The sequence below is a fragment of the Mesorhizobium sp. M0998 genome (assembly GCF_040318885.1).
Taxonomy (GTDB): domain Bacteria; phylum Pseudomonadota; class Alphaproteobacteria; order Rhizobiales; family Rhizobiaceae; genus Mesorhizobium.
Map to the genome: position 1 here is coordinate 1 of NZ_JAMYND010000031.1, position 57,671 is coordinate 57,671.

Genomic DNA, 57,671 nt, shown 5'->3' on the forward strand with positions numbered 1-57,671 from the left:
CGAGGCGCAGCATGTGTTCGACCGGCACCAGCGTAGCCAGCGGCAGCTGGGGTTCGAGCGGTAGCAGCGGTTCGAGCGGCACCAGCAGTTCAAGCGGCGGCAATGACGGAACAAGCAGCGGCGGCTCAAGCGGATCGAGCAGTAGCAGCGGATCCAGCGGCGGCAACGACGGGACAAGCAGCAGCGGATCCAACGGCAGCGGTGGAGTGTAGCAGCTGCTCAAGTGGCACTAGCGGCGGCGGGTGGGCACACTACGTGACCCGTGGCGGCCGCCGACGACGATCAACCCTCATGACAACGGGAGTAGCAGCTTGACGCTCCAACCGAAATCCGCGACCGCGCCCCTAACCGGCCTTGCAGGACTGTTTGGTCTTGCGCTGGCCGTCGGAGTGCTCGTCAACAGAAGCTGGCCTGTGCATTTGCAGGCCATGACTGTCATTGCAGCTACCGCGGCAGCGATGATCGCGGTCGACACGGCCTATTTCCAGACGTTCCGGAGGCGTTCGACGGGATTGCAGGCGAAGCCGATGCGAGCGCTTGAAGTCGAGCGCGTCGTGCGCAAGCTCATCGGCTTCATCGTCACGCTCACGACCATTGCCGCAGTCTACTGGATAGTGCCGGAATACCGGCGTGGGTTTTACGCCCCCTACTGGGCGGCGCTTTACGACACCTTGCCGGCGCTGCTCGTCGCCGCGCCGTTTTATGTTGCCTATGTCGACCGCCGGCAGACCGATCCGGAAGATTCATATGCCGAAATCGGTGCATTCGTCCTCAGCGGCGCCGTGCCGCAAAGGACCGAGCAGATACGCCAGCACGTGCGGAGCTGGATCGTCAAAGGCTTCTTCCTGCCGCTGATGTTCGTCTATCTGTGCTCCACACTGGGTTCGATCCTTGCCGGGCTGGAACAACCGTATCGATTCGACATCATGCGCTGGCACGCTTTTGCAATCGATCTCCTGTTCATGGTGGATGTTCTTGTCGCGGTCGTCGGCTACGTCTTCACGCTGCGCGTCCTCGACAATCATATCCGCACCGTCGAGCCCACCGTATTCGGCTGGCTGGTTTGTCTTGCCTGTTATGAACCCATCAACGCCGCCACCCGTGCCTACCTGAACTACGAAACGGGCGCCAACTGGACGGCGGTGATGCCCTCACCGGCGCTCCAGGTTTTCTGGGGGTCGGCGATCCTCTTCTGCATCTTGATTTTTGTCTGGTCCACCGTGAGCTTTGGCCTGAGATTTTCCAATCTCACCAATCGCGGAATCATCACCTGCGGACCGTATCGCTGGATCAAGCATCCGGCCTATGTTTCGAAAAACCTCTCCTGGTGGCTGGTCTCCCTACCTTTCCTCACCGCCGCAGGACCCGCTGAAGCGCTGCGGCACTCCGCCATCCTGCTCGCGCTCAATGCCATCTACGCACTCCGCGCCATCACCGAGGAATGCCATCTGTCACGCGACCCCGATTACGTCGCCTATCGCGATTACATCAGCGAAAACGGCGCCGTTGCTCCGCTCAAACGACTGTTCGCGAAAGCGAGTCGGTCGCCGATCAGGCGCTCAGGCTGAATGCCCTTGCTCGGACCATCTGCGGCAGCTTGCCTATCGCCTCAAGGCGTGATCGCGATGCCGATCCTCGCCGCTCATCGGCAACGGCCGATCGCCCTCGAGCAGGCGGGTGATCCGGGCGAAGCCGGCAAAAGCCTTTCTCGCTTCCTCGGCCGACATCCGGCCGGCCATGGCCGCAGCGCAGCAATTCACGGCGCACTGGTAAACCGGCCCGCGCCGCCCGGCCGGCCATTTTCGCAAGAATGCCATCGCTTCGGCAACGCTGTCGATCTCCTCCACGGGCTGTCCCTGTCCGCGCAAAATCCGCACGGGCGAAAAGAATTGCAAGCGGTCCATCATTTCCTCCCCGTCGACCGGATGCGTGCGATCGAACCCCACTAAACTCGCGAACCCGACTTTGGTTCCCGGCAAAACATGGCTTGGCCTGAAAAATGTTTGCTGGACGAGACGAGCAACGGTCGACGCGCCCGGCAGCTCCAATTGGGTGACATCTTGCCCCAATTGGGTGGCATCTTGCCATTGTACGGGAACGTTAGCGCGGCTGATGCATTTCGATGCCACGAGCAGTCTTTTTGAGGGAAATGCCAAAACATGAGAATAGCCCATGTGGCGCCGCTCCATGAATCCGTGCCACCCCGGTTCTATGGAGGGACGGAGCGCATCGTCTCCTATCTGACCGAAGGATTGGTCGAGCTTGGCCATGACGTGACCCTGTTCGCCAGCGGCGATACCAAGACGTCGGCGAAATTGGTGGCGTGTCGCGAGCGCGCGCTCCGTCTCGATCCGCGCCCGCACAAATCCGAAACCGCGGCGCATCTCTCGATGCTCGCCGAGGTGAGGAGCCGTGCGCAACAGTTCGACATCATCCATTTCCATCTCAGCCACTTCCTGCATTTTCCTTTCTTCGAACACATGCCCGACCGGACGGTGACGACACCGCATGGCAGGCTCGACTATGTCGACCTGGCCCCGGCCTACGAACATTTTCCGCGCTTTCCGATGATCTCGATTTCGTGTAGCCAGAGAACCGGGCTACCCAGGGCAAATTGGCTGGCGACCATCCATCACGGGCTACCGATCAATACGTATGAGCCGACTTTCGAGACGGAGGTGGACGAGCCGTATCTGGCCTTTCTGGGCCGGCTGTCGCGCGACAAGCGCCCGGACCGTGCCATTGAGATCGCCTTGCGCTCCGGGCTGAAACTGAAGCTTGCGGCAAAGATCGGCGACGACGACCGCCCTTTTTTCCACGACACGGTCGAGCCGCTGATCGACGGCGACCGTGTCGACTATATCGGCGAGATCGAAGAGGACAGAAAAGCGGAATTCCTCGGCAAGGCGGCCGGCCTGCTGTTTCCGATCGATTGGCCGGAGCCGTTCGGTCTTGCCGCGATAGAGGCTATGGCCTGTGGCACGCCGGTGATCGCCTGGAAATGCGGTGCCCTGCCCGAGATCATCGACCACGGCGTGACCGGTTTCCTTGTCGATACGGTCGATGCTGCGGTCGCCTCGATACCGGAATTGCTGCGCCTCGACAGGCGACAGGTGAGAGCCGTGTTCGAAAACCGTTTTTCTGCCACGAGAATGGCCCACGACTATGTGGCTGCCTATGCGCGCCTGATCGGTACTCCCGGTGAAGCGAGAGCGTCCTGATCGGCGTCATTGTGGACGTTGGAAACGAAACGACAGAGCTTGTGACGTATGAATCAACTCGACGAGCGTAAGCTTGATCCCGCCGTAGCCCTTGCCTCCCTCGACGAGGTTGCGCCCCGGGAGCCGCACCGGCTGTTCGCCCTCAAGCAAGCCGACTGCTTCGCGGTGGCCGACGCCTATGGCGACATCCGCGGCGCCGGCGATGGCTTTTTCCGAGACGACACGCGTGTGCTTTCGGAATTCCGGCTGACGGTCGGTGGCCGGCAAATGTCGTTGCTCGGCGCCTCGCTCAGCCAGGACAATGTGCTTTTCACCTCGAACCTGACCAATTTGCCGATCCAGAGTGTCGGTGGTCGCGACATTCCGCAGGGCGCGATCCACATAGAACGCGTCAGGCTGCTTTGGCAGGACCGGCTGTTCGAGCGCATCACCCTTTCCAACTACAGCCAGGAATCGTCGGCCATTCGGGTTTCCTTGCATTTCGCAGCAGATTTCCGCGACATGTTCGAGGTGCGCGGTTCGACCCGGCTCAAGCGCGGAATAGCCCACGCCGCCGAGACCAGTCCGACATCCGTGGTGCTTCGATATGACGGGCTGGACCAACTCGTGCGCCTGTCGGCGATCTCGTTCTCGCAGGCGCCGGACAATTTGACCGCCAGCCGCGCGGATTTCCTGGTTGCGGTGACGAAGCGCAGCAGCGAGGTCCTCTATATCGAGGTCGGCCCGGAAGTGGCGGAGACACCCGACCGCGACCGTTTTCGGGCTGCAGCCGCCCGCGCTCGCTTCGGCATGCGCGCCAAACGCCGCCACGGCGCGACGGTGCACAGTTCTGGCCGCGTCTTCAACGACTGGATCGAACGCGCGCGCGCGGACGTGGCGCTGCTGACCACCGAGCTTGCAACCGGACCTTACCCCTATGCCGGCATACCCTGGTTCTCGACGGCATTTGGCCGTGACGGGGTGATTTCCGCATTGCAGATGCTGTGGTTGAATCCTGGGCTGGCGCGCGGCGTACTCGCCTTTCTCGCCCAGCATCAGGCGACCGAAACGTCGCCGTTCAGCGATTCGCAGCCCGGCAAGATCATGCACGAGACCCGCAAGGGCGAGATGGCGGCACTGCGGGAGCTCCCGTTCGGCCGCTATTACGGCGGCGTCGATACCACGCCGCTCTATATTCATCTCGCTTGCGCCTATGCGGATCGTACCGGCGACATGGCGTTCGTCGACAGCCTGTGGCCATCGCTCTGTGCAGCGGCCGAATGGACGGAGGAGACAAGCCGCGCGACCGGCTTCGTTACCTACCAGCGCGGCGCCGAGACCGGCCTTGCCAACCAGGGCTGGAAGGACAGTTTCGATTCCGTCTTCCATGCCGATGGCCGCATGCCCAAGGGGCCGATCGCCCTGGTCGAGGTGCAAGGCTACGTCTTTGCCGCGTTCCGTGGGCTGGCGGCGCTCGCCCGCCGCCGCGGCGAGGACGACAAGGCCGATCATTGGGAGGAACGCGCCGAAACCATGCGCGCCGCGGTGGAACGCCATTTCTGGATGGACGATCTCAATTTCTATGCACTGGCGATCGATGGTGCAGGCGAGCTCTGCAAGGTACGGACGTCGAATGCCGGCCATCTTCTCTTTGTCGGGCTGCCCGAGCCGGAACGGGCGCAGATGGTCGCCGATCAGCTGCTCTCCGCGTCGTTCCACTCTGGTTGGGGCGTGAGGACGCTGGCCGACGATGCGATATTCTTCAATCCGATGTCCTACCACAATGGTTCGATCTGGCCGCACGACACCGCCATGTGCGGTGCAGGCCTGGCACGTTATGGCGTGCGCGACAGCGTGGTTCGGCTGATGAGCGGCACGTTCGAATCGGCTGTCCATTTCAACATGCGGCTGCCGGAACTGTTCTGCGGCTTTACCCGGTCGCCGGGCGAAGCGCCCATCGCCTATCCCGTCGCGTGCCTGCCGCAAGCCTGGTCAGCGGGATCGGCCTTCATGCTGATGCAGGCCTGCCTTGGGCTCGAAATCGACGGCTGGAACAGCGAAATCCGGGTCACCCGCCCAAGGCTGCCGATCGGCATCGACACGCTGACATTGCGGCATCTGGGTGTCGGCTCGACAGTGGTCGACCTCACATTCCAGCGTGTCGGCGACCGGGTCGTCGCCTTTCTTGCCGACCGGTATGAGGGGATGGTGCCGCTCATCGTGCGCACTTGATGCCGCCGCGCTGCGGCGCATCGAAAATGACGCGCGGCATTGCAATCGTCCGGAACCGATAGCCTCTTTGTGCGTTGCAAAAATGGGTGGGGACGCTGTCGTTGGCATACGGCGGCGAACCAGAAAACAAATAAAAAAAACGGCTATCGGCCGGCCGGAGGCGAGATCACATTCCATGTCAGATTATACTGTAAACCTGCTCTGGGTTTTGCTGATTGCAAGTTTTGGCTTTTCCGCTTTTGCCATTCTCCTGTCGATATCCCGCCAGCGCCGCGGTCGCGCAACGGCCGCCGCATACACGCCGAGCGAGGATGTCGCCTCGGAAGCGGCACGCAAGGTGCTGCGCGAGTTCGAAAAGAACGGCCAGTCCGCCGATGCGGCACTGGTCACGTGGTCGCCCGACACGTTGCGCAAGATCCTGGCCGACGACCTGCCGGACGCACAGGTCATCGTGGTGTCCAACCGCGAACCCTACATCCACAACATCAAGGACGACGGGGTCCAACTTTTGGTGCCGGCCAGCGGCCTGGTTTCGGCACTCGAGCCCATCACCCGCGCCTGTGCCGGCACCTGGATCGCCTATGGCGGCGGCACGGCAGACCGTCTCACCGTCGACAAGGACGACCGGGTGCAGGTGCCGCCAGGCAATCCGTCCTACACGCTGCGCAGGGTCTGGCTGACGGAGGAGGAATATCAGGGCTACTATCTGGGCTTCGCTAATGAGGGCCTATGGCCGCTTTGCCATATCGCCTTCACCCGCCCCGTGTTTCGCGCCTCGGACTGGGACGCCTACGAGGCCGTCAACCGCAAATTCGCCGATACGGTGGTTGCCGAAGCCCGCAACGAACGGCCGATCGTGCTGGTGCAGGACTATCATTTCGCGCTGCTGCCGCGCATGATCCGCCAGCGCCTGCCGGACGCGATAGTCATCACCTTCTGGCATATCCCGTGGCCTAATTCGGAAGTATTCAGCATCTGTCCGTGGCGTGAGCGGATCCTGGAAGGACTGCTCGGCAGTTCGATCATCGGCTTTCATACCCAATTCCATGCCAACAACTTCACCGAAAGTGTCGACCGCTTTCTGGAGAGCCGGATCGAACGGGCAGACGCGGCAATCTCCTATGGTGGGCAGACCACATTGGTCCACGCCTATCCCATTTCCATAGAATGGCCGGCCCAATTGCTGGCAAAACTGCCGTCTGTGGAGGAGTGCCGCGCCAGCGTGCGCGACAGATTCGGCCTGTCTGCGGATACCAAACTATGCGTTGGCGTCGAGCGCCTCGACTACACGAAAGGCATTCTCGATCGCTTCCATGCCTTGGACGAATTGTTCACGAGATATCCCGAATGGATAGGCAAGGTGGTTTTCCTGCAGATCGCCGCGCCGAGCCGGGGGACATTGCCCGCCTACCAGCAACTCCACGACGAATGCCGCCGCTGTGCCGAGGAGCTCAACCGGCACTATGGCAGCGAGACATACAGCCCTATCCTGATGGTCGCCGAACATCATCGGCAGGAGCAGGTCTACGAGGTCTATCGTGCCGCCGACATCTGTATGGTCACCAGTCTGCATGACGGCATGAACCTTGTCGCCAAGGAATTCGTCGCAGCGCGCGACGACGAACAGGGCGTGCTTTTGCTCAGCACCTTCGCCGGTGCCTCGCGCGAATTGCTGGAAGCACTGATCGTCAACCCCTACGATGCGGCCATGATGAGCGAGGCGCTGTTGCAGGCGCTGACGATGACGCCGGAAGAGCAGCGCGAACGTTTGCGGCCGATGCGCGAGATGGTCCGCGACAACAATGTCTACCGCTGGGCCGGCAGCATGCTGCTGGACGCCGCGCGCCTGCGCAAACGCGGCGATCTCGACAGGGTGACCGGAACCGGCGAGCGCCCGCCATCGAACACCAACAACGTCATCTCGATGTTCGAGCGGGCTCGGAAGGCAGCGTCGTGAAAAGCTTTGAACAACCACCGGCGTTGAACCTGTCGGAAGGGCAATGGGCGCTCTTCCTCGACATCGACGGAACCCTGCTGGAACACGCTGCCCATCCCGACGCGGTGTTCGTCGGGGAGGAATTGCGCAATCTGCTCGAACGCATCGAGCGGCGGCTGGATGGTGCGGTCGCCTTCATCACCGGCCGATCGATTCCCGCCGTGGACAAGCTGTTCCACCCGCTGAAGCTGCGGATTGCCGGACTGTATGGGCTGGAGCACCGGCTGACGCCGAGCGGTCCGATCGATGCCGCCGACGCGCCGGCCGACATCGCCGCCCTTGCGGACGAGATCGAGGCCGAACTGGGCAGCGGCAAGGTCTATGTCGAGCGCAAGGGGCCGGTCCTTGCCGTTCATACAAGAGCAGCACCGCAACTGCTTGCACCCGCAATCCAGCTCGTCGAACAGGCATTGGCCCGGCTTCCGAAGGGTTATCGGGTGCTTCCGGGAAACGCCGGCGTCGAGCTCATGCCTTTGGAAGCCGTCAAAGGTGCTGCCATCCGGCGTTTCATGGACATTCCGCCCTTTGTTGGCCGGCGGCCGATATTCCTCGGAGACGATACATCGGACGAACACGGTTTCGAGGCGATCAATGAAATTGGCGGCATCTCCATCCGCGTGAAGCCGAACGGACCGACGGCCGCAACCTATGTCCTCGACGACGTGACGGGCGCAATAGCCTGGCTCGAGGCCAGTTTCGAGACGTCGGCGGTGGCCTGATCGCGCCCTGGCCCGGTTCAGCTGATCTTCCCGTCCACCATGTGAATGCGGCGATCCATGCGTGCGGCCATGTCGAGGTCATGCGTGACTGCCACGACCGTCTTGCCGCGTTCGCGCACCAGATTCTGCAGGATTGTGAACACCTGCTCCGAGCTCTTGCTGTCGAGGCTCCCCGTCGGCTCGTCTGCCAGGATAGCCACCGACAGCGATGGAGGAGAGTTGATGAGTAGGAAATCGCGCGCTTCGACCGATGCCGTTCTCAAGGAACTACGCGCCTTCGGCCTCACCTATCCAGGCGCCGAGACAAAGAGTCCGTGGCCTGGTCACGACGATCTCGCGGTGAAAGGCAAGACCTTTGCTTATTTGAGCCTTGAAGGCGAACCGTTCAGCATCTCCCTCAAACTCCCTTACAGCGGCGACGAGGCGAGAAAGCTCCACTATGCGTCGCCGACGGAGTACGGCCTTGGCAAGAGCGGATGGGTGACGTTCGAACCAGCACCGGACGAACTGCCACCGATGGGACAACTGAAGTCATGGCTCGATGAGAGTTATCGCGCACAAGCGCCCAAAAAGCTTGCCGCCCTGATCACGCACAAGGTGGACTCTGGAGCTTAGGTCGAGCGATCGGTGTCACCCCACGAATCGCCGGCGCTAGGAAGCTCAACGACGCCACGCCGATAAGCGCGTTTCTCATTGAATGACTTTAAGCCCAAAGCCGGCAAATCGTCTGCTTGCCGGTTCCCCTGCGTCAGGCTTAACCTGCGTGCCATGCGTGGAGGCGCGTGCGGTTGCAAGGGGAGGACATAGCAATGACAATACAAGGCGCATCACCGGACCTGTACAATGAGGATCTCGCTCCGGCGAAGGTTCGAAACTGGGGACCGTTCTCGATCTTCAACGTCTGGACGTCGGACGTCCACAGCCTGTGGGGCTACTATCTCGCTGCCAGCCTGTTCCTGTTCTGCGGCGGCTTCGTCAACTTCATCATCGCCATCGGTATCGGTTCGCTGATCATCTATGCGTTGATGAACATGGTCGGCTATGCCGGCGTGAAGACCGGGGTGCCCTACCCGGTCCTGGCGCGTGCCTCCTTCGGCATCTGGGGCGCCAACATACCGGCGCTGGTGCGCGCCATCGTCGCCTGCTTCTGGTACGGCGCGCAGACGGCGGCCGCCTCCGGGGCGATCGTAGCCCTGCTGATCCGCTCGCAATGGTTCGCCGACTTCAACCAGAGCACACATTTCCTCGGCCACTCCGGGCTCGAGGTGATCTGCTTCGCCGTCATCTGGGCGCTGCAACTCCTGATCATCCAGAAAGGCATGGAAACGGTGCGCCGCTTCCAGGATTGGGCCGGACCGGCGGTGTGGGTGATGATGCTGATCCTGGCGATCTATCTTTGCATCAAGGCAGGCACCTTCGCTTTCACCAGCGACATCCCGATGGATGTGCTGCTGGAAAAGACAAAGGACGCGGGCGTGCCGGGCACGCCGGGCTCCTGGACCTCGCTGTTTGCGGTGGCCGCGATCTGGGTGACCTATTTCTCCGCGCTCTATCTCAACTTCTGCGATTTCGCGCGCTACGCCCCGGACAAGGCATCGCTGCGCAAGGGCAACATCTGGGGCCTGCCGGTCAATCTTATCCTGTTCTCGCTGGTCGCCGGCGTTACGACGATCGCCGCCTTCGACGTCTATGGCGAGGTGCTGCTGCATCCCGACCAGATTTCGGCGAAATTCGACAGCTGGTTCCTGGCGGCGCTCGCAGCCCTGACCTTTGCGGTGGCGACGCTCGGCATCAATGTGGTGGCGAACTTCGTGTCGCCGGCCTTCGACTTCTCCAATGTCTTTCCACGCCAGATCGACTTCAAGAAGGGCGGCTACATCGCGGCGCTGATCGCGCTGGTGCTCTATCCATTCGCGCCCTGGGAAGGCAGTGCCGCCTCCTTCGTCAACATCATTGGCGCGACGATGGGGCCTATCTTCGGCGTGATGATGGTCGACTATTACCTGATCCGGAAGGGCGAGGTCGACGTCGAGGCGCTCTACAGGGAGAATGGCGAATTCCGCTTTCAGGGCGGCTGGCATGTCAATGCCTTCATCGCCGCCGGTATCGGCGCGGTCTTCTCCTCGATCCTGCCCAACTTCACCAGCCTGCTGCCGTCATGGTGGGGCGTCTATGGCTGGTTCTTCGGCGTGGCAATTGCCGGCGTCATCTACTACGTGCTGCGCACGATGGCACTCGGTGCCGGAGCCAGGATAGCCAAGGCCTGAGCGATTTGGGGCGGCGCGAGCCGCCCCGTTTATTCTGCGACCATCTTGGCCAGGCGGCGCACCGTATTCCAGTTGCGCGAGGTGCCGATGCCCAGGCGTTTGTGACTGACCGCCGCAAGCAGCCGCGAACTCGGCGTCTCGCTGGAAAAGACGATCCAGATGTCGCCGCCGACAATCCGCAGCTTCTCGTCCTTGCCGGCATACGCCTCAAGCGCCGCGGCGGTCTCGGCGGGAACGGGCGCCCGCATCACGCGCACCGCCACCTGGTCCGCGGCCTCAGCCGATTCGGCTGGGAACGGATTGCCGGCCGCCATCCTCAGCCAGCCGTCGGCGCGGCGCACGATGATGTCGACGTGGCGGCCGAAAGTCTTTGCGAACGCCGCCTCCAGCCGCTGCTCCAACGCCGCAAGTTCTGTTTCTTGCGCCTCGAAAACCAGATTGCCGGTCGCCACCAGCGTGCGCGGGTTATTCAGACCCAGGCCTTCGGCCATCGCCTTCAGATCGGACATGACGACCCGCCGCCCCTCGCCCAGGACAATGCTGTAGAGCAGCGCGACGTACGTTTGCATGGGCGGCTAGTTAGACCAGCCGCGACTGCTCTACCGCCGCCTCGATGAAGCTGGCAAACAGCGGGTGCGGATCGAGCGGCCGGCTTTTCAACTCGGGATGGTACTGCACGCCGATGAACCAGGGGTGGTCGGGATATTCGACCGTTTCCGGTAGCACGCCGTCCGGCGACATGCCGGCAAACACCAGGCCGCAATCCTCGAGCCGCTCCTTGTAGTCGACATTGACCTCGTAGCGGTGGCGATGGCGTTCGGAAATCTGGGTATCGCCATAGATCTCGGCGATCTTCGATCCCTTGGCGAGGTCGGCCTGGTAGGCACCGAGCCGCATGGTACCACCAAGGTCGCCGGTTTCCCTGCGCTTTTCCAGCATGTTGCCCTTCAGCCATTCGGTCATCAAGCCGACAACCGGCTCCTCGGTTGGACCGAACTCGGTCGATGATGCGTGCTCGACGCCGGCCAGCGAACGCGCCGCCTCGATGCAAGCCATCTGCATGCCGAAGCAGATGCCGAAATACGGCACCTTGCGCTCGCGCGCGAACTTCGCCGCCAGGATCTTGCCCTCCGAGCCGCGCTCGCCAAAACCGCCGGGGACGAGAATGCCATGGACCTTCTCCAGCCACGGCGCCGGGTCTTCCTTCTCGAATATCTCGCTTTCGATCCAGTCGAGCTTGACCTTGACCCGGTTGGCGAGGCCGCCATGCGACAGCGCCTCGATCAGCGATTTGTAGGCGTCCTTGAGGCCGGTATATTTGCCGACGACGGCAATGGTCACTTCGCCTTCCGGATTGTGGATGCGGTTGGACACCGCCTGCCACCGTTCCATGCGCGGCTTCGGCGCCGGATCGATGCCGAAGGCCGCCAGCACTTCCGAATCCAGCCCTTCATTGTGATAGGCCATCGGCACGTCGTAGATATGCGGGACGTCGAGCGCCTGGATGACGGCGCTTTCGCGGACATTGCAGAACAGCGACAGCTTTCTGCGCTCTTCCTTGGGGATCGGCCGGTCGGCGCGGACCAGCAGTATGTCGGGTGCAATGCCGATGCCGCGCAACTCCTTGACCGAATGCTGCGTCGGCTTGGTCTTCAGTTCGCCTGCCGTCGGAATGTAAGGCATCAAGGTCAGGTGGACGTAGACGGCGTTGTTGCGCGGCAGGTCGTTGCCGAGTTGGCGGATCGCCTCCAGGAACGGCATCGCTTCGATGTCGCCGACGGTGCCGCCGATCTCGCACAGCACGAAATCGTAGTCGTCATTGCCGTTGAGGACGAAATTCTTGATCTCGTCGGTGACGTGCGGAATGACCTGCACGGTGGCGCCGAGATAGTCGCCGCGCCGCTCGCGCTCGATGATGTTCTTATAGATGCGGCCGGTGGTGATGTTGTCCTGCTGGTTGGCCGAGCGGCCGGTGAAGCGCTCATAATGGCCAAGATCGAGATCGGTCTCGGCCCCGTCATCGGTCACGAAGACTTCGCCGTGCTGATAGGGCGACATCGTGCCGGGATCGACATTGAGATAGGGATCGAGCTTTTTGATGCGTGCGCGATAGCCCCGCGCCTGCAAGAGAGCCCCAAGGGCCGCTGCAGCAATGCCTTTTCCAAGTGAGGAAACCACGCCGCCTGTGATGAATACATATCGCGCCATGGGAGTCATCGCTTAACGCGGCCGAATTGATTCCGCCAGAGAAAAAACCGCCGCGAAGGCTTTTTCCCAAGAAGGCGCTCTGGTCGTTGGCGTATCAAAACAAAAGGGCCGGCGAGGCCGGCCCTTTTGGCACGATCTGTCAAAGCGTCAGATGATGACGACTTTGGTGCCTACTTTCACCCGGCGGTAAAGGTCCATGACGTGCTCGTTGATCATACGGAAGCAGCCATTGGAGGCGCTGGTTCCGATTGACTGCGGCGCGATGGTGCCGTGAATGCGCAGGTGGGTATCTTTCTTGCCGTCGTAAAGATAGATGGCGCGCGCACCGAGCGGATTGTCGCCGCCGCCGGGCATGCCGTCCTTGTACTGGCCATAGTGCTTGGGTTCGCGCTTTTGCATATCCAGCGTCGGAATCCAGCGCGGCCATTCCTGCTTGTCGCCGACGGCAACCGTACCCTTGAACTGCAGGCCTTCCCGGCCGACCGCGATGGCATAACGGCGGGCGGTTGACGATGATTCGACGAGGTAGAGACGACGGGCGCTGGTATCGATGACGATGGTGCCGGGGTTGTAGCCGGTGAATTCGACCTCCTGCGGCACGAATTCCGGCTTGACCTTGAACTGCCGCTTGGCCTGCTTCCTTTCGAGCGCGGCGTCGAGCGCGCGTGTTTCCGGAAGCAGCGACATCGACGAAGAGGATGTGCCGCCGAACAGTCCCGCGAACAGCCCGACGCTCTGCGGCTTCTGCCCGACCGGTTCGCTGCGCAACTCGCCATTGTTGCCGGTCAGCGCAACGTTCATGGCCTCGGCTGGGATCGGCTCGGCCGACTGGATCGGCGCAATGGGCGTAATCGGTTCGATGATGTTGACGGTCTTCTTCTTGGCCGGCGTGGCGTCAGCCACCTTGGCCGTTGCGAGCGGCTGGCTCTTCTTGGCAAGGAACGCCTGGCGTTCCGCATCGGCTTTGGCTTTCGCCGCCTCGCGCATCGCCAGCTTCCTGGCTTCGAGTGCCTTGGCGCGAGCGGCGTCCTTGTCGGCTGCGATCTTGGCTTCGATCTTGCGGATCTGCGCAAGGTCGTCCGGCGTCGGATCTTTCTTCTTCTTGAGAAGCTTCAATTGCGCTGCATCGCTTTTGGCAGCGACCTTGACGACGTCGGTTGTTGTTGCGGCTTTGTGGGCCGAGTTTGCCGTTGGCATGGCCGCGAAAGCGGGCGCACCTAGGCTGAGCACGGCACAAAGGCCGGCAAAAATGAAGCTGCGAAGCTGCATGGGGAAGATCCGATCGTTCAATGCTTGTTGCCCACGGCGTCGCCCGGCGCCCCCCAAGGACGCCGAGAATGCCGCGTGCAACGTATAATCGATTAGCCGGAAGCGCCTCAAGCGTGAGGCGCAGTCGAATCTTCATGATCGTGCGGCATTTGCCGCGACTGTGTTCAAACGACAACAGATCGCGGCATAAGTTGCCCTATTACTGGTTGGGGACCTGCGGCGTGGCCGGCGCGGTGGCGCCGTTTGTCGCTGGCGGCGTCGCCGGAGCGGTTGCCGGCGGCGTCGTTGCCGCGCCATTGCCGGACGGCGGGGTCGGCGCCGTGGTGCCTGAAGGCGGCGTCGGCGTCGTGGTTCCAGGCAATTGGTTGAGTACGCCCTTGCCTGCTCCGTCCGAGGTCGCCGGCACGCGATCGAGAATGTCGATCGGCTTCTCGCCATAGCGCGCAACGATCGACAGTGTCAGCGAGGTGACGAAGAAAGCGGCAGCCAGGATCGCCGTCGCCCGCGTCAGCGCATTGGCGGCGCCACGCGCGGTCATGAAGCCCGATCCGCCGCCGATGCCGAGGCCGCCGCCTTCGGAGCGCTGCAGCAGCACCACGCCGACAAGCGCGAGCACGACCATGAGGTGGACGACGATCAGTACGGTTTCCATAATTTACCCTGGCAAGGCCTTGTGCGGCCGCTGATTTGGAGGCGGCTCAATACAATGCTTTGACGGCATTTCCAAGCCCGTGGCCGGAATATGGGAAGCAATGCGTCCTTTGCAACGATTTCGACGCCGGCCGTCCGCTCAAATGCAGCAACCAGCCCTTGTATCAAGCGATGTTTCGATAGGCTTCCGCGATGCCGAGGAAGTCCGCCGCCTTTAGGCTGGCGCCGCCGACCAGCGCGCCATCGACATTCCTGACGCCGAGCAACTCGATGGCGTTGGACGGCTTGACCGAGCCGCCGTAGAGAATGCGCATCTTGGCCGCCGTATTGCCGAGCTTCCGTGCCAGTTCTTCGCGGATATGCGCATGTGCCTCGGCGACGTCGGCGGCGGTCGGGGTCAAGCCGGTCCCAATCGCCCATATTGGCTCATAGGCAATGACGGTGTTGGAAGCCGTGGCGTTTGGCGGGACCGAGCCAGCGACCTGGCGCGACAGCACGTCGAGCGTGGCTCCTGCTTCTCGTTCGGCTCTTGTCTCACCAATGCAGATGATGGCCACCAGCCCGGCGCGCCATGCGGCGGAGGCCTTGGCCTGGACCAAGGCATCGTCCTCCTTGCGATCGGCGCGGCATTCGGAATGGCCGACGATGACATGGCTGGCACCTGCATCCTTCAGCATCTCGGCCGAAATGCAGCCGGTATAGGCGCCGCTTTCCTCGGTGTGGCAATCCTCTCCGCCGGCCCGCACCGGCGTGCGCGACAGAATCTCGGCGGCGTGCGCAAGCAAGGTCGCCGGCACGCAGACCACCGCTTCGGTCTCGGCGTCTAGCCCACTCATGAAGCCGTTGCCGATCATCCTGATCTCGTTGAGCGAGGCGCTGGTGCCGTTCATTTTCCAGTTGCCGGCGACGAGCGGGCGGATTCCAGTGGTCATGGGATTTGTTTCTCCGGGCAATTTCCAGCTGGCCCTCACTATCAAAATCAGGCCACAAAGCAATCGACAGTGGGCAGGAAGGGCGCTATTGCGCTTGTTTCAGACTCGGCGCATGCGAAATGCGCAAAAATCGGAAGTACTCATGCTTGGTATGTTGAGAAGCGCGGCGGGGACCTGGGTCGCGAAACTGCTGCTGTCATTGTTGGTGTTGAGCTTCGCCATCTGGGGCATCTCGGGGCGGCTGATGGGCGGTCTTGCCGGCCATGACGCCGTGATTACGGCCGGAGGCACCAAGGTCTCGATCAACGAATACCGCCTCGCCTACGATCGCCAGCTCAGCGTCATGTCGCAGCAATTCGGCCAGCGCATCAGCCGTGAGCAAGCGACGGCGCTCGGCATCGACAACCAGGTGCTGGCGCAACTCGTGTCGGGTGCCGTCCTCGACGAGCAGGCCCGCAAGCTCGGCCTCGGCCTTTCCAAGGACCGGCTCGCCGAACTGACGCGTGAAGACCCGGCGTTCAAAGGGCCTGCCGGAACCTTCGACAGGAGAACCTTCGAGTACCTGCTTCGGCAGGTCGGCATGCGGCCGGAAGACTATTTGAAGAACCGCGCCCAGGTCGCGGTCCGTCAGCAGATCGTCGAGGCGGTTTCGGACGGCCTCAAGGCCCCGGATACATTCTTCAAGGCGGTCGCGCTCTATCGCGGCGAAGATCGCACCATCGACTACCTGACCTTGCCGAAATCGCTGGTCGAACCGATAGAAGCGCCGTCCGACAGCGCGCTTTCGGCCTATTTCGAGGAAAACAAGAAAACCTACGCCGCTCCCGAATACCGTAAGTTCTCCTATGTCAGGCTCGAACCGGAAGACATCATGGATTTGAGCGCGGTGACCGACCAACAGGTCAGCGACGACTACAATAAGAACAAGGCGCGCTACACCACGCCGGAGATGCGCACCATCGAGCAGCTTGTGTTCAAGACACCTGATGCCGCAAAGGCGGCGCTCGATTCGCTCAGGACCGGCGCGACCTTCGACAAGATCGTCGCTGCCGAAGGCAAGACTCCGGCAGACACGCTGCTCGGCACGCTGGCCAAGGACAAGATCGCCGACAAGGCGGTCGCCGATGCTGCCTTCAAACTAAACGTCAATGAGGTCAGCCCGGTCGTACAGGGCGCCTTTGGTCCCGTTCTGCTGCGCGTCACCGAGATCAAGCCCGAAGTGGTGAAGCCGCTGGCCGAAGTGTCCGAGCAGATCCGCAAGGACCTGGCACTGGGCGAGGCAAGCCGCATCTTGCTGGACGTGCACGACAATTACGAGGATACGCGCGCCTCGGGCAGTTCGCTCGCCGAGGCAGCCGCCAAATTGAAGCTGAAGGTCATCACCATCGATGCCATCGACCGCACCGGCCAACGGCCGGATGGAAGCATCGTCAAAGACCTGCCGGAATCGCCGGCACTCATCAAGGCGGTGTTCGAATCCGAACCCGGAACCGACAATGAAGGCCTCACCACCGCCGATAACGGCTTCGTCTTCTACGACGTGAGCGCGATCACGCCTGCCCGCGACCGCACATTGGACGAAGTCCGCCAGAAGGTCGTGGCCGACTGGACCGCGGCGGAGACCACCAAACGGCTCACCGCAAAAGCACAGGAGCTCGAGAAGCGTCTCAAGGCTGGCGTCACGCTCGAGGTGATCGCCGGTGAGCTCAAGCTCGAAAAGCAGACCAAGCGCGGCGTCAAGCGCGATGCGGACGACGTCGATTTCGGCAAGGAAGGCGCCGCCGCGATGTTCGGCGTCGGCGAAGGCGGCACCGGGTTGATCCCCTCACCTACGGGCGACGGACAGATCCTGTTCAAGGTTGCCGAGGTGTTCGAGCCTGCCGGGGCCGATGCCAGCTCAGTGCCCCAGGACGCACAGAAGTCCTTCACCTCCGGCATGTCCGACGACCTGCTCGACCAGTTGGTGGCGCAGTTGCAGACGCAATATGACGTCCGCATCGATCAGGCGGCCGTAACCCAAGCCCTGGCCAGATGAGCGCGCTGAAGATCCACATCGCCAAGGTCGCCGCCGGCAGCGCTCTTTCCTTCGAGGAGGCGCGCGAGGCCTTCGACATCATCATGTCCGGCGATGCTACCCCCGGCCAGATCGGCGGCTTCCTGATGGCATTGCGCGTGCGCGGTGAGACCGTCAGCGAGATCGCCGGCGCCGTCGCCACCATGCGCGCCAAGATGCTGCGTGTCGAAGCTCCCGAGGGTGCCATCGACATTGTCGGCACCGGCGGCGACAATTCGCACAGCGTCAACATTTCGACCGCATCCGCTTTCGTCATCGCCGGCAGCGGCGTGCCCGTCGCCAAGCACGGCAATCGCGGACTGTCCTCGCTGACCGGCGCCGCCGATGTGCTGATCGCATTGGGCGTCAAGATCGACATCCCTCCGGAGACGATCGGCCGCTGCATCCACGAGGCCGGCGTTGGCTTCATGTTCGCGCCGGCGCATCACCCGGCGATGAAGCATGTCGGCCCGACCCGGGTCGAGCTCGGAACCCGCACCATCTTCAACCTGCTGGGCCCGCTTTCCAATCCGGCGAGTGTCAGACGGCAGATGGTCGGCGTGTTCCTGCCCGAATGGATCATGCCGGTGGCAGAAACGTTGAAGGAACTTGGTGCCGACCATGCCTGGATCGTCCATGGCGACGGCTATGACGAGATCACCACCACCGGCGAGACACTTGTCGCCGAATTGGCCGGCGGCGAGATCCGCAGCTTTACGCTGACCCCGGAAGCCGTCGGACTGAAGCGGCACACCAAGGACGAGTTGCGCGGCGGCGACGCCGCCCACAACGCCCAGGCACTGCGCGACATGCTGGGCGGCGCCGCCGGCGCCTTTCGCGATACGGTGCTGATGAATGCCGGCGCCGGGCTGGTGGTGGCCGGCAAAGCGACGACCCTCGCCGACGGCATGGTAACGGCGGCGCAGGCCATCGACAGCGGCCGCGCGCTGAAAGTGCTCGACAGGCTGATCGAGATTTCGAACGGTTAAAACCATGTCCGACATCCTGCGCAAGATCGAGGCTTACAAGCGCGACGAGATCACGGCGGCCAAGGCGCGCGTGCCGCTGGCCGAGATCAAGGCACGGGCGACGGATGCCGACGCGCCGCGCGGCTTTCTTTCCGCCCTTGAAGCAAAGCGCAAATCCGGCAGGTTCGCGCTGATTGCCGAAATCAAGAAGGCTAGCCCATCCAAAGGCCTGATCCGCGCCGATTTTGATCCGCCGGCGCTGGCCAGGGCCTATGCGAAGGGCGGTGCCGCCTGCCTTTCGGTGCTGACCGACGCACCCTCCTTCCAAGGCGCGCCCGAATTCCTCACCACTGCGCGCGCTGCCGTCGAGCTGCCTGCCCTGCGCAAGGATTTCCTGTTCGACCCCTATCAGGTCTACGAGGCCAGGGCATGGGGCGCCGATGCCATCCTGATCATCATGGCCAGCGTCGACGACGCGTTGGCAAGAGAACTCGAAGCGACAGCGTTCGGGCTCGGCATGGACGCGCTGGTCGAAGTGCATGACGAGGCTGAAATGGAACGCGCGCTGCAGCTGTCGTCGCGACTGATCGGTATCAACAACCGCAATCTCCGGACCTTCGAAACCAGCCTGCTGACCTCGGAGCGGCTGGCAGCGATGGTGCCGGCCGACCGCCATCTGGTCAGCGAGAGCGGTATCTTTTCGCACGACGATTGCCGCCGGCTGGAGCAGAGCGGAATTGCGACTTTCCTGGTCGGCGAGAGCCTGATGCGCCAGCAGGACGTGGCCGCGGCAACGCGCCTGCTGTTGACGGGCAAGGCGCCGGCAGAGGCCGTTTGAGGATGGCGGCCACCCTCACCCATCTTGGCGCGCAGGGCGAAGCCAACATGGTCGATGTCGGAGACAAGGCTGTGACGGTGCGCACGGCAGTCGCAGAAGGCTTTGTCGCGATGCGGCCCGAGACGCTGGATATGATCCTCGCCGGCGACGCCAAGAAGGGCGACGTGCTGGGCACCGCGCGCATTGCCGGCATCATGGCGGCCAAGAAGACGCATGAACTGATCCCGCTTTGCCATCCGCTGCTGCTGACCAGGATATCTGTCGATATCGAGGCGGACGCCGCGCTGCCCGGCCTGAAGGTGACAGCATTGACCCGCGTCACCGGCAAGACCGGCGTTGAGATGGAGGCTCTGAGTGCCGTCTCGGTCGCTTGCCTGACCATCTACGACATGGCCAAGGCGGTCGACCGCGCCATGGTCATCTCCGGCATAAGGCTGGTTGAAAAGACCGGCGGCAAATCCGGCGACTACAAGATCACCGGAGACGGGGCCACCGAGGCAGGCCGATAATGGTGCTGGTCCCAGTTGCCGAGGCGCTCGAGCGCCTGCTGGACGGCGCAGCAGCGCTGCCGGGCGAACGCGTCGCACTGCTGGATGCCGCCGACCGCGTGCTGACGGAGCCGGTTGTGGCGCTCCGCACCCAGCCGCCGTTCAACGCCTCCGCCATGGACGGCTATGCCGTGCGGGCGGCCGATATCGCGTCCGTACCGGCAAGGCTTTCGGTGGTCGGCATGGCGCCGGCCGGACGCGGCTTTGCCGGAACGGTGCAGCAGCGGCAGGCCGTGCGCATCTTTACCGGCGCGCCGCTTCCCGAAGGCGCCGACACTATCGTCATCCAGGAGAACGTCCGCGATCTCGGTGGCGGCAGCGTCGAAGTGACGGAACGGACGGTGCAGGGGCGCAACATCCGCCGCCTCGGGCTCGATTTCGCCAAGGGCGATGTCCTGCTGCCCAAAGGCCGCCTGCTCGACCCGGCGGCCTTGTCGCTGGCGGCATCGGCCAATCACCCCGAGGTGCGCGTGGTCAAACGGCCGCTGGTCGCCATCATCGCCACCGGCGACGAATTGCTGCCGCCGGGCAGCGATCTTGGCCCCGACCAGATCATCTCCTCCAATGCCTATGGTGTCGCCGCTGCCGCACAGTCGGTCGGTGCGCGCGCGCTCGACCTTGGCATCGCGCCGGACCGCAGGGAGGCGATCGCTGCGCTGGTTGAAAAGGCCGTGAAGGCTGGCGCGAACGTCATCGTCACGCTGGGCGGTGCCTCGGTCGGTGACCACGACTTCGTCCATGACGTGCTGACCGGGCAAGGCATGACGCTCGATTTCTGGAAGATCGCCATGCGGCCGGGCAAGCCACTGATGTTCGGGCGGCTGGGAGACATTCGCTGCATCGGCCTGCCCGGCAATCCGGTGGCAAGCCTGGTCTGCACTCAGCTCTTCCTGAAGCCGCTGCTGGCGCGGCTCGGCGGCCGCGCCTTTCAGCAGGATATACGTCGGGCACGGCTCGGTGCCGCCATGCCGGCCAACGATCTCAGGCAAGATTATGTGCGGGCTGTTGTCATAGATGACGCCGGTACGCTCGTGGCGACGCCGTTCGGCATCCAGGACTCCTCGATGCTGAAAATGCTGGCCGATGCCAACGGGCTGATCGTTCGCGCGCCGTTCGCGCCTGCCGCGGCGACGGGCTCCCCCTGCGACGTGCTGATGCTACGCTGAACCTGCCTCACTCCGAAATCAAGGTCCGGGTCAGCGGATGGTCTGGATCGGCCAAACCGTCGATGATGTTGAAATGATGCCGGTCAGGCTCGACCACCGAGCTGGTCGCGGTACCCAGGCCGATCCAGATGTTGGCCAGCAACGCGCTCTGACGCAGGAATTCAGCGCGCTCGCCGCCGCCGGCCCAGCAGGTCAGGCGGGCCTTGTCCATCGGGCGTAGCAGCACCGGGCTTTCGGCCTGCGCCTCGGCCTCATCGATCGCCAGCGTCTCGTTCATGCCGGTGCGCATGATCGGGCGCAAATCGTGCACCCCCGAGATCGACACTACATGACGAACGCGCCGGACGACTTCGGGCGCCAGCGGCGTCGTCGCCGTAACCATCCGGCTAACAAGATGGCCGCCGGCCGAGTGCCCGGTCAGCATCAGCGGCCCTGCAACGATCGCCGCCGCCTTGCCGATCGCCGCGCCGACTTCCTTGACGATGCCGCCAATGCGTATCTGCGGACAGAGCGTGTAGGACGGCATCGCCACCGCATAGCCGCGATCAACAGGGCCAGCGGCAAGATGCGACCAGAAATTCTTGTCGAATTCCATCCAGTAGCCGCCATGGACGAACACCACGAGTCCCTTGGGCTTGATGGGAGGCAGGAAAAGATCGAGCCGGTTGCGTGGGTTGTCGCCATAGGCCATGTCCAGCCGCGCCCTGCCCTCGGTCGAAAGCACGTCGCGGAAAATCCGCGCGGGCTCGATCCAGGCCGCCGGCCAGCGATCGCTGCCGGCTATGTTGGCGCCGTTGGCATAGGCGTTGTCCCAATCTGCAATGTGACGTTCGAACACCCTGCGCCCTCCCTGGCATATGGCCTTGCAACGTAGCCGTGAGCATCGCGCGGCGCGTCGCTCGCCAGCCTCACGATTCCAGCTCTCGCATCAATCTCACGTGACAGCTGCTTTGATGGCGAAGCGCGCATCCTTCCACGCACCGGTGTGCAGGATGTCCTCAAGCACTTTGACGGCCTGCCAGACATCGGCATAGCCGACATAGAGCGGGGTGAAGCCGAAGCGCATGGTCGATGGCGCGCGAAAATCGCCGATCACGCCACGTTCGATCAGCGCGCGCATGACCTGGTAGCCATGCTCATGCATGAATGAAATCTGGCTGCCGCGTTTTTCCCCATCGCGCGTGCTTTCGAGCGTGAGCCCGTAAGTGCCGCACTTTGCCTCGACAAGCTCGATGAACAGATCCGCCAGCGCGATGCTCTTCTTGCGCACCGCCGTCATATCGACATCGTTCCAGATGTCGAGCGCGCCCTTCAGCGTGCGCATCGACAGGACCGGCTGCGTGCCGCACAGAAACCGGCGGATGCCGGTGCCGGCCGCATAGCCTGGCTCGAAGGCGAAGGGCCGTGCATGGCCCCACCAGCCGGTGAGCGGCTGCTGGATGTCGGAAAGATGCCGCTCAGCCGCATAGATGAAGGCAGGCGCGCCGGGGCCGCCATTCAGATATTTGTAGGTGCAGCCAACGGCAAAATCGGCGTTTGCCTTGTCGAGCTCGACTGGCATCGCGCCGGCGGTGTGGCAGAGATCCCAGACGATCATCGCCCCGGCTTCCTGAGCCCTGCGCGTCAGCGCCGGCATGTCGCGCAGTTCGCCCGACCTATAGTTGACGTGGTTGACCAGCACCACGGCGGTGCGTTCGTCGATCAGCTCTTCGATGGTCGGCGCGTCGACTCCCGAGAGGCGCAGCAGCGTATCTTTTCGCGTCGAAACCACACCTCGGCCATGTAGAGGTCCGTCGGAAAACTATCGCCCTCGGCGACGATGACCTGCCGCTCCGGTCGCATGGCCATGGCGGCGTGCAGCAGCTTGTAGATGTTGACCGATGTCGTGTCGCAGACCACCGTCTGGCCGGCCGCGGCACCGATCAGGCGCCCGAGCTGGTCGCCAAGTTCAAGCGGCATGTTGAACCAGCCGGCCGTGTTCCATGCGCGGATGAGATCATGCGACCATTCTTCGGTCGCGGCCTTGTGCAGTTCATCGAAAGCGGCACGTGAAGCAGCTCCTAGCGAATTGCCGTCGAGATAGATCACTCCTTGCGGCAACACAAAGCGGTCGCGCATCGCGCGCAGCGGATCCGCGGCATCCATCGCCTTTATGGCCACGAGATCGGGAATTCCTGTCATGATTTGTCTGCTCCCCCAAGATCCAACGCAACGCCGGACACGCATCGACTGTTCTTCCATTACCTGGTTGCGCGCAGCAAGGCTCCACCGGCGAGAAGCAGCCTGACCAGACGGTGGAAACCGGGACTTAACCCGAGGTTGGCGTTTTGAGTTCGTTTCGTTCACGGTGCATTGACCAAACCGCACAGTCGATAAGGGTTCAATTCCGTGCCTTTTGCCGACCGACGGCCGATGCCAGTGCCGCCATCTAGGAGGCCAGAAGGGCGCAAACGAAAGCAGAATCAAGGCGATGAGGCTTGCGGCGGTGAAAATGCGGTACGCCGGTAGGGGACGTCGTTTGTTTCCCGAGCCTTAACGCATTCATTAAACTTTAAACAGTTGCGGAACACAACTGGAACAGATAGTGTTTGTTCTGGGTTTGTTTTTCTGATTCTGTTGGGGGTCGCTATGCTGACACGCAAACAACACGAACTGCTTATGTTCATCCACGAAAGGTTGAAGGAAAGCGGTATCCCGCCTTCATTCGACGAGATGAAGGAAGCGCTCGACCTGGCTTCCAAATCCGGAATCCACCGGCTGATTACGGCGCTGGAGGAGCGCGGCTTCATTCGCCGTTTGCCCAACCGGGCCCGTGCGCTGGAAGTGCTACGCCTGCCTGACTCGATCGCCCCCGGCCTCAATGCGGCACGCAAGTTCTCGCCGAGTGTCATCCAGGGCAGTCTTGGGCAAGGCGCCCCTCGGCAAGGCAAGCCGACATCGTCGCGCGTGCCCGCAGCCGGAAATGACGACGATGTCGTCGCCGCCGTTTCGATCCCGGTGATGGGCCGCATCGCTGCCGGTGTGCCGATCGACGCCATCCAGCACCAGACGCATTCGATTTCGGTGCCGCCGGATATGATCATGGGCGGCGAGCATTATGCGCTCGAGGTCAAAGGCGATTCGATGATCGAGGCCGGCATTTTCGACGGCGACACGGTGATCATCCGCAATGCCGATACGGCGAGCCCCGGTGAGATCGTGGTGGCACTGGTCGACGAGGAGGAAGCGACGCTGAAGCGGTTCCGCCGCAAGGGCGCCTCGATCGCCCTGGAAGCCGCCAATCCGGCCTACGAGACGCGCATCTTCGGACCAGACAGGGTCAAGGTGCAGGGCAAGCTCGTCGGACTGATCCGCCGCTACTGAGCTCCGCCCTTGGCGCCGGCTTTGGGGTTGTCGGCCCGGCGGTATGGCGGCAGGCCCCGTGCCGCGCGTGAAAATTTCCGCTGCACGTGCCAGGGCCGGTATGATTTTTCGACGGCGAAGCGGATCTCGGCGCGTGTTGCCGCTTGTGGATCGAAATAGACGGCGGCACTTCCCGCGCGCGCCAGTTGCCGTTTGGTGACGACGAGGACCAGCCGGTCGTAGTAGCAGGGGTTATGGGCGGTGGCGTCGTCGATGACGATCAAGCTGGCAAAGGCGCAGGCTGGCCGCGCAGTATCGCGGTCCTTGGCTTGCGCGATGATCGCGCCGGATGGATGCCTGGCAAGGCAGAGGCCGTCCGTGCAAATGAACGGCATGCCCGGCGGTAGGTCGGCCGGATCGGCAATGTCGAATTGCGGGTCGTTCTTTCCAGGTGTTTCCGGCGCGACGATAGCCTCTGATGTGAGCGCGCGTTTCCAGTTGTCGATGGTGAACTCATTCGGGCGTGCCCGGTTGACCGCGAGTTCACCGCTGCCGATCGACAGCACGACCAGCCGTGCGTCCTCCGAGACCAATACGTCGGGTATGCGTGTCTGCGTTGTCGTCAGCAAGCCGGCGAGCGCAAAAGGAAGTGCCGCCAGCCGCAACCACGTCGTCGCCATGCTGGCAATGACGAGGGCGATCGTCACCAGAAGGACGGATCTCAGCGAAATCAGCCCGACCGCATCGATCGGCGAGCGCTCCGAGATCCACCCGGACAGGGCGATCATCGCCGTCAGCCCCTTGCCCATGACATAGAGGAAAGGGCCATCCGCACCGAACGGCATCGCCAGCGCGCTGAGAACGGCGAAGGGCATGACGACCAGTGAGACGATGGGCATGATGGCCAGATTGGCGAACAGGCTGAGCGGCGCCACGCGCTGGAAATGCCATATGGCGAAAAGCGCCGTGGCGCTCCCTGCAATGGTCGAGGTCATCGCCAGACCGCACATGCCCAGCAGGACCTTTCGCGTGGCAAGGCGTAGCGGCGACTTCCGCGGCGGCGGCGTGGTGGCCCTCCCGGCGCGGTAATCGGACCAGCCTGCATAGGCGCCGACAAGGGCCGCCGTCGCGGCGAAGGACATCTGGAAACTCGGACCGACCACCTCGTGCGGCGACACCAGGATGACCGCGATGGCCGAGATCGCCAGGTTGCGCATGGTGAGCGCGGCCCGGTCGAACAGCACGGCGATAAGCATCACCGCCAGCATGATGAAGCTGCGTTCGGCCGCCACGACAATGCCGGAAAAGACGAGGTAGGCCGCAATCGAAAAAAGCGCGGCGGCCGCGGCATATTTCTTGACCGGCCGTCGCGATGAGAAATCGGGAAACAGCGCGAAGGCACCCCGCAGCAGCGCCATGATGGTGCCGGCGACCAACGCCATATGCAGCCCCGAGATGGAGATGATGTGGTAGATGCCGGTGCGCCGCATCGCTTCGTTGATCTCCTCGGGAATGCCGGCGCGCACGCCGACGATCAGAGCAGCAGCAATCTCGCCCTCGGCACCGCCGATGCGGCTGCGGATATGGTCGGCGATGGATTCACGCGCGTCTTCGATCGCGGAAGAAAGCTGCGCGGCAAGCGGCATGCTGTCCGACGACACGATTTTCGGATTGCCGAGAAAAAAGCCGCTGCCGCCGATACCGGCGAAATAGCTGTCGAAGGAGAAATCATAGCTGTCGGGCCGCACCGGGCCGGTCGGCGGCAGCAGCCGCACATAGCCGGTGATCTCGGAACCGGCGGTCAGCTCAGCCGGTATCTTCATCGCCGAAACGCGGACCCGTTCCGGCATGTAGCGCAGTGTCGGCCTGGCGGTTGAGATCACATCGATTGTCAGCCTGATGCGGCCGCTCGCCATGGGCTCGTACGATACGACGCGACCCGTCAGCCGCGTCGAGATTTCGGAGCCGAGCATATGCGTTCCGACACGCCATGTTTCGAACTTGGCGGCAAGTACGCCAAGCGCGCAGAGCAGCGCCACCATGAAGCACAGGCGCGTCCTGGGCCATGACCGCGAGACGACGGCACAAAGGGTCGCGAGGAGCGCGATTGCGATCGGCTGTGGAAAGGCCGGCTCCACCGACAGCCCGAAATAAACGACCACCCCGCATGCGAGGAACACCGGCACCAGCAGGAAGGCGATGCCGCGGTCGAGTTCCAGACCGGCCGCTGTGGTTACGCTGTTGCGGATACGGGACGGTGACGGGAGGCGGAAACGCCTGCGCAGGCGTACGATAGGCTCGCCCGCGGGCACGAGAACCGTTGCTGGGTCGCTGGCCGGCAGCGACGGAGCATCGAAGCGCGGAGCAGGTAGCAATGCCGGTGCCGGCAGGACAGGCGGGGGAGCGGCAAACAGCAAGCGTTCGCTGACGTCGCTGCCAACGTCCTCGCCCTCGCCCGCACCACGGCCTCGCACAGCCATCGGGTCTGCCCCTTGCGCCCTCGACCTCCTATGCTACATGAACGCGCAACGCGCGAAAGTCCGCAAACCCACTTCCTTCGCCCGCCTGAGAGTTCCATGCCCGATAAGGTCGTCACCCGTTTTGCCCCCTCGCCCACCGGCTATCTGCACATTGGCGGCGCGCGCACGGCGCTGTTCAACTGGCTGTACGCCAAGCACACGGGCGGCACGATGCTGCTGCGTATAGAGGATACCGACCGTGAGCGGTCGACGGATGCGGCGACGGCAGCCATTCTCGACGGGCTTTCCTGGCTCGGACTCACCTGGGACGGCGCGCCTGTCTCGCAGTTCGAGCGCGCGCCGCGCCATCGCGAGGTGGCCGAGGAGCTGGTGCGCGTGGGCAAGGCCTATTACTGCTACGCGACGCCGGCGGAGCTGGAGGCGATGCGCGAGGCAGCGCGAGCCAAGGGGCTTCCGCCCCGCTATGATGGGCGCTGGCGCGACCGCGACCCGTCGGAGGCGCCGCCCGGCGCCAAGGGGGCGATCCGCATCAAGGCGCCGACAGACGGCGAGACGGTGGTGCATGACCGCGTCCAGGGCGACGTGCGCTTTCCCAACAAGGATCTCGACGATTTCATTATTCTGCGCTCGGACGGCAATCCCACCTACATGCATGCCGTCGTCGTCGACGATCACGACATGGGCATCACCCACATCATCCGCGGCGACGATCATTTGACCAACGCCGCACGCCAGACCGTAATCTATCACGCCATGGGCTGGGAGGTGCCGTCGATGTCGCATATCCCGTTGATCCACGGTGCCGACGGCGCCAAGCTGTCGAAGCGGCACGGTGCGCTTGGCGTCGAAGCCTATCGCGCCATGGGCTACCTGCCGGAGGCGCTGCTCAACTATCTGGCGAGGCTTGGCTGGAGCCACGGCGACGATGAGATCATGTCGATCGCCGACATGATTACATGGTTCGACATTGGCGACGTCAACAAGGGCGCCGCCCGTTTCGACTTCGCCAAGCTCGAGGCGCTTAACGGCGTGCATATGCGCCGGATGAACGACGCGGCGCTGCTCGACATCTTCATCGCCACTCTGCCCTATCTAGAAGGCGGCCCGGCAATCGCCGCTCGCCTCGACGACAGACGCAGGGCGCAACTGCTTGCCGCGTTGCCGGGCCTGAAGGAGCGCGCCAAAACGCTGGTCGAACTTGTTGAAGGGGCTGCATTCCTTTTCGTCGAACGGCCGCTGCCGGTCGACGAGAAGGCGGCGGCGCTGCTCAGCGGTGAGGCGCGCGCGATCCTGCGGGGCGCTCATGCGGCACTAGCCACGGTTTCGGAGTGGTCTGCCGCCTCAGCCGAAGCCGCGATCCGCGACTATGCGCAGGCCGCCGGCCATAAACTCGGCGCCGTGGCCCAACCTTTGCGCGCCGCGCTCACCGGCAAAAGTACCTCGCCAGGTGTCTTTGATGTGCTTGCCGTGCTTGGCCGCGAGGAAAGCCTGGCGCGGATCGCTGATCAAATCGATTAGCAAACTGGCCCAAGAAGATTGGCATTGAAAGGTGTGTTTCGCAGTGCAACATTGGGTCTTGGCCTAATCTGCCGCGCAGATTCAATTGCGGGCGCAAATGTGCGTATTCCGATGCTTTTGACGTGTTGGGTTCAGATATTTTGCCTTTGCCGGCCTGAGGAAACAAAAAGGAGTTTGCTATGACCGAACCTGCGACAAAAATGGAATTTGGCGGCAAAACCCAGGCATCGACGGCCAAGCTGGAACTCGGCGGCAAAACCCATGAATTCAAGATACGAAGTGGTTCGGTAGGACCTGACGTCATCGATATCGGTTCGCTCTACAACACCGCCGGCGTCTTTACCTACGATCCCGGTTTTACGTCGACGGCGAGCTGCGAATCGGAAATCACCTTCATCGATGGCGATGCCGGCATTCTTTTGCACCGCGGCTACCCGATCGACCAATTGGCCGAGCACGGCGACTTCCTCGAAGTCTGCTATCTCTTGCTCTATGGTGAACTCCCGACCAAGGCGCAGAAGGACGATTTCGACTACCGGGTGACGCGCCACACTATGGTGCATGAGCAGATGTCGCGCTTTTTCACCGGCTTCCGCCGTGATGCGCATCCGATGGCGGTGATGTGCGGCGTGGTCGGCGCGCTGTCGGCCTTCTATCACGATTCCACCGATATCTCGGACCCCTATCAACGCATGGTCGCGTCAATGCGGCTGATCGCCAAGATGCCGACGATCGCGGCGATGGCCTATAAATACCACATCGGCCAGCCATTCATTTACCCGAAGAACGAGCTGAATTTCGCAGCCAATTTCCTGCATATGTGCTTCGCCGTGCCTTGCGAGGAATACAAGATCAATCCGGTGCTGGCCCGCGCGATGGAGCGCATCTTCATCCTGCACGCCGATCACGAACAGAACGCCTCGACTTCGACCGTCCGCCTGGCCGGCTCGTCGGGCGCCAATCCTTTTGCCTGTATCGCTGCCGGCATCGCCTGCCTGTGGGGTCCCGCACATGGCGGCGCCAACGAGGCAGCCCTGAACATGCTGGGCGAGATCGGTCATGTCGATCACATCCCGGAATTCATTGCGCGCGCCAAGGATAAGAACGATCCGTTCCGATTGATGGGATTTGGCCACCGCGTTTACAAGAATTACGATCCGCGCGCCAAGATCATGCAGAAGACCGCGCACGAGGTCCTGGGCGAGCTCGGCATCAAGGACGATCCACTGCTCGACATCGCCATGGAGCTGGAAAGGATCGCACTGACCGATTCCTATTTCATCGAGAAGAAGCTCTATCCGAACGTCGATTTCTATTCCGGCATCACGCTGAAGGCGCTGGGCTTTCCCACCACCATGTTCACCGTGCTGTTCGCGGTCGCCCGCACCGTCGGCTGGATCGCGCAGTGGAAGGAGATGATCGAGGACCCGCACCAGAAGATCGGTCGCCCGCGCCAGCTCTATACCGGCGCGCCGGAACGAGACTACGTACCAATCGCGAAGCGGTGAATGGTGAATGGTGAATGGTGAATGGTGAATGGGAGTAGCGAAGCGTCGCTCCCTGTCCATAGAAACCACTATTCACAATTCACTATTCACAATTCACTCACTTCCTCACCATCCCCATCACCACACCCGCGGCAATCTCGCCTGACGGTTTGGCGGTTGCCATACGCCCGGCAATGTCGGCAAAACCGTGCTTCTGCCAGGTGCGGTAGGCGGTATCGGAGAACAGCGCTTCCAACTGCCGCGCCAGATAATGCGGCCGCACATATTGATTGTAGTGTTCCGGCACAACCGGCCGGTCGGCAATGAGATTGGGCAAGGCTGCGCTCCATACTTTGATCAGCGGCTGCGCCATGCGCATGACCGGATCGAGCCGGTAGCAGGAGATCATCGGCACACTCGCCAGTGCCAGTTCCAGCGATACCGTCCCCGACGCGATCAGCGCCGCATCGGCCTTGCCGAAGGCCTGCCATTTGCGTTCGGCATCAAGGATGACCTCCGGCTTCTCGTCCCAGCTCGCGACCGAGGTCCTGACCAGGTCGGCGACGTGCGGCACCGTCGGTACCAGCAGGCGCAAGCGGTGCCCGCGCGCCCGCAGGATCGACACCGTCTCGCCGAACGGCCCGACCATGCGTCGCACCTCACCACGACGCGAACCTGGCAGTACAAGCAACGTTTTGACGTGATCTGCGGACAGGTCACGCGGCTGCGCCTGCGCCCTGGCGGCACTGATTATGCCCGGATCGTGTGCAAGGCGATGCCCGACATAGGTGCCGGGCGGCCCGCCCAGGCGAGCGAGTTCCTTCACCTCGAACGGCAGGATGCAAAGAATGTGATCGACATATGGCTTCATCGCCGCCGCCCTGCCCGGCCGCCACGCCCACACGCTCGGGCAGACATAGTGGACGATCGGGATAGTCGGATCGGCGGCACGCACCTTCTTGGCGACGCGCAGCGAGAAATCCGGACTGTCGATGGTGATAAGGCAATCGGGCTTTTCACCGGCAATCGCGCTTGCCGTCTGGCCGATCCGCCGCATCAGGCGCGGCAGGTCGCGCAGGATGGCGCTAAGCCCCATCAGTGCGATCTCGCTGCCGTCGAACAATGGCGCCAGGCCGAGCGCCTGCAAATGGCGGCCGCCGATGCCGACAAGCCGAACTTCGCGCCCGGTCATGCGCTTGAGCGCCTGCACAAGGTCGGCGCCAAGTAGGTCGCCGGACTCCTCGCCGGCGACGACGGCTATCTTCAACGGCCGCTCATTCGCCATGCGCCGGCTCCGTAGCAGGCAGGCCAATCACGAACAGGCCGAGCGCATTGGCACGTCCGATGGTGGCGGGACCTTCGAGCACCAGCGAGCGACCGGCTTCGACGGCAATGCCGGCCAGTCCGGCGGCATGCGCCGCCTCGACGGTCAGCGGGCCGATGGAGGGCAGATCGGCACGCAGTTCCTGACCGGGCTTGGCGCATTTGACCAGAACACCGCGGCTCCCGCCGGCCAGCCTGCCGTGCCCGCGCAACTCCCTTGTCCGCTCGAGCAGCCCGTCGGTGCCTTCGACGCCTTCCAACGCAATGGCGCGGCCGCCGACCGCAACAGCCGCTTGGCCGATATCCAGCGCGCCGATGGCTTTTGCCGCCGCGTGCGCCGCCTCGATGTCGCGCCAGTCGGATTTGCGTGGCGCCGCCTTGGTCAGCAGGCCTTCGGCGGCGACCAGCTCCGGCACGATCTCGTGAGCGCCGATGACCTTGATGCCGCTGCGCTCGATCCTGCGGACGAACAGTTTCAGCACCGTATCGTCCCCCCGGGTTACACCGACGAAGAGGCTGGGTAGCCACGCGAGCAGGCCCAAATTGAGGCGCATGGCGCTCAGCCTGGGGCGGCGCGTGATATGACCCGCGGTTACGAGATGCGTGACGTGGTGCCGCTTAAGGATCGGCAGCAGCGAGCCGACGTCTTCCAGCCTCAAGGTTGCCTGCTCATAGGGCTCGAAATCGGCTATGCGATCGACCTCGCCGGCCGCCATCACGACGAAGGGCAATTTGCCTTGCCGGGCGAGCGCTCGGGCAATTTCGACCGGGAGACTGCCGCCGCCGGCGATGATGCCGACCTTGGCATCTGGCGCGAGATCAAGGCCCTTTCCGGCAGCCTCAATCTTCGTCATCTGCCCTCAGTCTTCATCATCGGTATCGTCGCCGTCGCTACCCTTGAGCGACGGCACGGCGTAGTGCCGCTTGCCGCGACCAGCGATGAAGTCGACGATTTTCATGGCAGTCGGCGACGAGGCGAATTCCGCCTTGGCGAATTCGATGTTCTCGCCGACGGTCCGGGAGCGATCGAAGATCGTCTTGTAGGCTTTGCGCAGCAAGTGGATCTCCGGACGCGGCAGGCCGGCGCGCTTCAGGCCAATGATGTTGAGGCCGCGAAGGCTGGCACGGTTGCCAACGGCGATGGCGTAAGGAATGACGTCGCCGACGATCGCCGAGCAACCGCCGAGAAAGGCGTTATCGCCGATGCGGACAAACTGATGAACCGCGGTAAGGCCGCCGATGTAGACATTGTCACCGACTTCGCAATGCCCGCCTAACGTCGCTTGATTGGCGAAGGTGGCGTTCTTGCCGACCACGCAGTCATGGGCAATATGGGCATAGGCAAGGAAATTGCCGTTGTCGCCGATCGTCGTCTCGCCGCGGCTGGAATCGGTGCCGACATGCATGGTGACACCTTCGCGGATCGTGCAGTTCTCGCCGATCACCAGCGTGGTACGGCCGCCCTTGTGCTTGGTGTTCTGCGGCGGCCCGCCCAGTATCGCCATCGGATAGACCTTGGTCGATGCACCGATGGTGGTCGCGCCAATCACCGAGACATGGCTGACCAGTTCGACGCGGTCGCCGATCACGGCGTCGGGGCCGACGTGACAGAAGGGCCCGATGCGGGCGCCTTCGCCGATTTGGGCGCCTGCCTCGATGACCGACGATGGATGGATGACTGTCTGGATTTTCATTAGCATTCGTTTGTCAGCCGCTTGCGACCATCATCGCCGAGATCTCGGCTTCCGCCGCCTTGGCGCCATCGACGAGGGCCTCGCAAGCGAATTTGAGAAGATTGCCGCGTTTCTTGATTTTCTTCACATGAATTTTCAGCTGGTCGCCTGGAACGACCGGCTTGCGGAACTTGGCATTGTCGATGGTCAGGAAATAAACCAGCGACGGCTTTTCCGTACCAAGGCTGCGGATGCAGATGGCGCCGGCCGTCTGCGCCATCGCCTCGATGATCAGCACGCCGGGCATGACCGGCTGGTCGGGGAAATGACCTTGGAAATGCGGCTCGTTTATGGTGACGTTCTTGATGCCGATGGCGGATTCGTCGCCATCTATGTCGACAATACGGTCGATCATCAAGAACGGATAGCGGTGCGGCAGGAGCTTCATCAGCCGCATTATGTCAACCGCTTCGAGCGTCGCCGCTGCGATGTCAGCCATTTCCCCCCTCACCCTGTTTGCGCGTCCGTGCAAGTCTGCGCAAGGCCGCTATCTCGCGCATGGCTTCCGCCATCGGCTGCGCCGGATATCCTCCCCAAATCTCACCGGCAGGCACATTGCTCATAAACCCGCTTCTTGCCGCAAGCTTGGCCCCGGACCCGATGGTCAAATGATCCGCAAGGCCGACACCGCCACCCATGGTGACGTTGTCGCCTACCGTCACGGAACCGGAAATACCCGAAAGCCCGGCTATAATGCAATTGCGGCCGATGCGAACGTTGTGCGCGATCTGCACCAGATTGTCGATCTTGGTGCCCTGGCCGATGATCGTGTCGGACATGGCGCCGCGATCGACGGTCGTATTCGACCCGATCTCGACGTCGTCCTGGATGATGACACGGCCGATCTGCGGAACCCGCTCCGGACCCTTGGCGCCGGCCACGAAACCGAAGCCATCCTGGCCGATCCTGGCACCGCCATGGATGATGACGCGATTGCCAATCAACGCATATTGCACGCTGGCACCTGGACCGACATAACCGTCGCGGCCAATCTGCGAGGACGGACCGATGACCGCATGCGGGGCAATGACGGTCCCGCTGCCAATGGCAGCGCGAGGTCCGATGATCGCACCCGCTTCGATGATCGCACCGGCCTCGACATGGGCGGTCGCATCGATATGGGCGTGCGGCGAGATACCGGTTTCGCCGGTCATCGGTCCAGGCGTTGCAGCCGCCGGAAAAAGCAGACGCCCGACCATTGCGAAGGCCTGCTGCGGGCGCGGATGCACCAGCACCGCGATGCCCGCCGGCGCCTTGCCGGCAAATTCGGCAGGGCAGAGAACCGCCGCCGCCCGCAGTGACTGCATCAGGGCGAAATTGCGCCTGCCATCGACGAAGACAAGGGCGTTCTCGCCGCCTTCGTTGGCGGGCGCCAGAGCCTCGATCGATACATCGGAGAGACCGGAATCAACAAGCATCGAGCCGGTCAGATTCGCGACTTCGCCGGCCGTATACCGGCGTGAGGGCGCGAAGAACACCGGATCGGTCATTCCAGAAGCAATATCCAGCTAGCGCATGACCCCGAAATCGGAAATCGACCCTCGGAAAGGATCATGCGCAAATCAAAATGCTACAACGTCCTTTGCGCGTCCGATAGGACGCGCTGCGCTGTAGTGTCGGATCACTGCCATCCGGATCCAAACGAGCCGGAAGCATCATTGCCCGCACATCAGAAGCGGGTCGATATGCCGAAGTTGAATTCCTGCACGTCGTCGGTCTTTTCCTTCTTGACCGGGATCGCATAGTCGATGCGGATCGGGCCGAAAGGCGATGCCCACATCAAACCGACACCGACGGAAGCGCGCCATTCCATGCCGGTTGTCGAAGAATTGACAAGGCCACTTGCGATTTTGCTGCCGTAGAGCGTTGCCGCATCGGCGAACACAGCGCCACGCAAACCGAAGCTTTCGGGGATGACCGGCAGCGGGAACTGAGCTTCCGCCGAGGCATTGAAGTAGGTGGTGCCGCCGAGATGGTCATTGCTGTTGTCCGAAGCAACCGGGCCGATGCCGCCGTATTCGAAACCGCGGATCATACGGTCGCTGCTCTGGAAATGGTCGAAGACGCGCAGATCGCCGTTGCCATAGCCTTGGACATGGCCGGCGCCGCCCGAAATGAGGCCCACCAGGTCCAATTGTTCGGACAGCGTCTGATAAATGCTGCCGCGCGCCGTGACCTTGATGAACTTGGCATCGCCGCCGACGCCAGCCACTTCGGTGCCGACATTGGCATAAATACCGTCATGCGGGTTCTTCATGTCGTCGATGGTATTGTAGATCAGGCCGAGGCTGACCGAGGACTTGAGCCATGGGCTCTCTTCAACGCCGTTTACGATCGCCTGGGAGACGTCGCAGGTGCCACCATTGATAACGGGAACGCAGCCCTCGTCGAACTCGTACTTCTCTTGCGCAATATTATAAGCCAGCTGCGTTGAGATATTGTCGGTGATCGGCAGACCGAAGCGGACGGTCGCGCCTGTCGTGTCGCTGTCGTAATGGTCGTAGTTTCGGCTCTGCTTGTAGATGTCGAAGCCGGCCGCGATCCGGCGGCCGAGGAAATAGGGTTCGGTGAAAGAGAAGCTGTAGTCGCGCGAGTTCTTGCCACCGCCCGCCGCCACCTTGATGAATTGGCCGCGACCGAGGAAGTTGCGCTCACTGACGGAACCTTCGACGGACGGACCTGACGTTTCACCGCCGCTCGAATAACCGGCGCCGACCGTGAACTCACCGGTCGATTTCTCGACCACATCTACCACCAGCACAACCTGGTCCGGCTCAGAACCCGGAACGGTGGAAATTTCGACTTTTTCAAAATAATCGAGCGCTTCCAGCCGCCTCTTCGCGCGCTGGATGAGCACCTGATTGAAAGCATCGCCTTCGCTGACATCGAACTCGCGGCGAATGACGTAGTCGCGCGTCCGATCGTTGCCGCGAATCTCGATGCGCTCGATATAGGCCTTGGTCCCCTGATCGACCGTATAGACGACCGAGATCGTGTGGTTCTCGAAGTTGCGGTCGCCGCGCGGCGTCACCTGGGCGAAGGCATAGCCGGATCCAGCGACCTTTTCGGTCAAGGCGATGATCGTGTCCTCGACGTTCTTGGCGTTGTAGACATCGCCCTTGTGGGTCTCGACCACCGATTCAAGTGACTTGGCGTCGACCTCGGGGATCGTGCTTTCGACGCTGACATCCCCGAACGTATAACGCTCGCCCTCCTGTACCGTGATGGTGACGGTGTATTTGTTGGTGGTGTCGTCGAGTTCGCCGACAGCCGAGACGACCTGGAAGTCGGCATAGCCGTGATTATAATAGAAGCGGCGCAGCAGCTCCTGGTCGGCGCGCAGCTTGTCCTCGTCATAAACGTCGTCGCGCAGCACGAACGACAGGAAGGACGAACGCTTGGTGGAGATGATGTCCGACAGCCGGCGGCTCGAATAGGCGCTGTTGCCGACGAAATTGATCGCTGCGATCTGGGTGCGGCCGCCTTCGTTGATGTTGAAGACCACGTTTACCCGGTTGTCGCCGAGATCCATGATCTGGGTGGTCACGGCGGCATCGTCGCGGCCGATACGCCGGTATGCGGCCTTGACCGCCTCGACATCGGCATCGAGCTGCTGTTGCGAGAAGGTGCCGCGCGGCTTCAATTGCACCGCGGCCTCAAGCGCGTTGTCCTTGAGCTTCTTGTTGCCCTGGAACAGCACCTGGTTGACGACCTGGTATTCGGACACCTTGATGACCAGCGTCGATCCGACCTGGTTGATCTGCACATCCGAAAACAGCCCGGTGCCAAACAGCGCCTTGACCGCATCGTCGATATCCGAACTGGAAAACGCCTTGCCGGGCTTGATCGTCACGTAATTGCGGATGGTGTCCGCGTCGACACGCTGATTGCCGGTGACTTCGACTCTGGAGACGACAGCCGCCTCGGCGGCCGATGTGGCAACGAACTGCACTGCGAGCGCGCCTGGTACAACCAGAGCGGCGGACATAGCCACCGCGGACGCGGCGCTCAGAAACTTGGATGCTGCCTTCATCGGGCTTTTGTACCTTTTCTCGAAGTCCCCACGGCGAGAAAACCGGACGTGCGGTAATTTCCCCTACCGTATTAACCGGATTTTCCCTACACGCAAGGCTTCTGGTTAATTTGTATTTACTTAACCCTGCGGCGTGGCTTTCGCGTCACGCATATCCCCACGCATGGTAAACGGCGTCTCAACATTGCTCGTGCCGAAGCCAAATTCCTTCATGATTTCAGCACCCAAACAGATCGTTCCAGAAAACAAAGCCCATGAACCCGAGCACCAATATGAGGCCGCTTCGGTAAGCCATTTCCATCATGCGTTCGGACACCGGCCGCCGGATGACAGCCTCCACGCCGTAGAACAGAAGATGCCCTCCGTCGAGGGGGGGAATCGGCAAAAGATTGAGAATCCCTATCCCGACTGACAGGAATGCAACAAGCTGCACGAGCCATTCAAAGCCGAGCTTTGCCGCCTGACCCGACATCTTGGCGATCTTGATGGGGCCGCCCAGCTGGCACTTGTCCTCGCGACCGACAACGAAACGTTGCAGGAACTGGCCGGTACGCTGGATGACGTGTCCGGTTTCCTGGACCGCTGCCCCGACCGCCCCGGCCGGACTATAGGTGATCAGCCGTGGCTGGCCGAGTTCCTTGTTGTTGACGACACCGATCACGGCTACCTGGACCTTGTTGCCCAGTGCGTCTTGTTGTTCCATCGAGCGCGGCGTCGCCGTGACGGTGATTTCCTTGCCGGCGCGTAGCATGACGAAGGTGATGCTGTCGCCGGCGCGGCCAGAGACCAGACGCTGGACGTCGGCAAAGGTCTCGACCTTGCTGCCGTCGACGCTGACGAATCGGTCGCCGGGCATGATGCCGGCCGCGGCGGCCGGACTGCCGACAGTGACCTCAGCCACCATCGGCTCCAGCACGGGCCGGCCATGGACGGAAAACAGCACGGCAAAGACGGCGATCGTCAGCAGGAAGTTGAACAGCGGCCCCGCCACGACGGTCGCCGCGCGCTTCCAGATCGGCTGCGTGTGGAAGGCCACCTTGCGTTCTTCGTCGCTCAGCGCCTCGATCTCCTCCGAGTTGGGCTGGCTCGACGTCGCGTTCATGTCGCCGACGAACTTGACGTAGCCGCCGAGCGGTATGGCGCAAAGCTTCCAGCGCGTGCCGCGGCTATCGTTGAAGCCGATGATCTCTGGGCCGAAACCGATCGAAAAGGCTTTTGCGCCGATACCGCACCAACGCCCGACGAGGTAATGGCCCATTTCGTGGACAAAAACGACCACGGTCAGCACGAACAGGAAAGGCACCAGCGTGCCGAGGACAAAGCCCTCTGTGCTGAAAACCGCGTGAAAAATCTCGTTCAATTCATGCCCTCAAATTCATCCACGGCACAGATCATGCCGCGACTGTGACATCAATCCAGGCGAATCCATGACGCAGCCCCGCGCCGGCCCACCGACGATGCCGTTCAAACCGGAAACAGCCCCCGTGCCGGATGGTCGGCGGTCGCGGAAATCCAGCCGATGACGTATAGGGCGAAAGCCGCCGCGACAAGCCCATCTACCCGATCCATGATGCCGCCATGGCCGGGTATCAGCGTGCCGGAATCTTTACGGCCGTGGCGTCGCTTGACCCATGATTCGAACAGGTCGCCGGCCTGCGCGACAATCGAAAGCACCAGTGCGACCACGCCAAGCACGACGAGGTTGCCCGTTCCGGCCACGGCGGCCAGAAGCAGCCCGGCCACTACGCCGCCGACCACCCCACCGAGCGCCCCGCTCCGCGTCTTGCCCGGCGAGATCGACGGCGCCAGCCTTGGACCACCGATGGAGCGGCCGACGAAATAGGCAAAGATATCGGTCGCCCAAACCACGGCGAATAGGAACAGAATGGCCAGCAGCCCTGAATGGTCGCCGTCACGCAGGAAGGCCAGCGACAAGCCGGACACGGCCGCATAGGCAAGGCCGGATGCTTCCCACGGTCCTGCCCTGCGCATGGAAGAAGCGACCGCAGTGACAGCAATCAGGGCCGCGACGAGCGGCAGCAGCAAAGACGCAGGCAGGCCGGCGACGAGGGCACCAATAAAGACCCCGATCAGCGCCTCGGGCAGAAAGCCGAGACCTGCCGTAGCACCAGCACCTGCCGGGGCAACGGGGCGGCTCATCCGCGTCCACTCGTAGAAGATCACCGCCGCCATGGCAGCGCAAAGCAACCGGAAGGACAGTCCGCCGAGCCAGGTCAGGGCAAGCGTGACGATGGCAAGCACGACGGCCGAAATGACCCGGAGTTGGAGGTTGCTCATTCCTCAGCCTGAGGCGACATCTTGGGCGGCAAGTCCGCCGAAGCGGCGCTCGCGGCCGGCGAAATCGCGCAGTGCATCGGACAGGTGCTCGCGACTGAAGTCGGGCCAGTAGCAAGGCAGGAAAACGAGTTCGCTATAGGCGGCCTGCCATAACAGGAAGTTGGACAGCCGAAGCTCGCCGCTGGTGCGGATGACCAGTTCCGGGTCTGGAATGCCCTCTGTATCGAGCGAGCTGGCAAAGGAATCGGCCGTGATCGCCTCGCTCTCGATCTCACCGCGCGCCACCGCCGCTGCGAGCTTGCGCGCGGTGCGCACGATCTCGTCGCGCCCGCCGTAATTGAAGGCAATGACCAGTGTCAGCGCCTCGTTGCCGAGAGTGAGCGTTTCGGCTTCCTCGAGCAGCCCCCTTATGTCGGGCTGCAGCCCTGCCCTGTCACCGATGACCCTGATCCGCACCCCACTCTGGTGCAGCTCGGCGAGGTCACGTCGGATGAAAAGCTTAAGCAGGCCCATGAGGTCGCTGACTTCGGATTTCGGCCGTGACCAGTTTTCCGACGAAAAAGCGTAGACGGTCAGGAAGGAGATGCCGAGGCCGGGGGCGGCGCGCACTGTCTTGCGCAGCGCCTCGACGCCGGCGCGGTGACCGGCCAGCCGCGGCAAGCCGCGCGCCTTGGCCCAGCGTCCGTTTCCGTCCATGATGATCGCGACATGCGCGGGCGTTGCCATATTCTCGCTTCCGGGCCAGGCGTGGCCAGACCCTAGACCTGCATGATTTCCGCTTCCTTGTCGGAAAGCAGGTGGTCGATGGTGCTGATTGTCTCGTCGGTCAGTTTCTGAACCTGGTCGGCCCGTTTGCGATGGTCGTCCTCACTGATGTCGCCGTCCTTTTCCGCCTTTTTCAGAAAGTCCATGCCGTCCCGGCGAACGTGGCGTGCGGCGACGCGGGCATTCTCGGCATAACCGTGCGAGATCTTGACCAGCTCCTTGCGGCGCTGTTCGTTGAGCTCGGGCAGCGGAATCCTGAGATTGGTACCGTCGACGATAGGATTGAAGCCGAGATTGGCTTCACGGATGGCGCGGTCGACTGCGCTGACCATCGACTTGTCCCAGACCGAAACCGAAATCATGCGCGGTTCCGGCACCGACACTGTTGCCACCTGGTTGATCGGCATGGTGGTGCCATAGGCCTGCACCTGGACGGCATCGAGCAGGTTGCTCGACGCGCGGCCGGTGCGCAGCGAAGCCAGATCATGCTTGAACGCGGCGATCGCCCCGTCCATGCGCCGTTTGAGATCGTCGTACTCGCCACTCATCATCGTCTCCTCGACCCGTTAACCCGGGTTCACTGCTTAGGCCCTGTTCGAGCCTCATCCGCAACCGGTCCCTTTCGGGTTCATGGTCCGGTCAATCGTCTGCGACAACCGTGCAACGGCCGCCGCCCCTCAGGATATCGCCGAAGCCACCCTTCTCGTGGATCGAATAGACGATTATCGGAATGTTGTTTTCGCGCGCAAGTGCAATCGCCGCCGTATCCATGATCGAAAGCCCGCGTTTGATGACTTCGTCATGGCTGATCCGCTCGAAACGTGTCGCATGCGGGTCCTTCTTGGGATCAGCCGAATAGACACCATCGACCTGGGTACCCTTGAACAGAGCATCGGCGCCGATCTCGGCGGCGCGAAGGGCTGCAGCCGAATCGGTGGTGAAGAACGGATTGCCGGTGCCGCCGGCGAAGATGACGACCTTGCCCTGGTTCATGTAGGCGGTCGCCTGACGCTGCGAAAAACTTTCGCAAAGCTCGGGCATGGCGATCGCCGACAGCACCACGGCGTCGACGCCGATCTTGTTGAGCGAGGTGCGCAGCGCCAGCGAATTGATAACCGTGGCAAGCATGCCCATATGGTCGCCGGTGACGCGGTCTCCGCCTTTTGACGCAACCGCGACGCCACGGAAGATGTTGCCGCCGCCTATGACGACACCGACTTCGATGCCCAATGCGCGGGCCTCGGCGATGTCGGCGGCGATGCGGTCGACCACCGATACGTCGATGCCGAAATGCTGCTCGCCCATCAACGCTTCGCCCGACGCTTTCAGCAAGACACGTCGGTAGAGGGGCTTCACCGTCATCTGGTCCTCGTCATCGTGCGTGTGACGCGTTTCGGTGCGCCCCGAAACACTGGGCGTTCCGATACACGAAGGGCGCCGCGATGTCACGCCGCGCCCGAGCCGGAAAGTTGAGATCGTGGACCGGGATAGCCGTCAGCTCACGCCGGCAAAAGTGCCTCGCATGAGCAGATCCGGCAGATAGCTTGCCGGCTTACCGCCAACCGCCTGCCCACCGGTCAGGCCGCCTTGTATTTCAGGGCCGAAGAACGAATACGGAAAGGGCGTGACCGGCCGGCTCACCGCATCGAGCCGTGCCCGAAGATCTTCGGGAATGTCGAAATCAAGCGCGCCGAGATTGTCCTTGAGCTGGTCAAGCCTGGTGGCGCCGACGATGACGGACGCAATGCCTGGCCTGTTTGCCGTCCAGTTCAGGGCGACCTGGGCCATGCTGCGGCCGAGCTGGCCGGCAACCCTCTCCAGTTCGGCGACGATTTGCCAGTTGCGATCGGTGAATTTCTGGAAACCGGGATTGGTCGAACCACGCATTGTCTCCAGCCGGCCACCATCCTCGACGATTGTATCGAAACGGTATTTTCCGCTGAGCAGGCCGCTGGCCAATGGACTCCAGACCATGATTCCGGCGCCATAGCGCGTGCCGAACGGCACGAACTCGTGCTCGATGTTGCGCTCGGCCAGCGAATATTCGAGCTGAAGCGCCGAAACCGGTTCATAGCCGCGATGCTCGGCGACGGCCTGCGCCCGGCTTGCGTACCAGGCCGGCACGTCGGACAGGCCGACATGCCGGATCTTTCCGGCGCGCACCAGATCGTCCAGCGTCCGCATCACCTCCTCCGGCGGCGTCAGCCTGTCCCAGGTATGGAGGATGTAGAGGTCGATGTAGTCGGTGCCGAGCCGCTTCAGCGAACCGTCTATCGCCCGCAGGATGTTCTTGCGGCCGTTGCCCCCGGCGTTCGGGTTGCCCGGTTCGGCGTTGTAGGTGAATTTGGTACTGATCACCGCCTTGTCGCGCAGCCCACGCTCGGCGATGAATTCGCCGAGCCAGGTTTCGGCCGTGCCACCGGTATAGAGATCGGCGGTATCGAAGAAATTGCCACCGGCTTCGACATAGGCATCAACCAAGGCGCGCGCGGTTTCCTTCTCCGCGCCCCAGCCCCATTCCGTGCCGAACGTCATGGTGCCGAGCGCCAGGCGGGTGACACGCAGCCCGCTGTTGCCGAGCGTGTAGTAGGACATGGTCATGGATTTTCTCCTGAAGTTTGAAAAGCGGGATTGAGGTCTTGCCTGGGATACGCAGTCAGGCCTTGGCCAGCGCATCGACCACCACCTGGAAGCGGCGCGGATCGAAATAATCGTGGTAGGCGCTGATCAGACCGCTCTTGAAGTGGAAAATCGCGATATTGCTGTTGGTGTATTCAGTGCCGCCGATCAGCACCGCGCGGTTCTTGTACTCAACGACGATCGCGTCCGAATCCGCTGCCGGATAGATGGCTGTCAGCTGCGAATCGAAGGATTCGAAATTACCGAAGAGGCCTCGGAAGGCCGCCAGGATCGCGACCTTACCATCGATGCTGTTTCCAAATCCTGCCGGCGGGTAGAAGACAAGTATCCGGCCATCTTCAGCCCAAAGGTCGCCCCATGCCTCAATGTCCTTGCGGTGCATCAGATCAAAGAATTTACGCACGGTCTCGAGATTACGGGTTCGTTCGGAATCGAGGTCGGTCATTAGACGTTTCCATGGCTACTCGGCCGTGTGATGCAGCCAAAGATGCGCCCTCCTTTCCCCACCGATAAGATTGCATTATCCGAATGGACTATGCGATATCATGCATGAATGGACCGCGATCTGCTTAGCCACCTACCTATAATCGTTGCCGTCGCGCGACGTGGCGGTTTCGCGCCGGCAGCCGCCGAGCTCGGCATGAGCCCGTCAGCGGTCAGCCATGCGGTTCGGCTGGTAGAGGAGCGAATCGGCCAGCCGTTGTTTGCCCGCACCACGCGCAGCGTCTCGCTGACCGAGGCTGGCACCGCGCTTGTCGCTGCGGCGGAGCCGGCGCTGGAAGACATTGCCGACCGGATCGAACGTATCCGCTCTGTCAAAGGCCGGGCAAGCGGACTGCTCAGGATCAACGCGCCGCGTTTGGCGCTGCCTCTGGCGCTGATGCCCATCCTGACGGCGATGGCGGAACGTTACCCTGACGTGACGGTGGAGATCGTCACCGACGAACGTCTGAGCGATATCGTCGGCGAGGGTTTTGACGCCGGCATCCGGCTGGGCGAGATGATCGCCGAGGATATGGTGACGGTGCGACTGACAGGGCCTTTCCGCAGCATCATCGTTGCCTCGCCGGCCTATGTCGCCCGGCGCGGGCGGCCATGGGCGTTGGCCGATCTCGCCGTGCACAACTGCATCGGTTATCGGCTGTTGCGATCACGTGCGCTCTATCACTGGGATCTATCCGATCAGGGCAAGGATATCAGCGTCGAGACACGCGGCAGCGTGGTCGTCAGCGATCCGCTGTCGGCAAGGGAAATGGCGCTTGCCGGCATCGGCCTCGCCTATCTGTTCGAGCCGCTTGTCAAGCCTGACATCGAGGCAGGCCGGCTGGTCGAAGTCCTTGGCGAGGCATCGATCGAGGAACCGGGACTGTTCCTCTATTTCCCGCGCCGCGCCGCGATGGCCCCGAAGCTCCGCGCCTTCATCGACACCGCGCAAGAAATCGGCCGGGCATCCTCGCGGATACCCGGCCGAAAAAAGCCTCTCAAACGAATAGTTACTTCTTGACCGCTGCCGCGACTTCCGCCGCGAAATCGGTCTCTTCCTTCTCGATACCCTCACCGAGCGCGAAGCGCAGATAGGCAGCGATTTTGGCTGGCGCGCCGATTTCGCTCTCGGCATCCTTCAGCGCCTTCTCGACGGTAATGTCGGGATTGAGCACGAAAGCCTGCTTGAGCAGCACGACCTCTTCATAGAACTTGCGCAAACGGCCTTCGACCATCTTCTCGATGATCGCTTCCGGCTTGCCGGACTGGCGCGCCTGGTCGGCGAAGATCGCCTTCTCGCGTTCCACTGCGGCCGGATCGAGCTCTTCGGTGGTCAGGGCCATCGGATTGGTGGCAGCGACATGCATGGCAACCTGACGGGCGAAGGCGTTGGCGGCATGCGCGTTGCCCGTCGTCTCGATGGCCACCAGCACGCCGAGCTTGCCAAGGCCGTCGGCGACCGCATTGTGAACGTAGGTTGCGACAGCGCCGTGCTCGACCGTGAGCTTGGCCGAGCGGCGGAAGCCCAGATTCTCACCGATGGTGCCGACAGCGTCCTTGATGGTCTCGGCGACCGATTTGCCCGATCCCGGATAGGGAGCGGCGGCAACGGCCTCGGTCTTGCCGCCATAGGCAAGCGCGACCTTCGCGACATTGGCGACGATCTCCTGGAACGCAGCATTGCGGGCAACGAAGTCCGTCTCGGAATTGACCTCGACGATCGCTGCCTCGCGGACGCCGGAATCTACGCCGATCAGGCCTTCGGCAGCGGTACGGCCAGCCTTCTTGTCGGCCTTTGAAATGCCCTTCTTGCGCAGCCAGTCGATGGCTTCTTCCATATTGCCGTTGGTCTCGTTCAACGCCGCCTTGCAGTCCATCATGCCCGCGCCGGTCAAGTCGCGGAGTTCTTTGACCTGTGCAGCCGAAATGCTCATTGTCGCCTCTTTGTCTAAATGCACTGACGCACCATCGATTTTCGATGATGCGCCTGGTGCTGGTAGCGCTTACCGCGCCAACATATTGGAAAGATGAAGGCCGCAGCCGGCCTTCGCTACTATGCTTCCGGGGTCTGGGCTGCCGGGCTCTCGGCGGCCGGGGTCTGATCGAGCGCCGGCTCGACCGGAGCCTCGACCGATGCGCCGATATCGACACCGAGCGCGCCCTGCTGACGGGCGATGCCGTCGATAGCTGCCTTGGCGATCAGATCGCAATACAGCTGGATGGCGCGGGCCGCGTCGTCATTGCCGGGGATCGGGAAGTCGATCTTGTCCGGGTCGCAGTTGGAATCGATGATGGCAACGACCGGGATGCCGAGACGCTTGGCCTCGAGAATGGCGATCGCTTCCTTGTTAGTGTCGATCACGAACATCAAATCGGGCGTCGAACCCATATCCTTGATGCCGCCCAGCGCCTTGTCGAGCTTCTCACGCTCGCGGTCGAGGTTGAGGCGCTCTTTCTTGGTCAGGCCCTGAGCCTCGCCGGCCAGCATTTCGTCGAGCTTGCGCAGGCGCTGGATGGAATTCGAGATCGTCTTCCAGTTGGTCAGCATGCCGCCGAGCCAACGCGAGTTGACATAGTACTGGGCCGAGCGCTGCGCGGCATCGGCGACGATGTCGGAGGCCTGGCGCTTGGTGCCGACGAACAGCACCCGGCCGCCCTTGGCAACAGTGTCGGAAACCTGCTTCAACGCCTGGTGCAGCAAAGGCACTGTCTGCGAGAGGTCGATGATGTGGATGTTGTTGCGGGCGCCGTAGATATAGGGCGCCATTTTCGGGTTCCAGCGGTGGGTCTGGTGGCCGAAGTGAATGCCAGCTTCCAATAGCTGGCGCATGCTGAAATCAGGCAGAGCCATTCTTATTTCCTTTCCGGTTAGCCTCCACGGACACAGGCATTTTTGGACTTTGTCCTCGAACGCCACCGGAGGTTTCAGCCGGATTTCTCCCGGGCAGACACCAAAGTCCGTGTGTGGAATGAGCGCGCATATAGAGGGGAAGCGCGACAAACGCAAGCGCTGTGGCGTCTTGCGGCTCAGCGTGCGGCGATCAGCGCACCGGTGTCATTGCCGCATCTTCCCCTTCGGCACCCGCACACGCCGGAAAACGGCGACGATCTCCTCGCGGCTGCACTCGATGGCGCCTAACCGCACTGCGCGGTCGCGCTCGAACCCGGTTATGTCATAGTGCGGCGCGGATGTCTTTGGCGGTCCTTGGTAGGACGCGCGCTTGATGCCGAGCTGCCCGGCAAAGCGATGCAGCTCGTCGATGTCGTCTGCCAGCAGATGACACCAGCGGTGGCCGACCCATTTCCAGATCGCCGCATCGACATAGACCGCCACAGGCTTGCCGCACTCCTTCATCTTGCGCCGACCAACACACCGCTAACGATGATAGAAGGGATTGGCATAGAAAATGAAGCCGCCGCCAGCCTCGAGTTGCGTCATCGTCCTGGTGACGGTCTCCTGCATCCGGTCGTGCAGTTCGGCGAGTGCCTCCTCGACGGAGCCTTGATAGGCGTGCAAGCCTAGCGGCTCCGGTACCCGGACATAGGCGCGACGTGGGCCTGCCGGCTGCGGCACGAAACGGTTGATCGCATCGCGCAGCGTACCCTTGCAATAATCGTTGCGGATCCGCTTCAAATGTTCGGCGATCTCCTCCTGCGTGATGCGCGGGTTGGCTGAGGCCCACGGCCCGACACGCTGCAGGCGCTGGATCGCATCTGCCAGCGTTCGGACCTGCTTCTGGCTTCCGCTGCCATCCGTGCTTTCCCGCAGCCAGCGCCGCGAACGGCGCAAAAGGTCGGCATTGTCGAGCGTGCCGGCGTCGACCGAGACAAGTTCGGCAAGGCGACGGCCGAGTTCGGTCAGCAGGTCCTTTTGACGTGCGTCATACGAAGCCCGCTCATCGGACCGCAGGCCATATGCAGCCTCATCGCGAGACAGCAACGTCGCATAGATATGATGGATGCGCTCCGGCAGCGAATCGGCGGCACGGCGTTCGATTTTCAGGCTGTGCTCGACATAGGCGCATTCCTTTGCCAGCGCTGCCTCGACATTCCCCGTGAAAGCAAGCTTCCAGATCACGGGCGCGATCCAAACCTTGAAATCCGGATCCGTCAGGCGGCCGCGCTTCAACGCCTCGAACCCCATTTCGACCGCGCCCGGCAGCAGCGGGGCAATGATGTTGGCATGCCAGCCGACACCGCCTTCGGGATGCAGGAGCACGCCGTGCCCCTTCAGCGCCCAGGCCACCGAATGTTCCTTGGCGGCCGCGCTGTTGCCCGGGATTTGCGCGATCAGATTGTTGGCCAACCAGAATTTCTGCATCAGCCGGCCAAGCCCGTTGACGACGCCGTGCGTGGCCCAGGATGCCGCCAGCGGGCTTACCCGCGAGACGACCTCCTTGTCGATCATCCAGTCGGCAAAGAATTCAGGATGGTTGGGCGTGATGAACGTCGCCTTGCCCGCGCCGCAACAAGCCTTCAGCCTTTGCCGGTCATCCTCCGGAAAATCGATGTGGCGGACATTGGCGACGCCGCGCAAACCGGCCAGACGGTTGAATGGCAACAGGTCGCGAAACCCCGGAATGCCGTGCAGCATGACAATCCGGTTGACGAATGTCATAGCGTTGATCAGTGTCGCATTGGGCCGCGGCGCCACAAAAACGTCGATCCTGCTCAACCTGCTCCCCCGCGGCGCATACCGTAATAAAACGTTGATAGGCAATTGCGGCATGCTCAAGTCGATGCGACTTGCCCCGCAAGATTAAGCGCTACTATCCCGGATAGCGGCCGGCGGCTTGCCGTTCACTCGAGCTTATTTAGACGGGCAGGTCTTAGGCTGATCGAACAGTGACAGATTGACCAATTTGCCGGTCATCGAGAACTCGCCATAGTCCATGACGAGATCGCGCGTGATGCCGTTCTTGTGCAGCTTGAAGCTGATCCGGTATTCCGGCACCTCCTCGCCGCCTTTGTCGGCATCATCGAAATAGGCGATGTCGACCGGCCAGTATTTGTCGGTGGCGAGCTTGGCCAGCGCCGGCGCTTCCGGATCGGCATTGTCGGCATCGGCTTGCTTGCCGACGACGACGGTGGTGGTCACCACCTTGTTGGCGTCCTCAGAGCCGTCGAACAGGTTGGTTTCGTAGAAACGCTCGCCCTTTTCCGCCTTGCCGATCATTTCGACCATTTGCTGGGTCGGGAACTGGGTCGGCGCGAGTTCCAGGCTGTTCTTCTCGGGCTTGTCGATATCGACCTTGAGACCGTTGGCTTCCTTCGTTGCGGTACCCTTGACCTCCTTGTCGAGGTTCTGGTCGACAAAGGATTTGTTCACGAAGGAGAAGGTCTTGCCCTCGGCATCCTCGAAGGTGGTCATCTGCTGGTCGGTCAGCCTTGTGTTGTCGCTGGTTACGATCTGGGTCACCAAACGGAACTTTACCGTATAGCCCTCGCAAGGCGAGCCGTTGAACTCGTAGACCATGCGGCCGGTGATGCCGGTAATGCCGGAACGGTCTGAAGCCTTGTCGAGTGAAATGTCGTAAACAGCACGATGCGCCTGCAGCGCAGGCACGGCAAAAGCGGGAGCCGCCCAGGAAGCCGCTGTCAAGAGAACGGCGTTGAATGCGAGGCGCGTTGCGCGCATGGGGTGCTCCGATCATCGCGGCTAGTGGCAAGCCGCATGGAAAGATGGTCCAGCTTAAAAAAAGTCGTGGCGGAAGCGAGGCAAAAATAGCAATTTCGGCCCGGCCTGCGCGGCACCTTCAAGCAATAGGGAAATAGCATGAGCGAAACAATCGAAAAGCGGCTAAGCGATCTCGGCGTGGCGCTGCCGGCCGCCGCCGCGCCCGCCGCCAATTACGTGCCCTATTGCCGGACCGGCAATCTGCTGTTCACCGCCGGGCAGTTGCCGCTCAAGGAGGGCAAGCTCCAGGCGAGCGGACTGCTTGGCCGCGATGTCGACACCGCGACCGGCAAGGAAGCCGCAAAATACTGTGCGATCAACATATTGGCCCAGGCTCAGGCGGCACTTGGCGATCTCGAGAAAATCCGTCGCTTGGTGAAGATCACCGTCTTCGTCGCCTCGGCACCGGATTTTGTCGAACAGCATCTGGTTGCCAACGGCGCCTCGGATTTTCTCGCCGCCGTGCTCGGCGATCGTGGCAAGCACGCTCGCTCCGCCGTCGGCACCGCCTCCCTGCCGCTTAATGCCGCAGTGGAAATCGAAGCGATCTTCGAAGTCGAATGACCGGGACTGCAACCATGACCGATCTTTCCTGGCTGACCGCCCGGCCCGTCGCCCATCGCGGCCTCCACGACATGAACAAGACGCGCTGGGAGAACACCCTTTCCGCCTTCGCTGCGGCGGCCGAGCGCGGCTACGCGATCGAATGCGATGTGCACCTGTCATCCGACGGCGTCCCCGTCATCATCCACGATGGCGATCTGCGGCGGCTGACCGGCGAGGATGGCTTCGTCTGGCAGCGTACGGCTGCAGAGATCACGGCGCTGAAGGTCGGCGGCACCGCCGACCATTTGCCGACGCTGCAGCAGGCGCTTGATCTGGTCGACGGCCGTGTGCCGATGGTTGTCGAACTGAAAGGTGCTGCCGGGCATGACGAAGGCCTGGTCGAAAGCGTCGGCAAGATGCTCAAGCATTACAAGGGCAAGACCGCGATCATGTCGTTCGACCATTGGCTGATCCGCGAGTTCCCGAAATATGCACCCGGCATACCCGGCGGGTTGACCGCCTACGGCAACGACAACCACCTGATCGAGGCGCATTTCGCCATGCTGGCGCATGACATCGCCTTCACCTCCTACGCTGCCGGCGACCTGCCGAACCGGTTCGTCTCCTTCGTGCGAGAGAGACTCGGTATGCCGGTGATCACCTGGACCGTGCACGACCAGCCTGCCGTCGACCTGACCTTCAAATATGCCGACCAGATGACGTTCGAAGGATTCGAGCCCGATCTGGTACGGCTTGCCTGAGCGGGCTTGTATGGGTCCGCAGCGAGCTTAAGTAAGCCTCATGGATCAAGGGGACGACTGTGAAAGACAAACGGCGAATGCGGAGCTGTCGATCCGCATCGCCGCGGGCATCGGCGCCTTTACCAGCGCTGAATGGGACAGCCTCGGCGGCACTACACGCGGCGATGCAGAATACGGCTACAACCCGCTTGTCTCATTCGCTTTTTTGAGCGCGCTGGAAGATTCCGGCTGCGCTGTTCGGCGCACAGGCTGGCAAGGCCATCACCTCAGGCTGGAAACCGCGCGAGGCATGTTGCTCGGAGCGGTCCCCTGCTATCTGAAGTCGCACAGCCAGGGCGAATATGTCTTCGACCATGGCTGGTCGGACGCGTTCGAACGCGCCGGCGGGCGCTACTATCCGAAGCTGCAATGCGCGGTGCCGTTCACACCCGTCACCGGCCCTCGCCTGCTGGTCGGCAGGGGCGAGGACATCCCCACCGTCAAGGCCGGTCTTGCGACCGGCCTGAAGGCGGTGACGGATAAGCTCGGCGTGTCTTCCGCGCATGTTACTTTCGCGCCGGAGGACGACGTCCAGGTATTGGCGGCGGCCGGCTTCCTGCATCGCACCGACCAGCAGTTTCACTTCTTCAACGAAGGCTTTTCGAGCTACAACGATTTTCTCACAACGTTAGCCTCGCGCAAGCGCAAGGCAATGAAGAAAGAGCGGCGCGAGGCCCTCGCCGACGGCATCTCGATCGACTGGCTGACCGGCAAGGATCTGACCGAAAAGGCCTGGGACGACTTTTTCGCGTTCTACATGGATACCGGCAGCAGGAAATGGGGCCGGCCCTACCTCAACCGCGATTTCTTCTCACTTATCGGCGAACGCATGGCCGACGACATCCTGCTGGTCATGGCCAAACGCAGCGGGCGCTACATTGCAGGTGCCATCAACTTCATCGGTTCAGACGCGCTCTACGGCCGCAATTGGGGCTGCATCGAGGACCACCCGTTCCTGCATTTCGAGGTCTGCTACCATCAGGCGATCGATTTCGCCATCTCGCGCAAGCTGAAGGTGGTTGAAGCCGGTGCGCAGGGCGAGCACAAGCTGGCGCGCGGCTACCGGCCCGTGACGATGCATTCGGCGCACTACATCGCCCATCCAGGTCTGCGCAATGCAGTGGCCGACTACCTCCAGCGCGAGCGGCGCGAAGTCGAGCGGATGAGCGAATATCTGGAAGAGCACACCCCGTTCCGCAAGGACATGGCGGAGTAGAGCAGCGAGACCCAACTCGCTCAGCCACACGGGCCGCATGGCCGATGTCGACCGATCGTCTTGCCCGCCCGGAACAGCTTCGCTACACGAGATAGCGAGCCAAGAACCGGAGCGCGCGCCATGGCCGAAGCAACCTATGACAGCAGCAACATCTTCGCAAAAATCCTGCGCGGAGAAATCCCTTCGCACCGCGTCTACGAGGATGACGCGGTCATTGTCTTCATGGATGTGATGCCGCAAGGACAGGGTCACACGCTGGTGGTGCCGAAAGCACCGTCGCGCAACCTGCTTGACGCGGATCCGGCGGTGCTTGGCCCGCTCTTCGTTCACGTCCAGAAAGTTGCGCGGGCCGTAAAGAAGGCCTTCGATGCCGATGGCGTCACGGTTATGCAGTTCAACGAACCAGCTTCGGGGCAGACTGTCTTTCACCTTCACGTCCATGTCATTCCGCGCTTCGAGGGCATTCCCTTGAAGCCGCACAGCGGACAGATGGAAAAGCCTGAAGTCCTGGCCGAAAACGCCGGCAAGATACGGATGGCGCTGGCAAGCTGAACTGGCGCAACCGCCCTGGCGGGCGCCGGGCGGTTAACCGGAAAATGTCATAAAAAAAGCCCCGGTGCCGGGGCTTTTTTTGATTTGTGGATTCGTCAGTTCTTACGCGGCAGTTGCGGCACAAGGCTGCGCTTGCCACCATCCTTGCCTTTCGGCTCCGGCTTCGGCGCCACCGCCTTTTTCGCGGCGGGCTTCTTCGCCACGGCCTTCTTGGCCTTCGGCACGTCGTCCGGCTCTTCCTTCTTCGGCTTCACCGGCGCCTCGTCGGCGAGCGATTCGAGCTTCAGGCCGGTCTCGCCGGTTTCCTTCTTCTCGACGGTGACACGTACCGTGCCGCCCTTCTTGAGCTTGCCGAACAGCACCTCGTCGGCCAGCGGCTTCTTGATGTGCTCCTGGATGACACGGCCAAGCGGCCGGGCGCCCATGCGCTCGTCATAGCCCTTGTCGGCCAGCCATGCGATCGCCTCCTGCGACAGGTCGAATGTCACGCCGCGCTCGGAAAGCTGCGCTTCCAGCTGCATGACGAACTTCTGCACCACCTGATGGATGACCGGCACCGGCAGCGAGCCGAACGGAATGATCGCATCGAGACGGTTGCGGAACTCCGGCGTGAACAGCCGGTTGATCGCTTCGACATCGTCGCCTTCGCGCTTGGTCGAACCGAAACCGATGGCCGCGCGCTGCGCGTCGGACGCGCCCGCATTGGTGGTCATAATCAGGATGACATTGCGGAAGTCGATCTGCTTGCCGTTATGGTCGGTCAGCTTGCCGTGATCCATGACCTGCAACAGGATGTTGAACAGATCCGGATGCGCCTTCTCCACTTCGTCCAGCAACAGCACGCAATGCGGATGCTGGTCGACGCCGTCGGTCAGAAGGCCGCCCTGGTCGAAGCCGACATAGCCGGGAGGCGCGCCGATCAGCCGTGAAACGGTGTGGCGTTCCATATATTCCGACATGTCGAAGCGGATCAGCTCCACGCCGAGCGAGGCGGCGAGCTGCTTGGCCACTTCCGTCTTGCCGACACCGGTCGGACCCGAGAACAGGTACGAGCCGATCGGCTTTTCCGGTTCGCGCAGGCCGGCCCGCGCCAGCTTGATGGCCGAGGTCAGCGCTGTGATCGCGGTGTCCTGGCCGTAGACGACGCGCTTCAACTCGATGTCGAGGCCTTGCAGCACCTTCTCGTCGTCGGCGGAAACCGTCTTCGGCGGGATACGCGCCATCGTGGCGATCGTCGCTTCGATCTCCTTGATACCGATGGTCTTCTTGCGCTTGGCTTCCGGCACGAGCATCTGCGAGGCGCCGGTCTCGTCGATCACGTCGATCGCCTTGTCCGGCAGCTTGCGGTCGTTGATGTAACGCGCCGAGAGCTCGACCGAAGCCTTGATCGCCTCGCTCGTGTAGCGGACCTTGTGGAACTCCTCGAAATAGGGCTTGAGGCCCTTCATGATCTCGATGGCGTCCTCGACAGTCGGCTCGTTGACGTCGATCTTCTGGAAGCGCCGCACCAGCGCGCGGTCCTTCTCGAAGAACTGGCGGAACTCCTTGTAGGTGGTCGAGCCGATGCAGCGGATCGCGCCCGAAGACAGCGCCGGCTTCAACAGGTTCGACGCATCCATGGCCCCGCCGGAGGTGGCCCCTGCCCCGATCACGGTGTGGATTTCGTCGATGAACAGCACGGCGCCGGGATAATCCTCGAGCTCCTTGACGACCTGCTTCAGCCGCTCCTCGAAATCGCCGCGATAGCGGGTGCCGGCCAGCAACGTGCCCATGTCGAGCGCGAAGATGGTGGCATTGTGCAGCACTTCGGGAACGTCGCCCTCGACGATGCGCTTGGCGAGGCCTTCGGCGATTGCCGTCTTGCCGACGCCAGGATCACCGACATAGAGCGGGTTGTTCTTGGAGCGGCGGCACAGCACCTGGATGGTCCGGTTGATCTCGCTCTCGCGACCGATCAATGGATCGATCTTGCCGGCCTTGGCCTTGTTGTTCAGGTTGACGCAATAGGCAGTCAGCGCGTCCTGCTGCTGCTTCTTCTTGCCGCCTTCCTCTTGCGGCTCGGCTCCGCTCTGGCTGCCTTGCTCGTCGTCGGCGCCGCGCGGCGTCCGCGTCTCGGAAGCGCCGGGGCGCTTGGCGATGCCATGCGAGATGTAGTTGACCGCGTCGTAGCGGGTCATCTGCTGTTCCTGCAGGAAGTAGGCGGCGTGGCTCTCGCGCTCGGCGAAGATGGCGACGAGCACGTTGGCGCCGGACACTTCCTCGCGGCCTGACGACTGCACATGGATCACCGCGCGCTGGATGACGCGCTGGAAACCGGCAGTCGGCTTGGAATCTTCATCGTAGCCGGTGACGAGGTTGTCGAGCTCGGTGTCGATATAGGTGAGGACCGTATGCTTCAACTCGTCGAGATCGACGTTGCAGGCACGCATGACAGCGGCCGCCTCGGTGTCGTCGATCAGGGCGAGCAGCAAATGTTCAAGGGTTGCATATTCATGGTGCCGCTCATTGGCGAGCGTCAGCGCTTGGTGAAGCGCCTTTTCCAGGCCTTGGGAGAAAGCCGGCATGTTACCTCACTTCTTCTCCATCACGCATTGCAGCGGATGCTGATTCTGTCGGGCGAAATCCATGACCTGAGACACTTTGGTCTCGGCCACCTCGAATGTATAGACCCCGCACTCGCCCACCCCATGATTGTGAACATGAAGCATTATGCGTGTGGCGGCTTCGCGGTCCTTCTGGAAAAAGCGCTCCAGCACGTGGACCACGAATTCCATGGGTGTGTAGTCGTCGTTAAGAATGAGGACCCGATACAGACTGGGCTTCTTGGTCTTGGTTTTTGTGCGCGTGATGACGGCCGTGCCGCGACCGGCCTCATTGCCGTTGCTGCCGTTCTGCATTCGCACCACGTAGCTCGTGGCAGTCAAACCTATAGTCACGTAGTCCTGCCTCTTTCGAATCCTCATGCATGCTCGACATGTAGGTGTTCGATGGACGATTTTAAGCCCTTCTGTTTAGCTGACAATATGGCTAGGTGGCCAAACTTGACCGATTTTTCAAATCGTGAAGACCGCAGGCCCCGATTTCGAGCTGGCATGAAAAAACCCGGCCGCGCGTTCGCGACCGGGTCTGTCTTTGCAAGCCCAAGGGCCGGCTCGGAATGTTCGTCGAATTTACTTCGCCTTGGCGACGATCGATTCGAACGGCTTGTAAGCTTCCTTGGCGAGTTCGGCATAGAGATCGCCAAGCTTGGTGGCCTCGGTGACGAAGCTCTCATAGGACTGCTTGGCATAGTCGGACTGGATATCGATCGCCTTGTCCAGCGACTTGGCGGAAAAGAGCTTCTCGACAGCGGCGCTACCGGCTTCGAAGCTTTTCTTGGTGTACTCACCCGCCTCGGCGGCGATAGCCTGCGCCCCCTTGGACAGCGAGGCGAAGCTCTTCAATCCGGTGTCCGCAAATTCCTTGCCGTATTTGCTGAAATCTTCATAGGTCTGGGTCATTTCACGCATTCCCTTGAACGGTTGCCTTGGACGATAGACGCGGCTTGTCCGGGCCGCGTTGTGCAATGCGTGTAAATATATTGTGCAGTGCACAAAAGTCAAGATTCCCGCGGCAATGCGGATCGTGAGCTGCCGGCATTCGCTAAGATTCGAATAAAGAGAAGCTCAATCCCACAGAAAATGGTGAACGCGGCGGTTACCATAAACGGATTGGTAACGCTGCCTGCGTTAGCGTGGCCGGAGGTGAGGCAGGACCCTTTGCCGCCTCCAAGGCAACGGAAATTCAAAGGAACTATCAGTGCGTAAGGCGTTGTCGGGCTTCGTTTCCAAATCCGTGTCCCCCTTCAAAACGATCATGATCCTCGCCATGGCGATGAGCTTCGTCGTCGCGGACGCGGCTTCATCCATGGCGGCCAAGTCGGCGGCCATCGTCATCGATGCCAAGACCGGCAAGGTGCTTTATTCGTCGGATGCCGATGGCCGGCGCTATCCGGCTTCGCTTACCAAGATGATGACGCTCTATCTGACGTTCGAGGCGTTGGCGAAGGGCAGGATCAGCAAGAATTCCCCGGTCGTGTTCTCGGCCAATGCCGCTGCCGAACCGCCGACGAAGCTCGGCGTCAAGCGGGGCGGCTCGGTCACGGTCGAGACCGCGATCCTGTCGATGGTGACCAAATCGGCAAACGATTCCGCAACGGCGCTTGGCGAGACGCTCGGCGGCAACGAAGCCAATTTCGCCCGCATGATGACCGCCAAGGCGCGGGCGCTGGGCATGAGGGGAACCGTTTTCCGCAACGCCAACGGCTTGCCTGATCCCGGCCAGTTCACGACCGCGCGCGACATGGCGATGCTCGGCATCGCCCTGAGAGAGCATTTCCCGCAATATTACGGCTATTTCTCGCAGCGCTCCTTTCTTTACGGGCGGCAGCGCATCAACGGCCACAATCGTCTGCTCGGACGCATCAAGGGCGTCGACGGCATCAAGACCGGTTACACCCGCGCCTCCGGTTACAATCTGGTCTCCTCGGTCTCGGATGGCGATCGGCGCATCGTAGCGGTGGTCATGGGCGGCAGGTCCGGAGGCAGCCGCGACAGCCAGATGGCCGGGTTGATCAATGCCTACATGCCGCAGGCGTCGTCGCGCGGCGGCGGCGTGCTGATTGCCAAGGCCGGCGGCGGCAATCCGATTTCAGCCTTGGCCAAGGTGCTTCTACCGAAGCATGACGCGCCGACACCGGACAGTAAGCCGGACGACGATGCCGTTGCCTCTCTTGTCGAGGAAAATGCGCCCGTCGTTGAAGAGACCGCTCCGGTCGTTCAGGCCAAGAGGGTCAAGACGACGGCTGTGTCGACGGTGGACGACGTGGCGACAGCCCGGGTCGCCGCAGCCTATGCCGAACCGGCGGCAGAGGTCGATCCGGTCAGCACGGCGTCGGTGCCATCCGGCTGGGCAATACAGGTCGCCTCTTCGCCAAAACAGGCCGAAGCGAAGGCTTTCCTCGACAAAGCGACGAAGCAGGCGCCCTCCGTTCTGACCGATGCCTCCGGTTTCACCGTCGCCTTCGACAAGGACGGTGTCACCTACTACCGCGCCCGGTTCGGTGGTTTCGGTTCGAAGACGGCTGCCTGGAAAGCCTGCAACGCTTTGAAAAAGAAGAAGATCGAGTGCTACGCCGTCCAGCAGTAAGCGGCGCGCGAAACGATATCTGTCCCGAAGTTCTTGCGTCGAAGGAGACTAGTTGTGATTGGAGAGCAAGACGTCCTTGGCTTCATTGATCCGCGCCGCCAGGAAAGACGTGCCACTGATATCGGGGTGCAGGCGCTGCATCAGGCGGCGGTGCGCCTTGCGGACATCCGCCGCGGCAGCCCCCGCTTCAAGACCAAGGATCTTGTAGGCCTCCTCCTTAGTCATGGCGCCAGAACCTGGCGCAACACCCAGCCCTTCGCCACCATTCGCATCAGCGTCTTTGCGCCAGATGGGAAATCGGCCGTCAAGATACGTCTCTAGCAATTGGCGGCTCTCCGGATCGCCGGAGAGTTCGCGATAGAGTTGCTGCAATTCGGCAAGCCCCATCGAGCCAAGCATCTTGCCTTCATGGCGCCCGGCCAGCACAAGGCCTTCGAGGCCGCCGGTATCGTGATCGAGTTCCATCTCAAGCGCCGCCGTACGAACTGTCGAACGCTTGCCCGCCGCCAGTTTGGCTGCCGGCCGATTCATGCGCATGGAGCCG

At 62.3% G+C, this 57,671-nt stretch carries 52 protein-coding genes and 2 pseudogenes (1 of these 54 running past the window's edge); 21 read left to right on the forward strand and 33 right to left on the reverse strand.

Annotated features, from left to right (window positions below):
- On the reverse strand, positions 1-193 hold a 193-nt coding region (locus NKH59_RS24700; protein ID WP_353023379.1), incomplete at its 3' end, for a hypothetical protein.
- A gap of 361 nt (positions 194-554) precedes the next feature.
- Between NKH59_RS24700 and NKH59_RS24705 the strand changes: the two genes are divergently transcribed.
- Positions 555-1,568: a methyltransferase family protein gene (locus tag NKH59_RS24705; RefSeq protein ID WP_353023381.1), complete on the forward strand. Its 1,014-nt coding sequence runs from the start codon at positions 555-557 to the stop codon at positions 1,566-1,568.
- A 33-nt stretch (positions 1,569-1,601) separates the two neighbouring features.
- On the opposite strand, the gene NKH59_RS33565 is transcribed toward NKH59_RS24705, so the two are convergent.
- Entirely contained in the window at positions 1,602-2,174 is a 573-nt protein-coding gene (locus NKH59_RS33565; RefSeq protein ID WP_502893790.1) for a DUF982 domain-containing protein, read from the reverse strand.
- Here NKH59_RS33565 and NKH59_RS24715 point away from each other — a divergent pair.
- The 4 genes from NKH59_RS24715 (at position 2,160) to otsB (ending at position 8,147) form a co-directional block, all read left to right on the forward strand.
- Positions 2,160-3,221: a glycosyltransferase family 4 protein gene (locus NKH59_RS24715; protein WP_352540549.1), complete on the forward strand. Its 1,062-nt coding sequence runs from the start codon at positions 2,160-2,162 to the stop codon at positions 3,219-3,221. The genes NKH59_RS33565 and NKH59_RS24715 overlap by 15 nt on opposite strands.
- A gap of 48 nt (positions 3,222-3,269) precedes the next feature.
- Complete coding sequence (locus tag NKH59_RS24720) at positions 3,270-5,432, forward strand: amylo-alpha-1,6-glucosidase (RefSeq protein ID WP_352540550.1); 2,163 nt, start codon at positions 3,270-3,272, stop codon at positions 5,430-5,432.
- A 175-nt stretch (positions 5,433-5,607) separates the two neighbouring features.
- Positions 5,608-7,389, forward strand: coding sequence for an alpha,alpha-trehalose-phosphate synthase (UDP-forming) (locus NKH59_RS24725; RefSeq protein WP_353023382.1), 1,782 nt, complete (start codon positions 5,608-5,610; stop codon positions 7,387-7,389).
- Complete coding sequence (otsB, locus tag NKH59_RS24730) at positions 7,386-8,147, forward strand: trehalose-phosphatase (protein WP_031211298.1); 762 nt, start codon at positions 7,386-7,388, stop codon at positions 8,145-8,147. The genes NKH59_RS24725 and otsB overlap by 4 nt, the downstream gene beginning before the upstream one ends.
- Positions 8,148-8,164: 17 nt before the next feature.
- On the opposite strand, the pseudogene NKH59_RS24735 reads toward otsB, so the two are convergent.
- Positions 8,165-8,374: pseudogene (locus tag NKH59_RS24735) on the reverse strand (ABC transporter ATP-binding protein); the annotation flags it as partial.
- Here NKH59_RS24735 and NKH59_RS24740 point away from each other — a divergent pair.
- A complete protein-coding gene (locus NKH59_RS24740) occupies positions 8,370-8,762 on the forward strand; it encodes an MmcQ/YjbR family DNA-binding protein (protein ID WP_352474256.1) in 393 nt (130 codons plus the stop codon). The pseudogene NKH59_RS24735 and the gene NKH59_RS24740 overlap by 5 nt on opposite strands.
- 194 nt (positions 8,763-8,956) lie before the next feature.
- Positions 8,957-10,414 carry an NCS1 family nucleobase:cation symporter-1 gene (locus tag NKH59_RS24745; protein ID WP_352474257.1) on the forward strand — a complete coding sequence of 486 codons (1,458 nt, stop codon included), beginning with the start codon at positions 8,957-8,959 and terminating at the stop codon, positions 10,412-10,414.
- Positions 10,415-10,443: 29 nt separating this feature from the next.
- Here NKH59_RS24745 and NKH59_RS24750 read toward each other — a convergent pair whose 3' ends face one another.
- The 5 genes from NKH59_RS24750 to tpiA all read right to left on the reverse strand — a co-directional run bounded on the left by NKH59_RS24750 (position 10,444) and on the right by tpiA (position 15,474).
- Complete coding sequence (locus tag NKH59_RS24750; protein WP_352795444.1) at positions 10,444-10,983, reverse strand: DUF1697 domain-containing protein; 540 nt, start codon at positions 10,981-10,983, stop codon at positions 10,444-10,446.
- Positions 10,984-10,993: 10 nt separating this feature from the next.
- The gene (gene pyrG / locus NKH59_RS24755) at positions 10,994-12,622 is read right to left on the reverse strand and encodes a CTP synthase (protein WP_352448839.1); all 1,629 of its coding nucleotides are present in this window, start codon (positions 12,620-12,622) and stop codon (positions 10,994-10,996) included.
- 147 nt (positions 12,623-12,769) lie between these two features.
- The gene (locus NKH59_RS24760; protein WP_352685756.1) at positions 12,770-13,891 is read right to left on the reverse strand and encodes a L,D-transpeptidase; all 1,122 of its coding nucleotides are present in this window, start codon (positions 13,889-13,891) and stop codon (positions 12,770-12,772) included.
- 199 nt (positions 13,892-14,090) lie between these two features.
- Complete coding sequence (gene secG, locus NKH59_RS24765) at positions 14,091-14,543, reverse strand: preprotein translocase subunit SecG (RefSeq protein ID WP_254817294.1); 453 nt, start codon at positions 14,541-14,543, stop codon at positions 14,091-14,093.
- 163 nt (positions 14,544-14,706) lie between these two features.
- Entirely contained in the window at positions 14,707-15,474 is a 768-nt protein-coding gene (gene tpiA / locus NKH59_RS24770; RefSeq protein ID WP_352474263.1) for a triose-phosphate isomerase, read from the reverse strand.
- A gap of 142 nt (positions 15,475-15,616) precedes the next feature.
- On the opposite strand from tpiA, the gene NKH59_RS24775 reads away from it, so the two are divergent.
- The 5 genes from NKH59_RS24775 to NKH59_RS24795 are packed head-to-tail and all read left to right on the forward strand — an operon-like array spanning position 15,617 to position 21,047.
- Positions 15,617-17,509 carry a peptidyl-prolyl cis-trans isomerase gene (locus tag NKH59_RS24775; protein WP_353023383.1) on the forward strand — a complete coding sequence of 631 codons (1,893 nt, stop codon included), beginning with the start codon at positions 15,617-15,619 and terminating at the stop codon, positions 17,507-17,509.
- On the forward strand, positions 17,506-18,516 hold the full coding sequence (gene trpD, locus NKH59_RS24780) for an anthranilate phosphoribosyltransferase (RefSeq protein ID WP_352616138.1): 1,011 nt from the start codon (positions 17,506-17,508) through the stop codon (positions 18,514-18,516). The genes NKH59_RS24775 and trpD overlap by 4 nt, the downstream gene beginning before the upstream one ends.
- A 4-nt stretch (positions 18,517-18,520) precedes the next feature.
- On the forward strand, positions 18,521-19,333 hold the full coding sequence (gene trpC, locus NKH59_RS24785) for an indole-3-glycerol phosphate synthase TrpC (protein ID WP_353023385.1): 813 nt from the start codon (positions 18,521-18,523) through the stop codon (positions 19,331-19,333).
- Positions 19,334-19,335: 2 nt separating this feature from the next.
- Entirely contained in the window at positions 19,336-19,842 is a 507-nt protein-coding gene (gene moaC / locus NKH59_RS24790) for a cyclic pyranopterin monophosphate synthase MoaC (RefSeq protein WP_352474267.1), read from the forward strand.
- On the forward strand, positions 19,842-21,047 hold the full coding sequence (locus NKH59_RS24795) for a molybdopterin molybdotransferase MoeA (protein WP_353023386.1): 1,206 nt from the start codon (positions 19,842-19,844) through the stop codon (positions 21,045-21,047). The genes moaC and NKH59_RS24795 overlap by 1 nt, the downstream gene beginning before the upstream one ends.
- A gap of 7 nt (positions 21,048-21,054) precedes the next feature.
- Here NKH59_RS24795 and NKH59_RS24800 read toward each other — a convergent pair whose 3' ends face one another.
- Positions 21,055-21,885 (reverse strand): hormone-sensitive lipase, encoded by an 831-nt coding sequence (locus NKH59_RS24800; RefSeq protein WP_353023388.1) that lies wholly within the window; start codon positions 21,883-21,885, stop codon positions 21,055-21,057.
- Between the two features lie 96 nt (positions 21,886-21,981).
- A pseudogene (kynU, locus tag NKH59_RS24805) lies at positions 21,982-23,228 on the reverse strand (kynureninase).
- Positions 23,229-23,675: 447 nt separating this feature from the next.
- Here kynU and lexA point away from each other — a divergent pair.
- Complete coding sequence (gene lexA, locus NKH59_RS24810) at positions 23,676-24,410, forward strand: transcriptional repressor LexA (RefSeq protein ID WP_023674949.1); 735 nt, start codon at positions 23,676-23,678, stop codon at positions 24,408-24,410.
- On the opposite strand, the gene NKH59_RS24815 is transcribed toward lexA, so the two are convergent.
- The gene (locus NKH59_RS24815; protein ID WP_353023390.1) at positions 24,404-26,869 is read right to left on the reverse strand and encodes a ComEC/Rec2 family competence protein; all 2,466 of its coding nucleotides are present in this window, start codon (positions 26,867-26,869) and stop codon (positions 24,404-24,406) included. The genes lexA and NKH59_RS24815 overlap by 7 nt on opposite strands.
- A gap of 96 nt (positions 26,870-26,965) precedes the next feature.
- On the opposite strand from NKH59_RS24815, the gene gltX reads away from it, so the two are divergent.
- Positions 26,966-28,387 carry a glutamate--tRNA ligase gene (gene gltX / locus NKH59_RS24820; protein WP_352474272.1) on the forward strand — a complete coding sequence of 474 codons (1,422 nt, stop codon included), beginning with the start codon at positions 26,966-26,968 and terminating at the stop codon, positions 28,385-28,387.
- Between the two features lie 179 nt (positions 28,388-28,566).
- Entirely contained in the window at positions 28,567-29,895 is a 1,329-nt protein-coding gene (gene gltA, locus NKH59_RS24825; protein ID WP_023674946.1) for a citrate synthase, read from the forward strand.
- A gap of 97 nt (positions 29,896-29,992) precedes the next feature.
- Here the strand turns inward: gltA and lpxB are convergent, their stop codons facing one another.
- From lpxB to NKH59_RS24890, 13 genes are all read right to left on the reverse strand, one after another.
- Complete coding sequence (gene lpxB / locus NKH59_RS24830) at positions 29,993-31,159, reverse strand: lipid-A-disaccharide synthase (protein ID WP_353023391.1); 1,167 nt, start codon at positions 31,157-31,159, stop codon at positions 29,993-29,995.
- Entirely contained in the window at positions 31,149-32,051 is a 903-nt protein-coding gene (locus tag NKH59_RS24835) for an LpxI family protein (protein WP_352685773.1), read from the reverse strand. Before NKH59_RS24835 ends, lpxB begins: the two co-directional genes overlap by 11 nt.
- A gap of 6 nt (positions 32,052-32,057) precedes the next feature.
- On the reverse strand, positions 32,058-32,891 hold the full coding sequence (lpxA, locus tag NKH59_RS24840; RefSeq protein ID WP_353023393.1) for an acyl-ACP--UDP-N-acetylglucosamine O-acyltransferase: 834 nt from the start codon (positions 32,889-32,891) through the stop codon (positions 32,058-32,060).
- Between the two features lie 13 nt (positions 32,892-32,904).
- Positions 32,905-33,369, reverse strand: a complete 465-nt coding sequence (fabZ, locus tag NKH59_RS24845; protein ID WP_023674942.1) for a 3-hydroxyacyl-ACP dehydratase FabZ — start codon at positions 33,367-33,369, stop codon at positions 32,905-32,907.
- Positions 33,362-34,420, reverse strand: coding sequence for a UDP-3-O-(3-hydroxymyristoyl)glucosamine N-acyltransferase (gene lpxD, locus NKH59_RS24850; RefSeq protein ID WP_353023395.1), 1,059 nt, complete (start codon positions 34,418-34,420; stop codon positions 33,362-33,364). Before lpxD ends, fabZ begins: the two co-directional genes overlap by 8 nt.
- A gap of 179 nt (positions 34,421-34,599) precedes the next feature.
- A complete protein-coding gene (bamA, locus tag NKH59_RS24855; protein ID WP_352474279.1) occupies positions 34,600-36,963 on the reverse strand; it encodes an outer membrane protein assembly factor BamA in 2,364 nt (787 codons plus the stop codon).
- 217 nt (positions 36,964-37,180) lie between these two features.
- Positions 37,181-38,323, reverse strand: a complete 1,143-nt coding sequence (rseP, locus tag NKH59_RS24860) for an RIP metalloprotease RseP (protein WP_353023397.1) — start codon at positions 38,321-38,323, stop codon at positions 37,181-37,183.
- Between the two features lie 104 nt (positions 38,324-38,427).
- Entirely contained in the window at positions 38,428-39,261 is an 834-nt protein-coding gene (locus NKH59_RS24865; RefSeq protein WP_353023398.1) for a phosphatidate cytidylyltransferase, read from the reverse strand.
- 3 nt (positions 39,262-39,264) lie between these two features.
- On the reverse strand, positions 39,265-39,987 hold the full coding sequence (locus tag NKH59_RS24870; RefSeq protein WP_352448819.1) for an isoprenyl transferase: 723 nt from the start codon (positions 39,985-39,987) through the stop codon (positions 39,265-39,267).
- Between the two features lie 32 nt (positions 39,988-40,019).
- Positions 40,020-40,574 (reverse strand): ribosome recycling factor, encoded by a 555-nt coding sequence (gene frr, locus NKH59_RS24875; protein ID WP_084640965.1) that lies wholly within the window; start codon positions 40,572-40,574, stop codon positions 40,020-40,022.
- A 91-nt stretch (positions 40,575-40,665) separates the two neighbouring features.
- Entirely contained in the window at positions 40,666-41,388 is a 723-nt protein-coding gene (gene pyrH / locus NKH59_RS24880) for a UMP kinase (protein WP_023674934.1), read from the reverse strand.
- A 132-nt stretch (positions 41,389-41,520) separates the two neighbouring features.
- Complete coding sequence (locus tag NKH59_RS24885; protein ID WP_352568697.1) at positions 41,521-42,627, reverse strand: aldo/keto reductase; 1,107 nt, start codon at positions 42,625-42,627, stop codon at positions 41,521-41,523.
- Positions 42,628-42,682: 55 nt separating this feature from the next.
- Positions 42,683-43,111 (reverse strand): nuclear transport factor 2 family protein, encoded by a 429-nt coding sequence (locus NKH59_RS24890; protein ID WP_353023400.1) that lies wholly within the window; start codon positions 43,109-43,111, stop codon positions 42,683-42,685.
- Between the two features lie 108 nt (positions 43,112-43,219).
- Here NKH59_RS24890 and NKH59_RS24895 point away from each other — a divergent pair, with 108 nt between their 5' ends.
- Positions 43,220-44,170 (forward strand): LysR family transcriptional regulator, encoded by a 951-nt coding sequence (locus NKH59_RS24895; RefSeq protein ID WP_352613739.1) that lies wholly within the window; start codon positions 43,220-43,222, stop codon positions 44,168-44,170.
- Here the strand turns inward: NKH59_RS24895 and tsf are convergent.
- From tsf to NKH59_RS24920, 5 genes are all read right to left on the reverse strand, one after another.
- On the reverse strand, positions 44,160-45,083 hold the full coding sequence (gene tsf / locus NKH59_RS24900) for a translation elongation factor Ts (protein WP_352471655.1): 924 nt from the start codon (positions 45,081-45,083) through the stop codon (positions 44,160-44,162). The two genes, NKH59_RS24895 and tsf, sit on opposite strands and share 11 nt — an antisense overlap.
- 119 nt (positions 45,084-45,202) lie before the next feature.
- Positions 45,203-46,000 carry a 30S ribosomal protein S2 gene (gene rpsB / locus NKH59_RS24905; protein WP_031211288.1) on the reverse strand — a complete coding sequence of 266 codons (798 nt, stop codon included), beginning with the start codon at positions 45,998-46,000 and terminating at the stop codon, positions 45,203-45,205.
- A 204-nt stretch (positions 46,001-46,204) separates the two neighbouring features.
- On the reverse strand, positions 46,205-46,483 hold the full coding sequence (locus NKH59_RS24910; RefSeq protein ID WP_353023408.1) for a DUF4031 domain-containing protein: 279 nt from the start codon (positions 46,481-46,483) through the stop codon (positions 46,205-46,207).
- A 42-nt stretch (positions 46,484-46,525) separates the two neighbouring features.
- Entirely contained in the window at positions 46,526-47,824 is a 1,299-nt protein-coding gene (locus tag NKH59_RS24915) for a lysophospholipid acyltransferase family protein (protein ID WP_352981138.1), read from the reverse strand.
- 135 nt (positions 47,825-47,959) lie between these two features.
- Positions 47,960-48,787, reverse strand: coding sequence for a cell envelope integrity EipB family protein (locus NKH59_RS24920; protein ID WP_023674927.1), 828 nt, complete (start codon positions 48,785-48,787; stop codon positions 47,960-47,962).
- A 138-nt stretch (positions 48,788-48,925) separates the two neighbouring features.
- On the opposite strand from NKH59_RS24920, the gene NKH59_RS24925 reads away from it, so the two are divergent.
- The 4 genes from NKH59_RS24925 (at position 48,926) to NKH59_RS24940 (ending at position 51,940) form a co-directional block, all read left to right on the forward strand.
- Positions 48,926-49,390: a RidA family protein gene (locus NKH59_RS24925; protein ID WP_352981137.1), complete on the forward strand. Its 465-nt coding sequence runs from the start codon at positions 48,926-48,928 to the stop codon at positions 49,388-49,390.
- A 14-nt stretch (positions 49,391-49,404) separates the two neighbouring features.
- Complete coding sequence (locus NKH59_RS24930) at positions 49,405-50,133, forward strand: glycerophosphodiester phosphodiesterase (protein WP_023674925.1); 729 nt, start codon at positions 49,405-49,407, stop codon at positions 50,131-50,133.
- Between the two features lie 40 nt (positions 50,134-50,173).
- On the forward strand, positions 50,174-51,388 hold the full coding sequence (locus NKH59_RS24935; protein WP_352766614.1) for a GNAT family N-acetyltransferase: 1,215 nt from the start codon (positions 50,174-50,176) through the stop codon (positions 51,386-51,388).
- A gap of 120 nt (positions 51,389-51,508) precedes the next feature.
- The gene (locus tag NKH59_RS24940; protein ID WP_352744117.1) at positions 51,509-51,940 is read left to right on the forward strand and encodes an HIT family protein; all 432 of its coding nucleotides are present in this window, start codon (positions 51,509-51,511) and stop codon (positions 51,938-51,940) included.
- A gap of 95 nt (positions 51,941-52,035) precedes the next feature.
- On the opposite strand, the gene clpA is transcribed toward NKH59_RS24940, so the two are convergent.
- From clpA to NKH59_RS24955, 3 genes are all read right to left on the reverse strand, one after another.
- Positions 52,036-54,504: an ATP-dependent Clp protease ATP-binding subunit ClpA gene (clpA, locus tag NKH59_RS24945; protein ID WP_352613749.1), complete on the reverse strand. Its 2,469-nt coding sequence runs from the start codon at positions 54,502-54,504 to the stop codon at positions 52,036-52,038.
- A 6-nt stretch (positions 54,505-54,510) separates the two neighbouring features.
- Complete coding sequence (gene clpS, locus NKH59_RS24950) at positions 54,511-54,837, reverse strand: ATP-dependent Clp protease adapter ClpS (protein WP_023717744.1); 327 nt, start codon at positions 54,835-54,837, stop codon at positions 54,511-54,513.
- A 273-nt stretch (positions 54,838-55,110) separates the two neighbouring features.
- The gene (locus tag NKH59_RS24955; RefSeq protein ID WP_352471661.1) at positions 55,111-55,440 is read right to left on the reverse strand and encodes a phasin family protein; all 330 of its coding nucleotides are present in this window, start codon (positions 55,438-55,440) and stop codon (positions 55,111-55,113) included.
- Positions 55,441-55,738: 298 nt separating this feature from the next.
- On the opposite strand from NKH59_RS24955, the gene NKH59_RS24960 reads away from it, so the two are divergent.
- Positions 55,739-57,127, forward strand: a complete 1,389-nt coding sequence (locus tag NKH59_RS24960; protein ID WP_352540574.1) for an SPOR domain-containing protein — start codon at positions 55,739-55,741, stop codon at positions 57,125-57,127.
- Between the two features lie 48 nt (positions 57,128-57,175).
- On the opposite strand, the gene NKH59_RS24965 is transcribed toward NKH59_RS24960, so the two are convergent.
- Positions 57,176-57,671, reverse strand: the 3' portion of a protein-coding gene (locus NKH59_RS24965; protein WP_353023402.1) for a DnaJ domain-containing protein. Its footprint extends 203 nt past the window's final position; the window shows 496 of its 699 coding nt (coding positions 204-699); the start codon falls outside the window, past its right edge; the stop codon is at positions 57,176-57,178.

Coding starts and splice junctions, on each gene's coding strand:
- NKH59_RS24775 (WP_353023383.1), top strand. CDS start 15,617: ATGCTTGGTATGTTGAGAAGCGCGGCGGGGACCTGGGTCGCGAAACTG.
- clpS (WP_023717744.1), bottom strand. CDS start 54,837: ATGCAGAACGGCAGCAACGGCAATGAGGCCGGTCGCGGCACGGCCGTC.
- gltA (WP_023674946.1), top strand. CDS start 28,567: ATGACCGAACCTGCGACAAAAATGGAATTTGGCGGCAAAACCCAGGCA.
- frr (WP_084640965.1), bottom strand. CDS start 40,574: ATGAGTGGCGAGTACGACGATCTCAAACGGCGCATGGACGGGGCGATC.
- NKH59_RS24815 (WP_353023390.1), bottom strand. CDS start 26,869: ATGGCTGTGCGAGGCCGTGGTGCGGGCGAGGGCGAGGACGTTGGCAGC.
- NKH59_RS24870 (WP_352448819.1), bottom strand. CDS start 39,987: ATGGCAACGCCCGCGCATGTCGCGATCATCATGGACGGAAACGGACGC.
- lpxB (WP_353023391.1), bottom strand. CDS start 31,159: ATGGCGAATGAGCGGCCGTTGAAGATAGCCGTCGTCGCCGGCGAGGAG.
- pyrG (WP_352448839.1), bottom strand. CDS start 12,622: ATGGCGCGATATGTATTCATCACAGGCGGCGTGGTTTCCTCACTTGGA.
- secG (WP_254817294.1), bottom strand. CDS start 14,543: ATGGAAACCGTACTGATCGTCGTCCACCTCATGGTCGTGCTCGCGCTT.
- bamA (WP_352474279.1), bottom strand. CDS start 36,963: ATGAAGGCAGCATCCAAGTTTCTGAGCGCCGCGTCCGCGGTGGCTATG.
- NKH59_RS24750 (WP_352795444.1), bottom strand. CDS start 10,983: ATGCAAACGTACGTCGCGCTGCTCTACAGCATTGTCCTGGGCGAGGGG.
- NKH59_RS24740 (WP_352474256.1), top strand. CDS start 8,370: ATGAGTAGGAAATCGCGCGCTTCGACCGATGCCGTTCTCAAGGAACTA.
- NKH59_RS24925 (WP_352981137.1), top strand. CDS start 48,926: ATGAGCGAAACAATCGAAAAGCGGCTAAGCGATCTCGGCGTGGCGCTG.
- NKH59_RS24745 (WP_352474257.1), top strand. CDS start 8,957: ATGACAATACAAGGCGCATCACCGGACCTGTACAATGAGGATCTCGCT.
- lpxA (WP_353023393.1), bottom strand. CDS start 32,891: ATGAAAATCCAGACAGTCATCCATCCATCGTCGGTCATCGAGGCAGGC.
- fabZ (WP_023674942.1), bottom strand. CDS start 33,369: ATGGCTGACATCGCAGCGGCGACGCTCGAAGCGGTTGACATAATGCGG.
- NKH59_RS24890 (WP_353023400.1), bottom strand. CDS start 43,111: ATGACCGACCTCGATTCCGAACGAACCCGTAATCTCGAGACCGTGCGT.
- NKH59_RS24760 (WP_352685756.1), bottom strand. CDS start 13,891: ATGCAGCTTCGCAGCTTCATTTTTGCCGGCCTTTGTGCCGTGCTCAGC.
- NKH59_RS24795 (WP_353023386.1), top strand. CDS start 19,842: ATGGTGCTGGTCCCAGTTGCCGAGGCGCTCGAGCGCCTGCTGGACGGC.
- NKH59_RS24940 (WP_352744117.1), top strand. CDS start 51,509: ATGGCCGAAGCAACCTATGACAGCAGCAACATCTTCGCAAAAATCCTG.
- lpxD (WP_353023395.1), bottom strand. CDS start 34,420: ATGACCGATCCGGTGTTCTTCGCGCCCTCACGCCGGTATACGGCCGGC.
- NKH59_RS24930 (WP_023674925.1), top strand. CDS start 49,405: ATGACCGATCTTTCCTGGCTGACCGCCCGGCCCGTCGCCCATCGCGGC.
- NKH59_RS24725 (WP_353023382.1), top strand. CDS start 5,608: ATGTCAGATTATACTGTAAACCTGCTCTGGGTTTTGCTGATTGCAAGT.
- clpA (WP_352613749.1), bottom strand. CDS start 54,504: ATGCCGGCTTTCTCCCAAGGCCTGGAAAAGGCGCTTCACCAAGCGCTG.
- gltX (WP_352474272.1), top strand. CDS start 26,966: ATGCCCGATAAGGTCGTCACCCGTTTTGCCCCCTCGCCCACCGGCTAT.
- NKH59_RS24885 (WP_352568697.1), bottom strand. CDS start 42,627: ATGACCATGTCCTACTACACGCTCGGCAACAGCGGGCTGCGTGTCACC.
- NKH59_RS24895 (WP_352613739.1), top strand. CDS start 43,220: ATGGACCGCGATCTGCTTAGCCACCTACCTATAATCGTTGCCGTCGCG.
- moaC (WP_352474267.1), top strand. CDS start 19,336: ATGGCGGCCACCCTCACCCATCTTGGCGCGCAGGGCGAAGCCAACATG.
- rpsB (WP_031211288.1), bottom strand. CDS start 46,000: ATGGCTCTGCCTGATTTCAGCATGCGCCAGCTATTGGAAGCTGGCATT.
- NKH59_RS24935 (WP_352766614.1), top strand. CDS start 50,174: ATGGATCAAGGGGACGACTGTGAAAGACAAACGGCGAATGCGGAGCTG.
- tpiA (WP_352474263.1), bottom strand. CDS start 15,474: ATGACCACTGGAATCCGCCCGCTCGTCGCCGGCAACTGGAAAATGAAC.
- NKH59_RS24920 (WP_023674927.1), bottom strand. CDS start 48,787: ATGCGCGCAACGCGCCTCGCATTCAACGCCGTTCTCTTGACAGCGGCT.
- trpC (WP_353023385.1), top strand. CDS start 18,521: ATGTCCGACATCCTGCGCAAGATCGAGGCTTACAAGCGCGACGAGATC.
- NKH59_RS24715 (WP_352540549.1), top strand. CDS start 2,160: ATGAGAATAGCCCATGTGGCGCCGCTCCATGAATCCGTGCCACCCCGG.
- NKH59_RS33565 (WP_502893790.1), bottom strand. CDS start 2,174: ATGGGCTATTCTCATGTTTTGGCATTTCCCTCAAAAAGACTGCTCGTG.
- lexA (WP_023674949.1), top strand. CDS start 23,676: ATGCTGACACGCAAACAACACGAACTGCTTATGTTCATCCACGAAAGG.
- NKH59_RS24955 (WP_352471661.1), bottom strand. CDS start 55,440: ATGACCCAGACCTATGAAGATTTCAGCAAATACGGCAAGGAATTTGCG.
- tsf (WP_352471655.1), bottom strand. CDS start 45,083: ATGAGCATTTCGGCTGCACAGGTCAAAGAACTCCGCGACTTGACCGGC.
- pyrH (WP_023674934.1), bottom strand. CDS start 41,388: ATGACGGTGAAGCCCCTCTACCGACGTGTCTTGCTGAAAGCGTCGGGC.
- NKH59_RS24865 (WP_353023398.1), bottom strand. CDS start 39,261: ATGAGCAACCTCCAACTCCGGGTCATTTCGGCCGTCGTGCTTGCCATC.
- NKH59_RS24720 (WP_352540550.1), top strand. CDS start 3,270: ATGAATCAACTCGACGAGCGTAAGCTTGATCCCGCCGTAGCCCTTGCC.
- NKH59_RS24835 (WP_352685773.1), bottom strand. CDS start 32,051: ATGACGAAGATTGAGGCTGCCGGAAAGGGCCTTGATCTCGCGCCAGAT.
- trpD (WP_352616138.1), top strand. CDS start 17,506: ATGAGCGCGCTGAAGATCCACATCGCCAAGGTCGCCGCCGGCAGCGCT.